Origin of the sequence: Moritella sp. (genome assembly GCF_013215705.1) — a bacterium.
Classification (GTDB): domain Bacteria; phylum Pseudomonadota; class Gammaproteobacteria; order Enterobacterales; family Moritellaceae; genus Moritella.
The window spans coordinates 57,672-115,342 of the sequence record NZ_JABSQR010000014.1; the positions used below are offsets into that span (position 1 = coordinate 57,672).

The 57,671-nt window shown below is 40.8% G+C and carries 49 protein-coding genes (2 of these 49 cut by a window edge); 25 read left to right on the forward strand and 24 right to left on the reverse strand.

Translation table 11 applies throughout. From position 1 onward, the window contains the following. On the reverse strand, positions 1-97 hold the 5' end (the start) of the coding sequence (locus tag HRT96_RS11025; RefSeq protein ID WP_293156280.1) for a hypothetical protein. Its footprint begins 230 nt before the window's first position; the window shows 97 of its 327 coding nt (coding positions 1-97); its start codon is at positions 95-97; the stop codon falls past the left edge of the window. Between the two features lie 606 nt (positions 98-703). Next, positions 704-1,213, reverse strand: coding sequence for a thioredoxin-dependent thiol peroxidase (bcp, locus tag HRT96_RS11030; RefSeq protein WP_293156283.1), 510 nt, complete (start codon positions 1,211-1,213; stop codon positions 704-706). 174 nt (positions 1,214-1,387) lie between these two features. On the opposite strand from bcp, the gene HRT96_RS11035 reads away from it, so the two are divergent. The 6 genes from HRT96_RS11035 (at position 1,388) to HRT96_RS11060 (ending at position 8,736) form a co-directional block, all read left to right on the forward strand. Further along, positions 1,388-1,918 (forward strand): DUF6314 family protein, encoded by a 531-nt coding sequence (locus HRT96_RS11035; RefSeq protein ID WP_293156286.1) that lies wholly within the window; start codon positions 1,388-1,390, stop codon positions 1,916-1,918. Between the two features lie 331 nt (positions 1,919-2,249). Beyond that, the gene (locus HRT96_RS11040) at positions 2,250-3,143 is read left to right on the forward strand and encodes a PLP-dependent cysteine synthase family protein (RefSeq protein ID WP_293156289.1); all 894 of its coding nucleotides are present in this window, start codon (positions 2,250-2,252) and stop codon (positions 3,141-3,143) included. After that, the gene (locus HRT96_RS11045) at positions 3,140-3,565 is read left to right on the forward strand and encodes a M67 family metallopeptidase (RefSeq protein WP_293156459.1); all 426 of its coding nucleotides are present in this window, start codon (positions 3,140-3,142) and stop codon (positions 3,563-3,565) included. The genes HRT96_RS11040 and HRT96_RS11045 overlap by 4 nt, the downstream gene beginning before the upstream one ends. Before the next feature lies 1 nt (position 3,566). After that, the gene (gene moeB / locus HRT96_RS11050) at positions 3,567-4,985 is read left to right on the forward strand and encodes a molybdopterin-synthase adenylyltransferase MoeB (RefSeq protein WP_293156292.1); all 1,419 of its coding nucleotides are present in this window, start codon (positions 3,567-3,569) and stop codon (positions 4,983-4,985) included. Between the two features lie 229 nt (positions 4,986-5,214). Next, the gene (locus tag HRT96_RS11055) at positions 5,215-7,797 is read left to right on the forward strand and encodes a M9 family metallopeptidase (protein WP_293156295.1); all 2,583 of its coding nucleotides are present in this window, start codon (positions 5,215-5,217) and stop codon (positions 7,795-7,797) included. A gap of 375 nt (positions 7,798-8,172) precedes the next feature. Next, on the forward strand, positions 8,173-8,736 hold the full coding sequence (locus tag HRT96_RS11060) for a PepSY domain-containing protein (RefSeq protein ID WP_293156298.1): 564 nt from the start codon (positions 8,173-8,175) through the stop codon (positions 8,734-8,736). 68 nt (positions 8,737-8,804) lie between these two features. Here the strand turns inward: HRT96_RS11060 and HRT96_RS11065 are convergent, their stop codons facing one another. Next, the gene (locus HRT96_RS11065) at positions 8,805-9,344 is read right to left on the reverse strand and encodes an ACT domain-containing protein (RefSeq protein ID WP_006032799.1); all 540 of its coding nucleotides are present in this window, start codon (positions 9,342-9,344) and stop codon (positions 8,805-8,807) included. Between the two features lie 220 nt (positions 9,345-9,564). Between HRT96_RS11065 and dapA the strand changes: the two genes are divergently transcribed. After that, positions 9,565-10,443, forward strand: a complete 879-nt coding sequence (gene dapA, locus HRT96_RS11070) for a 4-hydroxy-tetrahydrodipicolinate synthase (protein ID WP_293156302.1) — start codon at positions 9,565-9,567, stop codon at positions 10,441-10,443. A gap of 27 nt (positions 10,444-10,470) precedes the next feature. Continuing rightward, positions 10,471-11,601: an outer membrane protein assembly factor BamC gene (gene bamC / locus HRT96_RS11075; RefSeq protein ID WP_293156305.1), complete on the forward strand. Its 1,131-nt coding sequence runs from the start codon at positions 10,471-10,473 to the stop codon at positions 11,599-11,601. Between the two features lie 143 nt (positions 11,602-11,744). On the opposite strand, the gene HRT96_RS11080 is transcribed toward bamC, so the two are convergent. From HRT96_RS11080 to HRT96_RS11090, 3 genes are all read right to left on the reverse strand, one after another. Next, on the reverse strand, positions 11,745-12,002 hold the full coding sequence (locus HRT96_RS11080; RefSeq protein WP_293156308.1) for a DUF2897 family protein: 258 nt from the start codon (positions 12,000-12,002) through the stop codon (positions 11,745-11,747). A gap of 80 nt (positions 12,003-12,082) precedes the next feature. Then, positions 12,083-12,778: a M15 family metallopeptidase gene (locus tag HRT96_RS11085; RefSeq protein ID WP_293156311.1), complete on the reverse strand. Its 696-nt coding sequence runs from the start codon at positions 12,776-12,778 to the stop codon at positions 12,083-12,085. A gap of 4 nt (positions 12,779-12,782) precedes the next feature. Continuing rightward, positions 12,783-13,070 (reverse strand): SelT/SelW/SelH family protein, encoded by a 288-nt coding sequence (locus HRT96_RS11090; RefSeq protein WP_293156314.1) that lies wholly within the window; start codon positions 13,068-13,070, stop codon positions 12,783-12,785. Positions 13,071-13,284: 214 nt separating this feature from the next. Between HRT96_RS11090 and HRT96_RS11095 the strand changes: the two genes are divergently transcribed. Then, positions 13,285-13,965, forward strand: a complete 681-nt coding sequence (locus HRT96_RS11095; RefSeq protein WP_006032793.1) for a TIGR01621 family pseudouridine synthase — start codon at positions 13,285-13,287, stop codon at positions 13,963-13,965. 126 nt (positions 13,966-14,091) lie between these two features. On the opposite strand, the gene tal is transcribed toward HRT96_RS11095, so the two are convergent. Then, entirely contained in the window at positions 14,092-15,039 is a 948-nt protein-coding gene (gene tal, locus HRT96_RS11100; protein WP_293156318.1) for a transaldolase, read from the reverse strand. Between the two features lie 286 nt (positions 15,040-15,325). Here tal and HRT96_RS11105 point away from each other — a divergent pair, with 286 nt between their 5' ends. Next, on the forward strand, positions 15,326-16,393 hold the full coding sequence (locus HRT96_RS11105; protein ID WP_293156321.1) for a 3-deoxy-7-phosphoheptulonate synthase: 1,068 nt from the start codon (positions 15,326-15,328) through the stop codon (positions 16,391-16,393). 62 nt (positions 16,394-16,455) lie between these two features. After that, positions 16,456-17,598 carry a bifunctional chorismate mutase/prephenate dehydrogenase gene (gene tyrA, locus HRT96_RS11110; protein WP_293156324.1) on the forward strand — a complete coding sequence of 381 codons (1,143 nt, stop codon included), beginning with the start codon at positions 16,456-16,458 and terminating at the stop codon, positions 17,596-17,598. A 120-nt stretch (positions 17,599-17,718) separates the two neighbouring features. On the opposite strand, the gene HRT96_RS11115 is transcribed toward tyrA, so the two are convergent. Beyond that, positions 17,719-18,885 (reverse strand): chorismate mutase, encoded by a 1,167-nt coding sequence (locus HRT96_RS11115; RefSeq protein ID WP_293156327.1) that lies wholly within the window; start codon positions 18,883-18,885, stop codon positions 17,719-17,721. 227 nt (positions 18,886-19,112) lie between these two features. Then, positions 19,113-19,499 (reverse strand): ribosome-associated translation inhibitor RaiA, encoded by a 387-nt coding sequence (gene raiA, locus HRT96_RS11120; protein WP_293156330.1) that lies wholly within the window; start codon positions 19,497-19,499, stop codon positions 19,113-19,115. A gap of 231 nt (positions 19,500-19,730) precedes the next feature. Here raiA and HRT96_RS11125 point away from each other — a divergent pair, with 231 nt between their 5' ends. The 6 genes from HRT96_RS11125 to HRT96_RS11150 all read left to right on the forward strand — a co-directional run bounded on the left by HRT96_RS11125 (position 19,731) and on the right by HRT96_RS11150 (position 28,802). After that, the gene (locus tag HRT96_RS11125) at positions 19,731-21,593 is read left to right on the forward strand and encodes an EAL domain-containing protein (RefSeq protein WP_293156333.1); all 1,863 of its coding nucleotides are present in this window, start codon (positions 19,731-19,733) and stop codon (positions 21,591-21,593) included. Between the two features lie 154 nt (positions 21,594-21,747). After that, entirely contained in the window at positions 21,748-23,568 is a 1,821-nt protein-coding gene (locus HRT96_RS11130) for an extracellular solute-binding protein (protein WP_293156336.1), read from the forward strand. Between the two features lie 4 nt (positions 23,569-23,572). Then, a complete protein-coding gene (locus HRT96_RS11135; protein WP_293156339.1) occupies positions 23,573-24,679 on the forward strand; it encodes a microcin C ABC transporter permease YejB in 1,107 nt (368 codons plus the stop codon). A gap of 26 nt (positions 24,680-24,705) precedes the next feature. After that, positions 24,706-25,728: an ABC transporter permease gene (locus tag HRT96_RS11140; protein ID WP_366051031.1), complete on the forward strand. Its 1,023-nt coding sequence runs from the start codon at positions 24,706-24,708 to the stop codon at positions 25,726-25,728. Continuing rightward, a complete protein-coding gene (locus HRT96_RS11145; RefSeq protein WP_293156345.1) occupies positions 25,728-27,356 on the forward strand; it encodes an ABC transporter ATP-binding protein in 1,629 nt (542 codons plus the stop codon). The genes HRT96_RS11140 and HRT96_RS11145 overlap by 1 nt, the downstream gene beginning before the upstream one ends. A 438-nt stretch (positions 27,357-27,794) precedes the next feature. Continuing rightward, positions 27,795-28,802, forward strand: a complete 1,008-nt coding sequence (locus HRT96_RS11150; protein WP_293156348.1) for a hypothetical protein — start codon at positions 27,795-27,797, stop codon at positions 28,800-28,802. Here HRT96_RS11150 and HRT96_RS11155 read toward each other — a convergent pair. From HRT96_RS11155 to gltB, 7 genes are all read right to left on the reverse strand, one after another. Continuing rightward, positions 28,739-30,178, reverse strand: a complete 1,440-nt coding sequence (locus HRT96_RS11155) for a polysaccharide export protein (RefSeq protein ID WP_293156351.1) — start codon at positions 30,176-30,178, stop codon at positions 28,739-28,741. The genes HRT96_RS11150 and HRT96_RS11155 overlap by 64 nt on opposite strands. Before the next feature lie 256 nt (positions 30,179-30,434). Then, complete coding sequence (locus HRT96_RS11160) at positions 30,435-31,283, reverse strand: cobalamin-binding protein (RefSeq protein WP_293156354.1); 849 nt, start codon at positions 31,281-31,283, stop codon at positions 30,435-30,437. A 10-nt stretch (positions 31,284-31,293) separates the two neighbouring features. Beyond that, positions 31,294-32,205 carry a cobalamin biosynthesis protein gene (locus tag HRT96_RS11165; protein ID WP_293156357.1) on the reverse strand — a complete coding sequence of 304 codons (912 nt, stop codon included), beginning with the start codon at positions 32,203-32,205 and terminating at the stop codon, positions 31,294-31,296. Positions 32,206-32,233: 28 nt separating this feature from the next. Beyond that, on the reverse strand, positions 32,234-32,929 hold the full coding sequence (gene mtnN / locus HRT96_RS11170) for a 5'-methylthioadenosine/S-adenosylhomocysteine nucleosidase (protein WP_293156360.1): 696 nt from the start codon (positions 32,927-32,929) through the stop codon (positions 32,234-32,236). A 74-nt stretch (positions 32,930-33,003) separates the two neighbouring features. Then, positions 33,004-34,239, reverse strand: a complete 1,236-nt coding sequence (locus HRT96_RS11175) for a DUF481 domain-containing protein (protein WP_293156363.1) — start codon at positions 34,237-34,239, stop codon at positions 33,004-33,006. A 208-nt stretch (positions 34,240-34,447) separates the two neighbouring features. Further along, complete coding sequence (locus tag HRT96_RS11180) at positions 34,448-35,860, reverse strand: FAD-dependent oxidoreductase (RefSeq protein ID WP_293156366.1); 1,413 nt, start codon at positions 35,858-35,860, stop codon at positions 34,448-34,450. Between the two features lie 8 nt (positions 35,861-35,868). Further along, entirely contained in the window at positions 35,869-40,332 is a 4,464-nt protein-coding gene (gene gltB, locus HRT96_RS11185; protein WP_293156369.1) for a glutamate synthase large subunit, read from the reverse strand. Positions 40,333-40,854: 522 nt separating this feature from the next. Between gltB and HRT96_RS11190 the strand changes: the two genes are divergently transcribed. The 4 genes from HRT96_RS11190 to HRT96_RS11205 all read left to right on the forward strand — a co-directional run bounded on the left by HRT96_RS11190 (position 40,855) and on the right by HRT96_RS11205 (position 46,989). Further along, the gene (locus HRT96_RS11190) at positions 40,855-42,717 is read left to right on the forward strand and encodes a diguanylate cyclase (RefSeq protein ID WP_293156372.1); all 1,863 of its coding nucleotides are present in this window, start codon (positions 40,855-40,857) and stop codon (positions 42,715-42,717) included. 89 nt (positions 42,718-42,806) lie between these two features. After that, positions 42,807-45,155, forward strand: a complete 2,349-nt coding sequence (gene arcB, locus HRT96_RS11195; protein WP_293156375.1) for an aerobic respiration two-component sensor histidine kinase ArcB — start codon at positions 42,807-42,809, stop codon at positions 45,153-45,155. After that, positions 45,148-46,620 (forward strand): cardiolipin synthase, encoded by a 1,473-nt coding sequence (gene cls / locus HRT96_RS11200; RefSeq protein WP_293156378.1) that lies wholly within the window; start codon positions 45,148-45,150, stop codon positions 46,618-46,620. Before arcB ends, cls begins: the two co-directional genes overlap by 8 nt. Positions 46,621-46,731: 111 nt before the next feature. Continuing rightward, complete coding sequence (locus HRT96_RS11205; RefSeq protein WP_293156381.1) at positions 46,732-46,989, forward strand: lipoprotein; 258 nt, start codon at positions 46,732-46,734, stop codon at positions 46,987-46,989. Positions 46,990-47,108: 119 nt separating this feature from the next. On the opposite strand, the gene HRT96_RS11210 is transcribed toward HRT96_RS11205, so the two are convergent. Next, positions 47,109-48,209, reverse strand: a complete 1,101-nt coding sequence (locus HRT96_RS11210) for a ketoacyl-ACP synthase III (RefSeq protein ID WP_293156383.1) — start codon at positions 48,207-48,209, stop codon at positions 47,109-47,111. 578 nt (positions 48,210-48,787) lie between these two features. On the opposite strand from HRT96_RS11210, the gene HRT96_RS11215 reads away from it, so the two are divergent. Next, positions 48,788-49,261: an Lrp/AsnC family transcriptional regulator gene (locus HRT96_RS11215; protein ID WP_293156386.1), complete on the forward strand. Its 474-nt coding sequence runs from the start codon at positions 48,788-48,790 to the stop codon at positions 49,259-49,261. A gap of 7 nt (positions 49,262-49,268) precedes the next feature. On the opposite strand, the gene HRT96_RS11220 is transcribed toward HRT96_RS11215, so the two are convergent. The 5 genes from HRT96_RS11220 to HRT96_RS11240 form a co-directional block, all read right to left on the reverse strand. Further along, positions 49,269-50,012: a DUF3581 family protein gene (locus tag HRT96_RS11220; RefSeq protein ID WP_293156389.1), complete on the reverse strand. Its 744-nt coding sequence runs from the start codon at positions 50,010-50,012 to the stop codon at positions 49,269-49,271. A gap of 165 nt (positions 50,013-50,177) precedes the next feature. After that, positions 50,178-50,618, reverse strand: a complete 441-nt coding sequence (locus tag HRT96_RS11225; RefSeq protein WP_293156392.1) for a hypothetical protein — start codon at positions 50,616-50,618, stop codon at positions 50,178-50,180. Positions 50,619-50,755: 137 nt separating this feature from the next. After that, positions 50,756-51,589 (reverse strand): formyltetrahydrofolate deformylase, encoded by an 834-nt coding sequence (gene purU / locus HRT96_RS11230; RefSeq protein WP_293156395.1) that lies wholly within the window; start codon positions 51,587-51,589, stop codon positions 50,756-50,758. A 172-nt stretch (positions 51,590-51,761) separates the two neighbouring features. Beyond that, complete coding sequence (locus HRT96_RS11235) at positions 51,762-52,229, reverse strand: YchJ family protein (protein WP_293156398.1); 468 nt, start codon at positions 52,227-52,229, stop codon at positions 51,762-51,764. Between the two features lie 9 nt (positions 52,230-52,238). Further along, the gene (locus tag HRT96_RS11240; RefSeq protein WP_293156401.1) at positions 52,239-52,733 is read right to left on the reverse strand and encodes a DUF2947 domain-containing protein; all 495 of its coding nucleotides are present in this window, start codon (positions 52,731-52,733) and stop codon (positions 52,239-52,241) included. A gap of 183 nt (positions 52,734-52,916) precedes the next feature. Here HRT96_RS11240 and HRT96_RS11245 point away from each other — a divergent pair, with 183 nt between their 5' ends. Both HRT96_RS11245 and HRT96_RS11250 read left to right on the forward strand, forming a co-directional pair. Next, positions 52,917-53,927, forward strand: coding sequence for a hydrolase (locus HRT96_RS11245; protein WP_293156404.1), 1,011 nt, complete (start codon positions 52,917-52,919; stop codon positions 53,925-53,927). Between the two features lie 148 nt (positions 53,928-54,075). Next, on the forward strand, positions 54,076-55,518 hold the full coding sequence (locus tag HRT96_RS11250; RefSeq protein ID WP_293156407.1) for a cytochrome P450: 1,443 nt from the start codon (positions 54,076-54,078) through the stop codon (positions 55,516-55,518). Positions 55,519-55,623: 105 nt separating this feature from the next. Here the strand turns inward: HRT96_RS11250 and HRT96_RS11255 are convergent, their stop codons facing one another. Continuing rightward, complete coding sequence (locus tag HRT96_RS11255; RefSeq protein ID WP_006032759.1) at positions 55,624-56,055, reverse strand: universal stress protein; 432 nt, start codon at positions 56,053-56,055, stop codon at positions 55,624-55,626. A gap of 269 nt (positions 56,056-56,324) precedes the next feature. Continuing rightward, positions 56,325-57,089: an OmpA family protein gene (locus HRT96_RS11260; RefSeq protein ID WP_293156410.1), complete on the reverse strand. Its 765-nt coding sequence runs from the start codon at positions 57,087-57,089 to the stop codon at positions 56,325-56,327. A gap of 351 nt (positions 57,090-57,440) precedes the next feature. On the opposite strand from HRT96_RS11260, the gene HRT96_RS11265 reads away from it, so the two are divergent. Further along, positions 57,441-57,671 carry the beginning of a hypothetical protein gene (locus HRT96_RS11265; RefSeq protein WP_293156413.1) on the forward strand. Its footprint extends 798 nt past the window's final position, so 231 of the gene's 1,029 nt are visible here — the first part of the coding sequence; its start codon is at positions 57,441-57,443; its stop codon lies beyond the right edge, outside the window.

Below are 57,671 nucleotides of genomic sequence, written 5' to 3' on the forward strand. Positions count from 1 at the left end.
CCCAATCATCCCAAGATGCAGCTCTTTCAGCAGGTGGAAGTTTTACACAGCCATTTATAAATGCAGATATTAATATTACTTGTAAGATTCGCTTCATATAAACCCCATGGATAAAGCTAACATTTATATAGCAGGACGTCTCGCTCCCTCAAATCTGTTCACTTTAGTCAACAGCAACGAATTAAATGAAAAATAAAATAAAATTACAATCTGACATTAAAACCGATTCAGAGAAAGTGTGCTGTCCTGTTATTTATTTTTTAAGTCCTGTTAATTATTAACAATGACAAATATACGGCTGATTCTATTAGCATTTTAATTTAGAGCAAGGAAAAAAAAGACTATTTCCTGACAAACTGTGACTCAACGGAGAAATAAACAAATAACACTGTATAAAACCATAGTTTTTGATTAAAAATGGCGGCGTAAAATAGGTAAAATAGGTAAAATAGGTAAAATAGGTAAAATAGGTAAAATAGGTAGAATAGGTGAAATATGTAGAATAAGTAGCTGATTGGATAATAACGTCAAGATAGGTAATTAAAATATGGTTGTATATACAGTGGTCAACTGAGTTTCAACTCCCCCCGGCTCTAATCATTTTTTTACAACGAAAAAAGCCAACAACCTTGAATAATTAAATACTCAAATGTCATTGGCTTTGTATTGTTATTCTTCTAATTTATAAAAACTAATTAACCGCTTATTTAGCTGCTAAATAATCCAATACTACTTGGTGATGTTCTTTAGTCTTAAACTTGCTGTATTCGCCTTCTAACGGCACTGCTTTAAGCGATGCTGAAGTGAATACGTGTTCAATAGTACCGAGTTCATCGATTAAGAAAGACAGACGGTGGATACCATCAAATTCCTTACCCATGAATTTTTTAAGGCCCCAGACGCCGAATCCGTCTGCGACTGCATGGTCAGGGTCTGACAGTAGGCTAAAGTTTAATTCATCACGGTCGCTGAATTTAGTTAGGCGCTCAACTTCATCTGGGCTGATGCCAACTACGACTACATTTAACTCAGTTAATGCTGTGATATTATCACGTAGTTTTTGCGCTTGTGTTGTACAACCCGGCGTCATTGCTTTTGGGTAGAAATAAGCTAAGACTTTTTTGCCTGCGAATGAATCAAGAGAAATGCTTTCATTATGTTGATTGAGCAGAGTAAACGATGGTGCTTTATCACCAGACTTTAAAGTTTGCATGAATATGAGTCCTAACTATTAACAGATTATGAATAAATCGTATGAGACTATTGTGCGGGAGTTTTTCCATCTCGACAAGGACTATTACGAATAGGCATTAATGGACTCAGCACATGGATAAAACATGAGTAAAATGTTGATAAACAGTGATAAATAGTATTTAAGGAGAGCACAGTGCAAACATTGACTAACTTGTGGACCCTACTGAATCGCTTGAACAGATTTAGTTTCAAGGTCAATGCCGACAATGACTCTGTCACCGGTTGGCGGGGTGAAGGACAGGGCTTAATTAAACGCCGTGCCAGTACTTATGATATGAAAACGGACGAACCTGGATCCGGCGCGATTATCGAAACTATCGAGCGTGGCGATTATTACGTGACAGCAGATCGTAAAGTGTCGATGCATAACCAATATTTGTGGCAGTTCGAAGGCGATTATATTCGTTTAACCCATTTACGCTTTGGTTGGGATAAACCGGTATTTTTGTTTGATATTATTGAAAATGGCCAGGGTGAATTGGTTACGCGTCAATCACATCAATGTGCGGCAGATAATTATGATGCCTCATTTTTATTACACGCCGACAGTCTGGTTATGCAGTGGCGCATCCAGGGGCCTAAGAAGTGTGAAGTCTTAGATTATATTTATTCGGTATATACCCAAGCTACTTCAAGATGCTATATCAGAGACGAGCAGGGATAACAGAACAAGGCGCAATATGTAGATAATGGTTATTCCATTTTCAAATATTGCAACGCGGTGCTGTTATTCCTGCTCGCCTCCCGCAGGGCAAAACGAACGAAGGCATCTTCGGCGTTATGAAGTCTTGATTTAGAATAACTAAATCCTCGACTTCATGCCTTGAATATACGCTTCTTTCGGTTTGCTGATTGTGCATCTTGAAGTCGCTTGGGTATAAGGGGGATTCGCGCGTTCTTTGTTCTTAGGTCTATCGTCAACTATACTTTCTCCTACTTATAAACACTATTTTGCATCGATAACTTTGACGTTAAATACGTTATTTGAGAACGCCATGGAACTGCTAGATTTAATTGGTAATACGCCGTTAATTAATCTGAGCTTTCTGAGCCCACAGCCTGAGCGTATCAGCTTGTTTGCCAAAGCCGAGTGGATGAACCCCGGCGGTTCACTTAAAGACCGCTCGGTAAAACTGATCCTAACGCGCGGTATTGAAGACGGGCTGCTACAACCAGGTAAAATAATTCTCGATTCCAGTAGCGGTAATGCCGGTATTTCTTACAGCATGATTGGCGCAGCGCTCGGCTATGCGGTCAACATCGTGATCCCCGACAATGCCAGCAATGAAAGAAAAATGCGTCTGCGAGCCCATGGTGCGCAGCTGGTCGAGACCGATGCGTTAGAAGGTTACGATCAAGCCATTCGTCATGTGCATGAATTATATGCCAACTCACCAGATAAATACTTCTTTGCTGACCAATACAGTAATCAAGCCAATGTGCTTGCGCATTACCACGGCACCGCTGCAGAGCTCATCGCACAGGTATCAGGGCCCATTACCCATTTTGTCTGTGGTGTTGGCACTGGCGGCTCATTAACGGGCATCGCGAGGCGACTAAAAGCCAAATATCCGGCGGTTGTCATCGTGGGCATTCGCCCCGAGCGTTGGCCGGGTATCGAAGGCCTAAAACCCTTGGGCGAAAAAGAAGATATCTTACCGAAAATTTTTGACGGCTCTTTGGTTGATCGTTGGCTTGATGTGAGCGCGGATGAAGCAAAAAGCATGTGTCTTACTATGGCTCGTCGAGGTTATTTTGTCGGGCAATCGTCGGGGGCGTACCTTGCGGGCAGCTGCAAATTAATGGCGGAATTGTCAGAAGGGGTGGTGACCACTTTAATGTGTGACAGTGGTGAGCGTTATTTCAGTACGGGGCTGTGGCAATCATGACGATTGAAATTAATGATGCGATCAAGTCAGCGATGCTGGATCAGGCAGAATCTTGTTTTCCCAATGAGAGCTGTGGTTTTATTATTGGTTCATACGCAGCTGGCGTGGCTAAGGGCGATTATTATATCCCCTGTGACAATGATTACGGCCACAATCAACAGCGCCGTTTTCTTATTGATCCCATGGCTTATCAACTAGCCGAAGATACGGCTGATGCCAACGGGCAAAGCATCATTAGTATTGTCCATTCTCACCCTGATCATCCCGACCAGCCCTCTGAATTTGACCGGTTGCATGCCTGGCCTGGGCTCAGTTACATCATTATTGCGGTGTTTGCGGGTCGCGTGCGCAGTTATCGGTCGTGGCAATTGAGCGATGATCGCAGTGAATTCCATCAGGAAGTTATTAATCCGGGAGATTAATATGATGACAGTAACGCTAAAAATCCCATCTCCGTTGCGACGTTTTACCGATAATAGCAGTGCCGTAGAGGTTGAAGCTGACAGTGTTGCGACGGCACTTGAACAGCTATTTATACTGTATCCAGATCTGAAATTACAAGTCATGGATGACAGCGGACAGCTGCGTAATTTTGTTAATCTATTTCACGACAAGGTCGATATTCGCCAGCTGCAAGGATTAAATACCCGTTTACACCAAGGCAGTGAACTGCGTATCGTCCCGGCTATCGCGGGTGGTAGTGACAGCCGTTTATCTGCGCTGGAGTTGAGTCGTTATAGCCGCCATATCATGTTGCCCGAAATGGGCATTGCAGGGCAAGAGTCGCTAAAATCTGCCAGTATTTTAATTATTGGCGCGGGTGGATTAGGTTGCCCGTTGGGTTTGTATCTTGCTGCTGCGGGGGTTGGCCATTTAGGTATAGTGGATAATGACGTTGTCGATGAATCTAATTTGCAACGGCAAGTCTTGTATACCATCGATGATATCGGCAAGCCGAAAGTCGATTGTGCCGCGGCACGTCTGCGTCAGCTTAATCCTTATATTAAAATCAGTTGTTATGCTGAGCTACTGACCAGTGCCAATGCGATGCAGTTGATTGAACCTTATGATCTGGTGATTGATGGTACCGATAATTTCCCCACCCGTTATCTGGTGAATGATGCTTGTGTATTGCTGAATAAACCGAATATTTACGGCAGTATTTTTCGCTTCGACGGTCAGGCAACTGTGTTTAACTATCAACAAGGGCCCTGTTATCGTTGTCTTTATCCAACGCCGCCACCGCCAGGGTTAGTGCCTTCTTGCGCCGAAGGTGGTGTGCTTGGGGTATTACCGGCGATTATCGCTTCAATTCAGGCGACCGAAGCGATTAAAATGCTGACCAAAATGGGGGATAGCTTATCTGGTAAGCTGTTGCTATATGATGCGCTGCAAATGGAGTTTGAATATCTGCAGATTGAGAAAAACCCGGATTGCCCGTTATGTGGTAAATATCCGTCGATTCATGCATTGATCGATTATCAGCAATTTTGTGGTATTACAACCAGCAGCGAACCGCGCAGTTATCAGGACATCAGCCCGCAGACGTTGAAACAGTGGTTGGATGTTAAAGAACCCTTCGTTTTAATCGACGTGAGAGAACCTTATGAACGCGAAATTTGTAAGATAATGGAGAGCCAGCATATCCCTATGGCTCAGATCGATGCGCATATGGCGGAGTTCAAACCCGAGCAAGTACTGGTGGTTCACTGTAAGTTAGGGGGGCGCTCTGCGAAAGTGTGTCAACAGTTTACTGCTCAGGGTTATAAGCATGTTTTTAATCTCACTGGTGGTATTTTAGCTTGGGTGGATGCCATCGATAATAAGTTGATTCGTTATTAGTTACAGTCTGTAATAATGCACGCCATTTACAATGAAACTACCTGTCACTTATCATAAATTGAAAAAAATTATAAAACTCCATCATATTGGCACCTCTAAAGTGGTAATCACTCTCTTTGAGGTGTATTTTAATGCTGTTAAATCACTGAATAACAATATATTAATAATGAATAAGTTTGTTTATGTGGTTTTTTGTTTTCAATTAACAGCGTTATAAATGGAGTTTGTAATGAAAAAACATTTCTTGCTAATTGCTGGTAGCTTGATGGCTATCGGGTTTGCTCAGGCAGATGGTATAGCATCAAAAAGCCAATTATCTATGGTCAATAATCAACATCAACATCAACATCCACAGTTATCACAGATGCAGGATGTAACCGAACGTCCCCCAATGACATTGCCTGAACTGACAATCTATCCTCGCCTAGAGCGGTTTACTATGTTGTCGGATGCAGCAATACCAAATATTAATGAAAGTTGTTCCGTAACTGAATTCACCAGCCGAACAGGCCGGAATTTGACCGATTATGTGACTGGGGTTTCTAGCGACTGTATTAATAAACAGTTTTCTGTAACGGGCGCTGATGCTGCCGACATTTTTAATGAAAACAACATGCTCACGATTACAGATTCTTTCCGCTCAGCGAGTCGTCGCTACAAGGGGAATAACAGTGATAACATTCTTAATTTAGCACTGTTTTTAAGAGCCGGTTATTATATCCAGTTTTATCAACGAGATGCTGTAGGTGAGTACTCTAATGCGATCAAACAGTCATCCTTGATCGCATTAGATGAATTTTTCAAAAATGAACATTTTACTGATGTAACAGATGAACACGGTAAAGTGCTTTCTGAAGTATTAATGCTGGTGGACAGTTCCGGTCACAATGCCGATTTTATTGATGTTGTGAACGATATACTGGTGCGTTTTGATAATAGCTGGAATGATTCACGCAATATGAGTGCGGCGATTAACTCGGTATTTACTATCCTATGGCGGGGCCAATGGACAGATGATTTTGCTGAACACCTTGCAAGAGATAATAGTATTGTCGATACCCTCAAAGTGTTTATTGATAAGCAGGACTATCTTATCGGCACCGATCATGAGTATTTAATCAATAATGCGGCTAAAGAGCTGGGGCGCATGCTTAACTATGCACCTTCAGTACAAAATAAGGTAAAACCTTACTTACTTGAATTACTCCGTAATAATAGTATGAGTGGTCGCGGAAGCGGTATCTGGTTAGCCGCTGCAGAAATGGTGGACTATTACAGTAATTGTGAAGAATACAATATCTGTGGTTATAAAAAACAATTGGAGCAACAAGTCCTTCCTATAAGTTATACATGTAGTCCGACAATTCAGATCCGTGCTCAGTCTATGACTCAGGATGAGCTGGAGCAGTCATGTGAACAAATGGCGAAGGAAGAGATTTACTTCCACGCAAAACTTAATACGGGTTATCAGCCAGTGACGGATGATCATAATTCGGCACTGGAAGTGGTGATCTTCAATGATACCGCTAATTATAAACAGTACGCGGGCACTTTTTTTGGGATTAGCACTGATAACGGTGGCATGTATTTGGAAGGTGAGCCTTCTGCTCCTAATAATCAGGCGCGTTTTATTGCCTATGAAGCGGATTGGATCACAGATCGCTTTGAGGTTTGGAACCTTAAGCATGAGTATGTTCATTATCTTGATGGGCGATACAATATCAAAGGTAATTTTAACGATTCAACAAAAGAATCGACTATTTGGTGGATTGAAGGTCTTGCTGAGTATATATCGCACGGTGATGATAATAGTGATGCGATTGAAGTTGGTAGGAATAATAATTATCAACTAAATGATCTATTTATGAATAATTATAAAAGTGGTCAAGAAAGAATTTACCGTGGTGGTTATCTAGCCGTCCGCTATATGTTTGAAAAACATGCTGTGGAAGTTAACAATATTCTTAATGAATTACGTCAAGGTAACTTCAGTAACTACGCCAGTTATATGTTAGCTATGGGTGATATTTATAATGCTGATTTCAGTTATTGGTTGACTGAACTTGGTAATGGCAACAATAGCGGTGGTAATAATAGCGGTGGTAATAATAGCGGTGGTAATAATAGCGGTGGTAATAATAACATCGGCGCGTGTATTACTCCTGAAGAAGCGAATGGGGTTTTAAGTCTCAATAGTCCTATCTGTGGTCTGTCTGGTACTGATTTAGCTTATTATTACTATTATGTAGAAGAAGCTGGCACCTTGTATTTTTCTACGCAGGGTGGCAGTGGCAATGCTGATCTTTATTTTAGTGACAGCTCATGGGCAACTGATACCAATTATACTTTATCGTCAGTACAGCAAGGGAATAATGAGCTGATCAGAGCGGATGTGTCTGCGGGTTGGGTATACTTGACGGTCAAAGGAGAACCTGATTTTTCTCATATAAAATTGATGGTCAGTAACATTGAACCTCAGCTACCAGTTAACAGCTGCATCGCTAGCGAAGACACTGACGGTTCGTTAACGGCAGGCCAAGCGGTTTGCGTTACCTCTGAACACCCAGAATACTTTGCTTATTATGTCGAAGATGATTCGACGTTATTCTTTAGTACTGAGGGCGGTGAAGGTGATGTAAATCTTTATTATAATGATGCTTCTTGGGCATCAAAAGATAGCTATCAACAATCCTCAACCAATAGTGGTAACCGTGAAGAAATTACAGTACATGCCAGTAAAGGCTGGGTATATCTTACTTTAGATGCAGCGGAAGCATACCGTAATGTTAGAGTAAAGGTTTCAACCTATTAGCATAGTCTGAGTTTTTATGTTTATGACTCCTCGACGTAATGAAGAGGAGTCTGCACATATTTTGAATATGTTTAGCCGTACGAATGATAAATTGGGAATTAAAGGTTAGGCAGATTTAAGAAATAGTTTTTTGGCGGATAAAATAAGCAGGTCTAAATTTCGTATTGAGAGCATGTAGTGGTCGATATTTACATTTAAACTGAAATAAATGGTTATTTGTTTTGGTAAATGTCCATTATGTAGATTTAGCTCTTTAAGTTGTGGTATCTACCAGTCTTTCATAATACATATCTCATTGTTGTAAATGGCAATGCTTATCATTACACTCCTTGTTGTTTGGCATTTTGAGCCTAAATCAGATAATAAGGAACGGTTATGAAAAAGGTAAATTGGAAACGAGTCAACCGTAAAACCCATTATTGGGGAGCTGCAATTATCGCGTTGCCTATATTGGTTGTGCTTATTAGTGGGTTATTACTGCAAGTAAAAAAAGAATTTACTTGGGTTCAACCCGCTAGCATGAAAGGTGAGGGCAAAGTACCCACATTATCTTTTCAACAAATTTTGGATATCGCTAGTACAGTGCCAGAAGCCGAGATTCAGGGTTGGAAAAACGTAAGCCGGATAGATGTTAGGCCTTCTAAAGGGATTGTGAAAGTAAAGGCTAAAAACAAAATTGAAATTCAAATTGATAATATCAGCGGTAAGATATTACAAGTCGAATATCGACGTTCAGATCTAATTGAATCGTTACACGATGGTTCATTTTTTCATGAACATGCTAAATTATGGTTATTTTTACCTGCCGCAGTGATGTTACTGATGCTGTGGATAACGGGGATATATATGTTCTTAGTGCCTTATATTTTAAGACGCAAAAACCGTAAGAGATTGGAATTAAGGGATGCGGATCAGGGGTTGTCTTCATTGATTAATTAAGCAGTTGTACAGGCTGAGATAAAAGATTAGACGCGGTGAGTTATTTGCTACTAACCGCGTTTTTTCAGTTAAGATATGGCAGTTTTGTGTTCTACCATAAAGTGATATTCAGCATTCAAAATGGTACACAGTCCGCTGAGTTCCGATTCTAAAACAGCCAAATCACAGTCAGACGTCGTATTTAGCGTAAAGTGTGCTTTAAGTATATCTGAGCTGTCTGCCGCGGTTAATATCTCTGAGCGTAGTCCGGCTAAATTAAGATTATTATTGGTAAAGAATAACGTAAACTTTTCGATAATGCCGGTTGCATCAGGGATCGTTACTTCAACTTCAATGGTATGATCATAGCTAATTGGTTCGTGACGTTCGGTGCGCTTCATCATGGTAATTAAGTCGAGTTCTTGACTCTTTAATGGCAAGCTAGATTCAAGTTGGATCATGGCGTTCCATTCACCAGACAACAGCATGATCAGGGTGAACTCATTACCAAAAATAGCCAGTCTGCTATCGACGATATTACAGCCGCAATTACTGACGTGGCCAATCAGTTTGTGGACGATACCTGGACTGTTGCTGCCAAGGGCGGTGATAACTAAATTCTGCGTCATGTTATTCCAGATCCTTTTTTATTCAGGGTCAATTAAAGTAAGTAAACAGTGGAGCATGATATACCCAAGCAACTTCAAGATGCAACAATCTGTAAGCTTATCAACCAGCATATTGATGTTGGCAGCTAGCTAAGGTAGATATAACAGAATATGCTTGCGGCAACTGACTGCTACATATTACTATGCCACGTGTTTTATAGTCAGTTATAACAAGGCCAATATGTTAACAGGTAATATCGTCGCACTTATCACTCCGATGCTCGACAATGGAGACGTCGATCTTTGCTCTTTACAAGGTTTAGTTGAATATCACATCCAGAGCAATACCATCGCATTAGCTGTATTGGGCACGACTGGAGAGTCTTGTACTTTTACCCAAGATGAGCACCTTTCCGTGGTTAAAGCAGTACTGGACATGGCGCAAGGTCGTATCGCGATTATTGCTGGGTCAGGGTCAAATAGCACTCGTAACGCCATTAAGTTAAGTCAAGAATTACACAAGCTAGGCGTAACAGCCGGACTTTGTGTCACGCCTTATTATAATAAGCCAACCCAAGAAGGGTTATATCAGCATTATAAAGCGATCACTGAAGCCTGTGATTTGCCTCAGATTTTGTATAATGTACCCAGCCGTACTGGTTGTGATATTAGTAATGAGATCGTGGTTAGATTAGCGGAACTTAATGCTATCATAGGTATCAAAGATGCTACCGGTGATTTAACGCGTTTAACTCAGCTTAAACCCTGCCTTCCGGATGATTTTTTACTATATAGTGGTGATGATGCAACGGGCTGTGAGTTTATGTTGCAAGGCGGTAATGGGGTTATTTCTGTTACCAGTAATGTTGCTGCCGATGCCATGAGCCGTATGTGTTCGCTAGCATTAGCAGGAAAGCGCCAAGAAGCGACTGAAATTAATAATAAATTAATGCGTTTACACCAAGATTTATTTGTCGAAGCCAACCCAATCCCGGTAAAATGGGCGTGCAAACAGTTATTTTTGACTGCAACGGCTAATTTACGGTTACCGTTAATTGAATTAGATCAGCAATATCATGCTCAAGTGAGTGCGGCACTCGCGCTTGCAGTGGATGCATAAATTTTTGAATTAGGGAATATTAATACTATGACTACGTCATCAACAGGTCACCGCTTGACTAACGCAAAGCGTTATAGCGTATTAGCGTGTGCTATTTTAGTCAGTGCTTGTTCAGGAACAGATACAAGGCGTCAGGCCAATCAAGATTTTGAATATTTAAAGCAGACAACACAGCCAGAATTGGTGATTGCAGAAGGGCTTGATACACCGTTATACACACAGCGTTATAACGTGCCTGAATTAGCCGAAGGGACTGAGAATCGCCCGGTTGGTGCTGATGTTGATGTACGTTCGCCAGTACAAATTCTAGCGTTATCGCCATTAGTACGTGTTGAAGAAGGCCGTGAAAATGTGACAGTTTGGTTTAATAGCCGTAGTTCACAAGAGAATATTTCTGCGCAGGTATGGACATTATTAGCTAACTTCTTAGCCGATAAAAAAGTGGCGATTGCCAAGCTAGATGAGACGAATCATACTTTAGAAACGGATTGGTTGATTAACCAAGAAACGTTTGATGAGTTTAAAGAAGTATCGAAATACGAACTCAAGCAACGCTATAAATTTACGTTATTAACCGCGGCAAGTAAGCGTACTGTCGGTCTACAAGTGGATTTGATTGATCACGAAGAACGCTTAGAAGGTACTAAGGTTGATAATAATTTAAGTAAAGGCGATCGCCGTCGTTTTGCCGTGCAGATGTTAAATCTCGTTAATATTTATTACGAAATTGACCGTATCGAAGGTCATAACAAAGAAACGGCAGAACAAAAAGCGTCAGAGCTTAAAATTGATTTTGTTGATCAGAAACACCCTGTTATGACCTTAAATATCCCGTTTGATGATGCTTGGACGTTATTACCAATGGTATTAAACAAAGTAGGGATGACAGTTGAAGATGAAGATAAACTTGCAGCGACTATGCTAGTGAGCTTTGATGAACAGTCTGATAAGTTCTGGACTGACAATAAAATAACGCCGGTGAAGCTCGCTGAAGATGACTACCGTATTCAGGTTGGCGAAATAAAAGGCCATACTTCAATCGCGTTCTTTGGTGAAGATAAACAGCCATTGTCAGCAGAAGTGATGAGCCAGTTATTTATTAGCTTGAAAGATGCAGCTGATGCACTACGTGCAGAGAAAGCAGTAAACGAAGAGTAATGTGCAACACCTAGGGTGTTAACCCTACTATAAAAACAACAAAGGCCTATGTAGCGATACATAGGCCTTTGTTGTTTATCGCTATTACTTTTAGATAGCGTTTTTAGCGAGTGTTTATAAATACAACTGAGTGGATCCTATTTTTATGGATCTTTTTTTATATCATCTGGCATTGGATTTTTATTGTATTTATTACGGTATTCATTGTTATATTCTTGCTGATCTGTGTCGTCATCATCCGGTAATGCTTTGGCATGTTTTCCGGCATCCAGATGGAAAGCTTTGTTATATTGGTGTTCAATTTCTTCTGGTATCTTCATCTTCATGTTTGCTGTGTATTTTAACGTCATGATCGATCCTAGAATAAAGCCTAAGACCACCAGAATTATAAGCCAAACCATAAATCCTCCTATTAGTTAATTGTTAATTGTTAATTGCTCGTCGTTATTACTCGATATAAATTGATCGTTGTTCTGCCCTGTTAATCGGGCGCTGCAACGTTGCAAATATACTGGGTATAAATCTGTTCTATATTGGCTAAAATAGCCGCTTTACCTTGAATGTCCGCATTGCGAATAGTGTCTGTAATTAACGCCAGGGTAAATGCTTGTTGTGCTGGTTCGGCGATAGGCTGGTAACTTAAGTGCCAAGGTTCGCGTGACACGCCACCCAGATCTTGGCGATAAGGACGATAGAAATCACAGTCGGTTATATTGTCATCTAACCAAGCTGACAGCGACGCTAAATAGCCACCTTCATCATATTCCTGTGGGACCAGTTGTAACTGATAATCCTTGGGTAACGCGCTATAGTCACATACATCAATCTCGCTGCCCCAATGGTGGCGACTGGCCCCCGGTAACATTGACCAACGTAATATTGCGAATACTTTTTGTTCATCACTAAGTATAGCGTAATCGAGTGGTTGACTGTCATGATCCAGAATGGGTCTGAGACCGTTAAACTTATTATTCCAAATACTCAGTTGCTGCTCAAAAGAACGATAGCTAGAGACGACGTCGAGATTGAATCCAGCCTGTTTCGCACGTGTTTGTAACTGCTGAAATGCAGTTAATGCTTGCCGGTGAATAAGCTTGGGCTGTAATGGCAGTGCCATTACATGATTTTGCGTTTGTCCGGTTAAAGCCTGTGTGCTCAATAATGGTGTCGTTAGCATTTGATTATACCGTACGATCACTGTGGCCGAGGTCGCGTTCTGGGGCGATAATATCCCGTACCAGTTGCTTTAATACTTTCGCTTCGGGGAAACCGCCGTCTTGTTTACGTTCCCAAATCAATTGCTGATTACAATGGATCTCAAAGCGACCACCAGTATCTGGGTGTAAGCTTATTTTACTTATCTCTTCACCAAAGGTATGCAGGAGTTCTTGTGTTAGCCAAGTAGAGCGCAACATCCAGTTACACTGTCGGCAATAGTAAATATCAATTTCAGCTTTGATCTCTGACACAGTCAAGGTCCTCTTTTGTTAATATTACTTATCCTAGCGTACTATTACTTATCCTAGCGTTAAAAATAGCTGGTGGATATGATTTTATACCCTAGTTACTGCATGCCTTGAACATACGCTTCATTATGTTTGCTGATTGTGCATCTTGAAGTAGCTTGGGTATATCGCTTATTTAGGGTACACTTCGGCCTCATTTTCAGCATTGGTTTTTTTAATGTATAGCATTTTATTTCAGAATAATGATTTCTTGGTTATCAACAAAGCAGCGGGCATCGGTTTTCATGATGAAGACGGCGTTGATGGTATTTGTTCTATTGTCAGAAAGGATATTGGCAGATTAGTTTTTCCAGTACACCGTTTAGACAAAGTGACATCAGGATTGTTGTTACTGGCTAAATCATCAGAAGCGGCGGCTAAATTAGCCAAGCTATTTGAATTGCATGAGATCCAAAAATATTACTTGGGTATCATTGATAGCAAACCAAAGAAAAAACAAGGTTTAGTGAAAGGTGATATGGAGCGTTCACGTCGTAGCATGTGGCGTTTGACTAAAACATTAACTAGCCCTGCTGTGACACAGTTTTTCACCCAGAGTATTGGTGATGGCAAACGTTTAGTAGTATTGAAACCACATACTGGCAAGACACATCAACTACGTGTTGCTTTAAACAGCCTAGGTAGCCCTATCTGTGGCGATCCGCTATATCAAAGTGCTGATGCTTGGAAATATGATCGCGCTTACCTACACGCGTATTGCTTACAGTTTACCTTAGATGGTGAAGACTTTAGTTTTGTGGCTGATGAATTTAGTGGTGAGCTATTTGCGACACCAGCGTGTAAAGAAGCATTAGTTGCTTATGCACAGCCTGAGACATTGGCTTGGCCAAAAGTATAACCATTATATAGCCCAGTTACTTTCAGATAGACTGGCTAAATAATGCATAAAAAAACGGCCAACGTAGTACTCTTTATCGAGTAATGCGTTGGCCGTTTTTGTTAACGACGCTAGTGCTTATTCAAATTAGAATAAGTCAGTAATCATCGCTTCTAGTTTGTTTTGGTCGATAGCGAAGTTACGGATACCTTCAGCTAGTTTTTCAACTGCCATTGGATCTTGACTGTGATCCCAACGGAATGCTGCTTCTGTTAGTTTCGCTTTTGGTGCTACTGCATCAGCTTCTGAGAATAGCGCTTGTACAACCGGCTCTGAAGAGTTTTGTAGTTGTTCTAATAGCTGTGGTGCAATGGTTAGACGATCACAACCAGCAAGGGCTAGGATCTCACCTGTGTTACGGAAGCTTGCGCCCATAACAACCGTTTTATAACCCGATGCTTTGTAGTAGTTATAGATAGTGCTTACCGAGATAACGCCCGGATCGTTAGCGCCTTCATATGTTTCGCCCGTTTTCGCTTTATGCCAATCCATGATACGGCCAACGAAAGGAGAGATTAGGAATACGCCTGCTTCTGCACATGCTTGCGCTTGAGCGAAAGAGAATAGTAACGTTAGGTTACAGTTGATGCCCATTGCTTCAAGTTGTTCTGCAGCGCGGATACCTTCCCAAGTAGAAGCCAGTTTGATCAGGATGTTTTCTTTTTCAATGCCTACTGCTTTATATAGTTCGATCAGTAGTAACGCTTGTTTCACACTTGCTTCAGTGTCATAAGAAAGACGCGCATCAACTTCTGTCGAGATACGACCTGGAATTGTCGTTAAGATCTCTTTACCAATTAATACAGCTAGTTTGTCACATGCCAGTGCAACTTGTGTTTCTGGCGTTGCGTTTTCTTTAGCATACGCAATTGCTTGTGCTACTAATGGTTGGTAAGCCGGTAATGCAGCTGCCTTTAAGATAAGTGATGGATTCGTCGTCGCATCTTGAGGCTGGTATAATTTAATCGCGTCCACATCGCCTGTATCTGCAACAATAGTGGTTAATTTACTTAGTTGTTCTAACTGGTTACTCATTATTTTACTTCCACAATTATATTATTGATCGGTGTAAGGGCTTACGTCACTATCATTAATATTGATTATAATGTCAATACTATAAAACTAGACTGCTGCAAACCTGACTGCTTGGGAATCTTAGCTTTAATGAAATAGCGGTAATTTCTGAATTGTATCTTAGCACAGCTTTCATTCGAAAGTATGTAGGCTTTCATCACGTTTTGTGTACAAAAATATTACTTGCAATCACATTCTGCTACGGTATGTTATTTGTATATAATAAATAGGATATATGAGCAACGTAATGGAAAAAGATACCTTAAATAATGTACATATTTGTTCTGAACAAGTATTGATGACCCCTTCCGAATTAAAAGTTAAATTACCTATTTCAGAGCATGCCCTTAGTTATATACAAACAGCACGTGAAACGATTGCTAACATTATCGCTGGTAAAGATAAACGTTTGCTTGTGGTGTGTGGTCCTTGCTCAATCCATGATGACAAAGCGGCGTTAGAATATGCCGGCAGATTAAAAGCTCTGCATGACGAATTAGGCGAGCAGCTATATATTGTTATGCGTGTCTATTTTGAAAAACCACGTACCACTGTTGGCTGGAAAGGCGCGATTAATGATCCGCACATGGATGGCTCATTTGATGTTGAAACTGGTTTAATCAATGCGCGTAAACTACTCATTACCCTAGCGGAAATGGAAATCCCAACCGCCACGGAAGCACTCGATCCAATTAGTCCACAATACCTTGCGGAACTATTTTCTTGGTCAGCGATTGGTGCGCGTACTACAGAGTCACAAACTCACCGTGAAATGGCGTCTGGTCTGTCTATGCCTGTTGGTTTTAAAAATGGTACCGACGGTAGTTTATCAACGGCAATCAATGCGATGAAATCTGCATCTCATTCACATCGTTTCATGGGTATTAATCAAGACGGTCAAGTTGCGTTACTACAAACTCAGGGTAATCCTGATGGTCACGTGATCTTACGTGGTGGCAAACAACCAAACTATGATTCAGTTGCCGTTGCATTAGCCGAGCAAGACATGGTCAAAGCGGGTTTACGTCCAAGTTTGATGGTGGATTGCAGCCATGCTAACTCGAATAAAAACCACGAACTACAACCATTAGTTGCGAAAAATGTTATTCACCAGATCCAAGAAGGTAATACTTCAATTATGGGTGTCATGATTGAAAGTCATCTACATGGTGGTAATCAATCGTCAGAACAGCCTATTGCAGATATGGCATACGGTGTATCTGTGACTGACGCGTGTATTGATTGGGATACGACTAATACATTATTACGTGAAACAGCAGCGGAGTTAAGCGGCTGTTTGACTAAAAGAACATAGTCCTTAGATCGATACATATCTAGGTAAATAGTGCATCAAGGACGTTATGAGGTGAATGGTCAGTGAAACTGGATCCGTTAGGTAAATTAAGAGATAAAATTGATGATGTTGACCAGAAATTGGTTGACTTACTCGCACAGCGTCTGGCATTAGTGGCAGAAGTCGGGGACATAAAAAGTGAGCATGGCTTACCTATTTATGTGCCTGAACGTGAAACTGCGATGTTGGAAAAAAGACGCGAGGAAGCCGAAAGTAAAGGTGTACCTGGTGATTTGATTGAAGATGTATTGCGCCGTGTTATGCGCGAGTCGTATGCCTCTGAAAAAGATTCCGGTTTTAAAACCGTGAAGCCAGACCTTGGTCGTATCGTGGTGATTGGTGGTGCGGGTAAATTGGGTATGCTGTTTGTACGCATGTTCCGTTTATCTGGTTATCAGGTTGATATTCTAGAGCAAGGTGATTGGGATAATGCCGATGCGTTATTTGCCAATGCTGGGCTGGTGGTGGTATCTGTGCCAATTAACCTAACCGAAACCATTATTGCTAAATTAGGCTGTTTACCAACAGATTGCGTATTGGCTGATATTACCAGTATTAAGAGTAAACCCTTACAAGCAATGCTTAAAGCGCATCAAGGCCCTGTTGTCGGTTTACATCCGATGTTTGGCCCTGATGTTGGTAATCTGGCGAAACAAGTGATTGTGTGTTGTGATGGGCGTGGTAAAGAGCAATACCAGTGGCTGTTAGATCAAATGCAGATCTGGGGCGCGCGTATTTATGATGTTGATGCCAAGCAACATGATGAAGCGATGACCTTGATCCAAGCCTTACGTCACTTTACTACGTTTGTATATGGGGCGCATTTAGCGGAAGAAAATCCAGATATACAGCAATTACTGGATCTGAGTTCACCTATTTATCGCTTAGAATTAGCCATGGTAGGGCGTCTGTTTGCCCAAGACCCCACGTTATATGCAGATATTATTTTAGCGTCAGATAATAACGTAGCGATGATCCGTCGTTATGCCGAACGCTTTATGCAAGCCGCTGAAATGTTAGAGCGTAATGATAAAGATGGCTTTATTAGTTCGTTTGAAATGGTTTCTGATTGGTTTGGTGATTATTCAACCCAGTTCTTGCGAGAAAGCCGTAACCTGTTGTTACAAGCAAATGATAACCGTCAGTTTGTTAATGTTGATAGTTAGTTAATCGCGTCGCTAATCACAGACAAATAAAAAGAGCATCTTGATGATGCTCTTTTTTTATGCGTTTGTTTTAATCCGCTATTTATCTGTTAATTATAACAGTTAAATAGCATCAATAACTTACAGTAAATCTTCAGGTACATCTGTTGCTGCTACATCTTCACTTGGATAACAACCCAATATCTTTATTTGATGGGTAATACGGGTGAGTTGTTTAATTACATTTTGCATTTTTTCTGATTGTAAATTAGCCGCGACATCAATATAGAACATCTCTTCCCAAGGGTTACCTTGAATTGGACGCGATTCTAATTTCGTCATCGTTACACCTTGTTCGCGTAATACTAACAATGCTTCAACTAAGCAGCCCGCTTGTTGGCCTGTTGACATTGTGAAGGTGGTTTTTGCTGGGATTTGTACTGCAACATCAACTGGTTTACGTGCCACCACAATAAAGCGGCTGTAGTTTTCGGTTTGATTTGCAAGACCGGTACGAATTGGTTTCAAACCATACAGTTCGCCACCGGTGATGCTACCAATTGCTGCCACTTCTTCGCTGTTAAGCTCTTTTACTTTCGCCATTGCGGCTGATGAACTGTCGACAAACTCAATTTTAATGTGTGGATGGGCACTTAAAAATAATGAACATTGGGCAAACGGTTGTGGATGCGCATAGATAGTTTTAATTTTTGATAAGTCAGTATCACAGGTAGTGATCAAACTGTGTTCAATTGGCTGTGTGAGTTCACCCACAATCGATAACGTGGTGTGTTGCAATAGATCGTAAACATCATTAATGCTACCTGAAGAGGTATTTTCAATGGGTAGCATGCCGTAGTCAGCTTGACCTTTTTCTACCGCCGTGATGATTTGTTGGAATGTTGGGAAACCTAATTCTACTAAGCGGTCATCTTGACGCGCAAAGTACTTTTTACACGCGAGGTTTGAATAAGAGCCTTTGTCACCTAGAAAAGCAACGCGTGCGACCGGTACCGCGGCATTTGGATTTTTAATTTCTTGTAAAAAGGCTTGCTGTAATAATACTGAATCTTCAAGAACCGTATGATAAATGTTCATGATGTAATTGCTATCAAGGCCAAGTTCACGACCCTGGTTAATTAAACGCACTAGTAGTTGCTGTTCACGATCTTGGTCGCGTACTGGTTTACTCGTCGATTGCTTGCTTTTTGCCACTTCGATGGCTAATTCTCTGCGTTCGGATAATAGTCTTAATAAATTATTATCCAGCGTGGTAATGCGCGTTCTAATATCGTTGAGGTCTGCCATGAAATAGGATCCTTGTGCGTACTCTATAAAGTTATGTGGATATATATGCTTAATAGTGCACATTTATTTTTAATTGATGGTTTAATTTATTTATCTAGCGAGGCAAAGTCAAGGTGTCTGGGGGCAAACTGTGGAAATAAAAAAGCGCAGTCCTATGCTGCGCTTGTTGTTGTTCCCGTATTAACGTGGGAATCAGAAAATTTAGTACTCTTTATTAGTACTTTGTATTAATATTCTGCGACCTCTAACTCGTCGTCAGAAACCTTTTCGTCAGGGAGTTCTTCACCACTAATGACACCTGCTCGACATTGTTCTTTACCACTGCTGTGTGCAGCGTGCTTGTCGCTGTATTTATTTAATTGACGCTCTAGCTTTTGGCCTAAAATTGTAATTGCAGCGTAAAGATCTTCTCCTTCAGAAACTGCGAGTAGTTGGCCTTGTGGAAGATGAATGCTGGCCTCAAGTTTTTTAATGCAATTCTTGTCTTTGGTAATCGTTACGTGCGGGTTAATCATTGGAATATTGAAGCGCTCTAACTTAGCGTACTTCATCGCGAGCTTTTCGCGCATAGGAGCCGTAACTTTAATTTCTTTACTGGTTATTTCAAATGTCATAGACATCTCCTTGGGTAATTGCCTTAATTGGTTCAACTTCAGAATACGACTTTCAGCGTTTAAAAACGTGACCAGCATCTCGTTTGTTAATTTAGTTTTTTTAATGCACAAAAAATGTGACGAGCTAATCATTTATAGGTGTTTTAGTTAAATTTATTGTCTTCTACTGCCCGCTTAGGCATTATGCCTAGTCCATAGCTGATAAAATCAATGATTATTGAACCGTATAATATGTCTGATAAATGTAATATGACTCTCTCACATGACAAATTTGTTGCCAGGTCGGCACAGCTTAACCATGTGTTATTACAATTAACCGTCATAGATTGGTGTGGCAGTGATGAATTTGTTGGTTTTGTCGATGCTATAGTCAACGAAACTAAACAATCATTAAGCCTTGTTGATGTAAATATTCAGTTGTTTACCAACACATTCGATAATCTTATCCCGTTATTGCCACAATACCTTAGCCGTGTTAATCCTAATCACGTCTTTAATATGACCGAACTATCGCAGTTGCACTCACGCGGCGAGGTTGTTCAAATTATAGCCAAGGACGACTTTTTAAAAACGGTCAATTTAATTATCCCATTATTTAATCATAATGACTGTGTTGGTGTGATTCACTTTAATGGCGTCACCGAGAGTGATGTTCTGTCGAGCATAACATTGTCTTTTTGTCATGCTATCGGATCGCTAATACAACGTAATTTCCGCTTGATGGATAATGAATTACGCTATGGTTTATCTATGCTCACCGCGAGTCAATCGCAAGAAGAGTTTCATCGTTTGGCATTTTTTGATTCATTAACCGGTCTTGCTAATCGACGATTATTAAATCAAACCATTGAAACGCAGTTCCAGCTAGCTAAACACAATCAGGTGGTAGGGGCGCTATTATTCATTGATTTGGATTTTTTTAAAGCCATTAATGATTCATTGGGACATGCTGTGGGTGACGGCATATTGGTTGAGGTTGCAGAGCGATTAAAAGAAATACCCCAACCAGAAGATTTTATTGCTCGCCTCGGTGGTGATGAATTTGTCATTTTGTTACCTGATTTATCGGAAAACCCAATGCATGCCGAACAACACGCTAATTTACTGGCAGAGCAGTTAATTGAGCGTATTTCTCAGCCGTATTTATACAAAGGACAAGCCTTGTATATCGGTGCTAGTATTGGTGTCACCTTGTTCCCAAGCAAAGATCAACATGCCGATGATTTATTAAAACAAGCGGATACAGCTATGTATCAAGCGAAATCGAATGGCCGTAAAAAAGTGTATTTCTTTGATGTGAAAATGCAGCGTAAAGCGGATAAACGGTTACATATTTATAATTGCCTGAAAAGTGCGATCGCTAAAAATGAACTGTTTTTGCATTACCAACCTCAGCATATGGTGCAAAATGGCGATATTATTGGTGTTGAAGCCTTAGTGCGTTGGCATTTAGGCGGAAAACAACAAATCTCGCCTGCCGAATTTATTCCGATTGCTGAAGAGACCGATCTGATTATTGATATCGGTATATGGGTACTGCAGGCCGCGTGTCGTCAATTTGTCGAATGGCAATTACAAGGCGTTAATGTTCCGCAATTATCGGTGAACGTGAGCACCCGACAATTTCATGATAATAACTTTGTTGATTCGGTATTGATGGTATTGGATGAGACCGGTATGGATCCGATGCAATTAAACTTAGAGATCACCGAGTCTGTGGTGATTGAGCATGCCGAAGACGCTATCCGTAAAATGACCGATCTGAAAAATATCGGTGTCAGTTTTGCTGTCGATGATTTCGGTGTGGGTTATTCATCGTTAAGTTACTTAAAACGCTTGCCAGCCAATGAACTGAAAATTGATCGTTCATTTATTCAAAATATTCCTTATAACGTCTCTGATATGGCGATTGTTGAAGCGGTATTAGCGATGGCAAAACATATGGGCTTTAATGTTACCGCAGAGGGGGTTGAAAGTCGCCAGCAGTTGGAATTCTTACAACGTCAACAATGTAGTTTCTATCAAGGTTTTTATGCCAGTAAGCCGTTGTCGGCCGAACACTTAGTGCTTTACATCAAACGTCTACAGGGATAGTTAGGCGTTCGTTATAACCCGAAGTAAGTAAATGTTGCTATAAGATGAACATTTTTGTCACTTTAGTATCTATATCCTTGTTAATTACAGTTAAATGCTATTATTTTAGTAACTAAATTGAATTACTCGCTTCATCGGCAAAAGGAACCTAGCCATGAATAAACTGCTTCGTACTGCATTATTATCTCTCAGTTCACTGCTCTTCACGCTACCGGTCTTGGCAACATCGAATGTGAGTGAACCGCTACGCCATGCTATTGCGATGCATGGGGAACCTGCCTATGGTAAAAGCTTTACTCATTTTGATTATGTTAATTTAAACGCGCCTCGTACCGGGTCTTTACGCCGTTCCGCTATGGGCAGTTTTGATAATTTTAACGCTTATATCGTCAAAGGTGTGACTGCTGATGGCACTGGCTATTTGTTTGATACCTTAATGCAGCAAAGCGGGGATGAAGCATTCACCTTATATAGCTTGGTCGCAGAGTTTATTGAAGTGCCGGACGATCGCAGCTGGGTACGTTTTCACTTAAATCCCAATGCCCGCTTTTCTGATGGCAGTGAGCTAACGGCGAGTGATGTTGAGTTTACTTTTAATGTCTTGATCGAAAAAGGCGTACCGCAGTTACGCGCGCAGTATAAAGAGGTCACTAGGGTTGAAGTAGAAAGTAAATCAGTCATTAAGTTTAGTTTTAAAGATAACAAAAATAAAGAGCTAGCCTTGATATTGGCACAACTTCCGGTGTTCTCGGAGAAAGACTGGCAGGGTAAAAACTTTGCGAAGGCAAACTTAAATATCCCGCTGGGTTCTGGGCCATATACCATCAAATCCTTTGATGCAGGACGCAGTATTGATTATCAGCGTAATGATGACTATTGGGCAAAAGACTTACCGGTAAACCGTGGTCGTTATAATTTTAAACATATTATTTTTGATTATTACAAAGATGGCAGCATTGCCTTTGAAGCGTTCAAAGCTGGCGACGTGGATTTCAGAGCGGAAAATATTTCGAAACAGTGGGCGACGGGTTATCAGGGCAAACAATTTATTTCCGGTAAGATCATTAAAGAAGAGATCCAACATCAGAATCCACAAGGCATGCAGGCATTTTGGTTTAATTTACGTAGAGACAAATTTAAAGATGCCAATGTACGTAAAGCACTCGGTTTAATGTTTGATTTCGAATGGACAAACAAGACTCTGTTTTATGGGGCGTACAAGCGTTCTGACAGTTTTTTTAGTAATTCAGAGTTGGCAGCAACCGGTATCCCTAAAGGGGACGAGTTAGCCTTGCTTGCGCCTTTTAAAGCGCAGTTACCGCCCGAACTGTTCACCCAAGTTTATACATTAGATAAAACCAAAGGTGATGGCCGTGTGCGTAAGCAGCAGCGCCAAGCAATCAAGTTATTCAAGCAAGCGGGTTGGACATTGAAGTCAGGTAAAATGCTTGATGCCGATGGCAAGCAATTTAGTGTGGAGTTCTTGGTTTATAGTCCGTCGTTTGAACGGGTTATTCAGCCATTTCGTAAAAATTTACAACGTATCGGTGTCGCTTCGGAGATCCGCATTGTCGATGTATCGCAGTACGTGAACAGGCTAAATAATTTTGATTTTGATATCTATTCCTTGATACAAGCCCAAAGCCTCTCGCCAGGTAACGAACAATTAAGTATGTGGGGCAGTGAGTTTGCCAATATGCCGGGTACGCGCAATCGCATTGGTTTACAAGATCCGGTTGTTGATGCGTTGGTGGCTAAGGTGATTAATGCCACAGATCGAGACGGTTTGATTACGGCGACGAAAGCGCTTGATCGGGTATTACTGTGGAAAAACTTGGTGATCCCACAATGGCATATTAGCAGTTATCGTGTCGCGTACTGGCAGCAAATACACCGTCCCGAAAAGCTACCTAAGTACGGTTTAGCTATCGATAGTTGGTGGCATCAAGACACCACTAGCAATAAAGGGAACTAGCTAAATGTGGAATTATATACTGCGCCGTTGTTTGTTAATGATCCCCACTTTGTTAGGCATTATCACCCTTAATTTTATTATTATTCAAGCGGCCCCTGGCGGCCCTGTTGAACAGTCGTTGGCTAAATTACAAGGTATTGAATCCTCTGCAACCAGCCGTGTTGATGGCAGTAGTCAGGGCGAAGTGAAGGTGAACTTAAGCAATGGTAATAATTCGCAGATTAGTGGTGGACAGTATCGGGGTGCACAAGGTATTGATCCTGAATATATTAAGGAATTAGAACGGTTATATGGTTTTGATAAACCGTTACACGAACGCTATTGGTTGTTGCTGAAAAGCTATTTGAAATTCGATTTTGGTGATAGTTTTTTTCGTGATAGTTCGGTGATTGAGCTGATATTAGATAAGTTACCAGTATCGATTTCATTAGGACTGTGGACGACGATCTTGGTGTATCTTATTTCGATACCGCTGGGGATTAAAAAAGCCGTTACTCACGGTTCTTCTTTCGATGTTTGGAGTTCAAGCGCGGTGGTTATCGGTTTCGCTATTCCTAACTTCCTGTTTGCGTTATTACTGATCGTGCTTTTCGCTGGTGGCAGTTATTTTGATTGGTTTCCATTACGGGGTTTAACGTCTGCTAACTTCGATGAGTTATCCACGTATGGGAAAATCAAAGATTACTTCTGGCATCTGGCATTACCGGTGTTGGCTTCGGTGATCAGTAGCTTTGCCACGTTAACCTTGCTGACTAAAAATACCTTTTTAGATGAAATTAACAAACAATATGTGACCACCGCAAGAGCCAAAGGCCTTACCGAAAATCAGGTGTTATACGGTCATGTATTTCGCAATGCGATGTTATTAGTGATTGCCGGATTACCGGCCGCGTTGATCAGCATTTTCTTTACTGGTTCATTGATGATAGAAATTATTTTCTCGTTAGACGGACTGGGTTTATTAGGCTTTGAGTCGGTAATAAATCGTGATTATCCGGTGGTATTTGGCACCTTATATATCTTTACCTTGATGGGGCTGGTTATTAAGTTAATCAGTGATGTTACCTATATGATGATCGACCCTCGCATTAATTTTGAGGCGCAATCATAATGGGCTGGATCGCAACGTGGCAGCGGATCAAACAAAATCCGATGAACCTCAATCGCTGGCAAACCTTTAAGCTTAATAAACGCGGATATTGGTCGTTATGGTTATTTAGCGGATTATTTTTATTGAGTTTATTCGCAGAGTTCATTGCGAATGATAAGCCGTTAGTGGTGCGTTACAACGACAGTTATTACTTACCTGTGTTATATGATTATAACGAATTGGAGTTTGGTGGTGAGCTGGATATTATTGCCGATTATCGTGATGAATATATTCAAGAGTTGATTTTAGCACAGGGCAATATGTGGTGGCCCTTGATCCCATTTAGTTATGATACCTTCAATTATGATTTAACGGTGCCGGCACCTTCTGCGCCAGATAGTAACAATTTATTAGGCACGGACGATCAGAGTCGTGATGTCCTCGCGCGGCTTATTTATGGTTTTCGTATCTCGGTATTATTTGCAATTACCTTGACCATATTTAGCTCGATAATTGGTGTTGCGGTGGGGGCAACACAAGGTTATTTCGGCGGTCGTATTGATCTCTATGGTCAGCGTTTTATCGAGATCTGGTCGGGTTTACCTATGTTGTTTTTATTGATTATTTTAGCCAGTTTAGTCCAACCTGACTTTTGGTGGTTACTGGGCATCATGCTGTTATTTAGCTGGATGGCGCTGGTAGACGTGGTTCGCGCCGAGTTCTTGCGTGGCCGTCATCTCGAGTATGTCATTGCCGCGAAAGCCTTGGGGCAATCTCACCGCGCTATTATGTTTAAGCATATTCTGCCTAATGCGATGGTGGCGACGATGACGTTTATGCCGTTTATTTTTACGGGTGCGCTCACCACATTAACCTCGTTGGATTTTCTCGGTTTTGGTTTAGAAGTGGGCTCGCCGTCGTTAGGTGAATTAATCAAGCAAGGTAAAAATAACCTGCAAGCACCTTGGTTAGGTATTACCGCGTTTGTGTCGATGGCAACGATCTTGGTGTTATTAGTCTTTATTGGTGAAGCGGCACGTGATGCGTTTGATCCTCGTAAGGGAGCGTAATGAGTAAAACGAAACTTAAACTAAAAATTATATCTGCCTCTGAGCCGAAACAACTGGTACTGGAGGTAAACGATTTATCGGTTAGTTTTGGTGAACAGCGGGTTGTTGAGCATGTTTCTTTTGCTATTGAAAAAGGCAAAACCTTTGCGCTTGTTGGTGAAAGTGGCTCTGGTAAATCAGTGACCGCGTTATCTATTTTACAGTTATTGCCTTTTCCCGCTGCCCACTATCCGGCCGGTAGTATTAAGCTAATGGGCAAAGAGGTGATAGGCAAAAACCACGCGGTGATGCAAGCGCTACGGGGTAACTGTGCCAGCATGATCTTTCAAGAACCGATGACGTCTTTGAACCCATTGCATACCATTGAAAAACAGATATCTGAAATACTGTTTTTACATCAGGGGTTAAATAAAAAAGCGGCGCAGTGCCGTTGTCTCGAATTGTTAGAGTTAGTCGCAATTCCGGAACCTAAAAAGCGCTTAGGTTCTTATCCACATGAATTATCGGGTGGTCAACGCCAGCGAGTGATGATCGCGATGGCGTTGGCCAATGAGCCAGATTTATTGATCGCTGATGAACCGACCACTGCACTGGATGTCACCGTGCAATTACAGATTTTGGAATTGTTGAAATCATTACAGGCTAAGCTGGGAATGGCAATATTGATGATCACCCATGATCTTAATATCGTCAAACATTTGGCCGATGATGTAGCCGTCATGAAAGCGGGTAAAATTGTGGAAATGGGCGCTGTTGAGCGGATTTTTTCAGATCCTCAGCATGCGTATACCAAAATTCTGTTGGATGCGGAACCACAACGCGATATGCCGACGTTGATACGCACACAGCCATTATTACAGGTAAACGATTTCAAGGTATGGTTTCCGTTAAAGAAAGGGCTCTGGCAGCGCACTTATGATCACGTCAAAGCCGTTGACGGCGTATCACTGCAATTATATCAAGGGGAAACCCTCGGTATTGTCGGGGAAAGTGGTTCTGGTAAAAGTACCTTGGTACGAGGCCTATTGAGACTGATTGAAAGTGAAGGTGATATTTATTTTAACGGTACTAATCTGCAAGGACTAAATTTGACTGCGATGCGCGCTTATCGTCAGTCGTTACAAATCGTGTTTCAAGATCCGTTTGGTAGTCTCAGTCCACGCATGTCTGTACGACAAATCATCAGTGAAGGTTTAGAGGTGCAAGGTAAACACAGTGATGCTGAAATTGAAATCGCTATCCAACAAGTCTTGATTGATGTTGCCTTGCCTGCAGAGTCTTTAGAGCGTTACCCACATCAGTTTTCTGGTGGACAGCGTCAGCGTATTGCTATCGCGCGAGCGTTAGTATTAAAACCTCAGATCCTTATTTTAGATGAGCCCACATCAGCACTCGATCGTACAGTGCAAAAACAGATCTTAGATTTGTTGTGTCAGTTGCAGCAACAGCACCAACTCAGCTATATTTTTATTACTCATGATTTAAGTGTGGTACGCGCGGTAAGTCACCGTATTTTAGTGCTTAAAGACGGTAAAGTTGTTGAGGAGGGGGAAACAGAAGCAGTGTTTAAGCAACCGCAGCAAGCTTATACCCAAGCATTATTGTCGGCCGCAATGTGTTTTAATTAAAGTACCATTCGAGTTAATACTTTAGTGATAGTTGCCCACTGTTTTACAGACAAAAAAAGCTCACTAATAAATAGTGAGCTTTTTTAATTCTGAATGCAGTGGTATTCCAAAGCGCTAACCCGAAGTTAGAGTGAGATAACCAAGCACGCCGGCATTGAAAGTCCAAATACGATGTCATTACATCTATTTGACCAATCAAGTGGTCGGCTGTTTCGGCTTCTGACTTAAATATAGCGCATTACTTTTAATATGCAACTGTTGATATCGTATTTTTACGGGTTTATTTTTGATGATTGTTAACTTAGTGACGTTGATCGTTACGATACATGTAAATTACTGTTAAATTAAACCTTACCTCACAAGAATGTCAATATAGTCTCGGCGGAGCCTTTGCACTAATTTGATTACATCGAAATAATTGCTAGATAAGGATATCAAATGCAGTTCGTTAAAATAATCGTCATGGTTGCGATATTATTTCCGCCATTAGCGAATGCCAATAATTGTACTAGCGTGGTAAAAATCGAGTCAGCTTATTTGCAAAACAAAACGATTTACCTTGATGAAATATTATCACAGCCCGTCGTTAACAATCAGTTATGCCTTAATAGCAGTGACATTACCAATAACACAGAACCCTATTATTTGGAGTTATTCTCAGATAATGGCCTCAGTTTTGATTCCCTACTTATCTTTCCTGAATATATGCAACACGATGTTATTACAATTACCACGGCAGATTTATTGACTAATTTTTGTCGCCAATGTAATGATCTCGGGCATTATCGCCAGTTTGTGAATTCAACGATGGTGAAGCGTATCGCGACTGAGATGGATGCCATTATCGCTAAGGATCCCCAAGCAATTATGTTGGATGTTATTAAGCAGCAATTTCAACCCGCATTGTTAAATCTATATACGTTAGATATTGAACTACAGCAGGACATTGAACTACAGCAGGATATTGAGCCGAGTGTGGATAAGGGTTCTGTAGCCAGCCGTGATGCGCATAAAATCGTGGAGGGTGAACCTCATTGGCTTCGTAAACTGGAAAAATTAGGTGGTCAAGTTCCGTTACCGCATCATTTTCTCCCTATCTATCGCGGTGCAGAATTGCAAAATTTCATCCCTGAAGGGCTACATCTCAATCGTATAGCCAGTTTACCGTTAGCAAGTTATAGCGTTGACGCAAGTGCCGCCTCGGTACTTGATTTTTACCAATCTTTATACCCTAATTATGAACGTATCAAGTTTGGTCATTTTGTGGTATTGGTAGAAGATAAACAGCCATTTGACGGTTATAGCCCAGAGTATATGGCAATACCACACCTGGTTATTTCAGCGGATCCGCTCGGCAAAGGTAAAACAATATTACAGATAATTTATCGACCCGATGCTAATGAGATTAACGGGACGCGCGCAATGATTTTTAAACCCATGTCGTGAGCAATCTTACTTTCATCCCATAGCGTATCTTGTGTTGTTGACAGTGTAATACTGATGGCTGTCCCTTGGATTATGCCTAATAACAACCCCAGTAAAATATAGCTGATAATAGGCAAATTAATAGTTTGTTCGGGAATGAAGGGTCGCGTAATGATCTTAATGTTAGTCGCTGATTCATATTCGCTAAGGGCATTACTAATGGACACCATTTCATGGCGAGTTAATAAATCTAAATAGACGGTGTTTTTGGCATCGTGCTCACGCTTTAATCGCTGTAACTGGAGCTCAATTTGTACATATTTAGCTTGGTTTTGTTGGAAGTATTGCTGCTGTTTCACCAGTGTTTTTAATTCTAATGTTATTTTGTTAATGCTGTTTCTATAGCGTTCATAACTATCGAGCTGAGCGAGTAATAATGGCGTTACCTGCGTTGTTAAGGTTTGTTGTGTCAGTCGCGTTATACGGTTTAGCAGTAAATCTAGCCCCTGTTGACTTTGTATGCTGGACTGGAGTCTTTGCCTTTGCTCTTGTAAGCGAGTTATTTTTAGATTTATTGATTTAATTTGTGAGTGTTGTTCGGTGTAGTGCGTTAATTGCTGGACTTTTAATGTTTCGAGTTGAGTTATTTTGTTATCAATAAACTGTGCAGCAGGATTGGTTAGAATTAATCTTTTCGTTAATAGCGTTAATTTTGATTGAAATAATGCTAATTCCTGTGCTTTATTTTCTAGACTGCGATTGATATCAACAAGCCCTGACTCCCTGGCTTCATATAACTCAGGAATGATGCTGGCATTTTTTAGTTGATAATCAAAAAGGTTCTGTTCTGCTTGGCGTAATACTTTGTATTGTCGATTGAGCTGCTTGGCAATAAAGGCTTGACTAGTTAATGCCTGTTCTTGGTTGGGTTTAGTTAAGCGTAAAATGAATTGTTCGCTGACCACATCTAAGATTACGCTTAATTGTCGCGGGTCTGGCCATACCATTTCAACTTTGATTAGTTCAGCCCCCGTTAATGACAACTTTAAAGATTGTCTTATTTTATTAACAACTTGCTGTTGTTGCCAAGCTGAATCATCGGGCATAATTAAACCGACTTGTTGAGCCACCTCGAGCAACACTTGTTTGCGCTTAACCAGAATGTTGATCGCTTTAAAGCGAGATTGGATATTGAATGGCTGTGAGAGTTCTGACAAAAATGGATTTAACAGTGCGCTTTCTTGCAATAATATATTGGTATGTGAATGGTAACTGTCAGGAATACTGCGGCCAACAAAATAACCAATGACTGGCATCGTAATAATTGGGATCAGTAAATAAAAGCGTTTCCGCCAAAAAATAGCATAAAGCTGATAAAGCTTAACCCATAAGGCCATAAATCATTGCCATAAATGTTACACGTCACAAGGAACCTTTATTAAAGGTAGCTAGCTGTCTGAATTATGGCAATATTTATACCAATCACAATAAATAGATGATCATTCTTTCTGGTTAAAATCGACACTAACTACGTTGTTAATTTTGTAATTAGAATAGCTAGTTACGGCAATTAACGCCTTGTTATTGTCAATTTCCCCTGCGAAATAATTGCTCACTTATTTAATGCAATTGGTATTATTCTCAGACCAACATTTACTGGTTGGTTTTTACGTTTTGTTGCGCTTGTAAGGCAATCTCGCAGAGGGTTGTTATACCTTGTACTACGCGAGGTGAAAAACGATGTGATACATCGGGATTAATTCTAAATATATTGCCGTTTTTCACTGCCGGAATACTCTGCCAGGTTTGCCATTGTGCTAACTCAGCGTCATTCACTGTGCCTGCCACTATCACTGCGGGTTGCTTCACTAGCACTTGTTCTATATTGATAACGGGATAGGGCACAGGGCTGCCATTAAATACATTATTAAAACCACATAACTCAAATTGTTCCCGTAACCAAGGGTCGTTCGCCACTGTCATTAACGGGGTTGGCCAGACTTGATAGAAGAGGTCTTGCTTCGGATTGTGCGCATACTTAGCGCGCAATGCAGCTAAGGCTTGACGGTATTTATCACTCACCGGGTCGGCAATAGATTGGGTCCCTAACATTTTTCCAAGTCGCTGTATTTGGGTGGCAATATCATCTAATCCACCGCTCTTTGAAGCATAAACTGGAATGCCAAATTTTTTAAGTTGATTGATATCTGCTGCGGAATTACCTTGTTGCCAGTAAATGACCAGATCGGGTTCAAGTGCGAGTATCGTTTCGATATTTATTTGTTGCGAGCTAGCAACAACCGGTAATGCTTTGGCCTCTTCTGGGTAATCAGAGTAAGCACTGACCCCGATCAGTCTATCACCCGCGCCAGCGGCGAAAATAAGTTCGGTGGTATGCGGCGACAGCGATACGATACGCTGTGGATATTGTGCTTGTGCTGGCAATGATAGTGCTATTAATGGTGCGATGAGTAGAGAAACTAGTAGCGCGTAAAAAGACATAAAAACTCATTTATTTAATTGCGATAAGCAGATAGATGGCGGTAATAAAACATAACCAAATGATGAGTGCCAAGGTTAATTTCTGTTGTGCGCGTTTGATATCATCGCGCTGTGCTGGCTGGGTATGACCAAGTTGGCTAAAGCGCTGCATTGACCCTTGATATTTACGTGGGCCGCCTAATTGGATCGCAAGGCTATAGGCAAAGCTTGATAATAAAAAACCACTGCTAAAGTGATGCCATTGTTTAGCTTGTTTGGTTAAATTCGATATTGGGCTTGTCGCGCGCTGTAAGCAGCGTAATGTGCATGCAAGTACAAGATGAGCTGGTGACGCTAATAGCCGTAGTAAGGACGCTACAGGACGACCGAATTGATGATTAACCGGTAGTTTGCTATTCCAGTTATGCGCCATTAATTGAATGGTACGATAAATTATCGCTGGCCAGATACCCAAGCAAACATACCAAAATATAACAGCAAACCACTGATAACTATTACGTAAGCACATATTTTCGATACTGGCTTTATGTAAACCGAGTAAGGATAGTTGGTCTAAATCTCGCAATGTCCGAGGTTGTATTTGGCTGATGATGGTTTGCTTTTCCAGGTTACCTAAATCAATTTCGGGTAAGCTGATTTTTTCCCATTGTAATAAACACAATAATAATACCAACTCAAATAAGATGGCTTCAATAACAATAAATTGAATAACGGCAGCGATAATTAAAATGAAACCGAGCATGGTGATCATGGCAAGGTGGCCTGCGATGTACTGTTGCTGCGGGCTGCGTTGTGCGTTATTTACTTTATCTGCAATGGCGCTAAAAAGGGTGTTTAACAGTTGTGTCGGGTGAAAGCGCGGTGGGCATAGCGGTAAACGGGCGATGGCGACTGCAGTCAGTAAGATAAATACTGACTGCATACTGGTCCAATCCATGGCCAAATTCATGTTATTTTAACTCGTGTAACATGTTTACTACCATTGCGGATGAGTTTTTCGCGGCCACAACCAGGTATTCTTCAAATGATGTTGGAGATTCTTTACCCGCGATATCTGATAATGAACGGATCACCACAAATGGGACGTCAAACTGGTGACATGTTTGGGCAATTGCCGCCGCTTCCATTTCTACTGCAGCCATTGTCGGGAAGTTAGCACGCGCTTCTTCTACTTTTTTCGGATCAGCCATGAAGCTATCACCAGTACAAATTAAACCTTCGATAGTTTTAATGTAGCTGTCTGCAGAGATGGCTTTTTTCGCCGCGTCAACAAGACGTTGATCAGGAATATATGCCGCAGGTTTTTGAGCACATTGACCTATTTCGTAGCCAAATACGGTTAAGTCCACATCGTGGTGACGCACTTCACTTGATATTACGACATCGCCAACTTTAAGCGCTTTATCGTAACCGCCTGCAGAGCCAGTGTTGATGATGTAATCAGGCTTGTAATGTACAAGTAGTAGTGTTGTTGCTACGGCAGCTGCAACTTTACCAATACCTGATTTGCTTAAAATAATATCATGCCCAGCAAGTGTGCCACTATAATACTCACAACCGGCTTGCGTAAATGTCGTTACGTTATCAAGTTGCTCACGCAGGATCTCAACTTCCTGCTCCATTGCACCAATAATACCTATTTTCATCGTTGTCTCTAATCTATCTCGAAAAATGCCATGCTAGCACAGTTTGGTTGCGGTATTCATTTTTCGGTAAGGTATTAATTAAAAGAAACACCTAAGCCAAATGCAATACGAAAGTCATTTTTTTCTAGCGGAACACCGTCTATATTAAGTAGGGGGTTATTAACCCGATCCCAGAAGAAAGTGATATCGAAATCGAGCACGTCAGTCAGTTCAATATCAAAATTCATTTTGGCATTTTGTAAATAGCCGCCAAGATCAGATTCTGTTGCGGTTATTTTATAACTCAATTCTAGATCAATCTGATTATGTATTTCACGCTCATAATCAAGACTGACGGATACCGCGAGACTGGAATCACTCGTATTGAGTTGTGTCTCGCTAAATTCATATTTGGTATACAAATAAGAAGGTCCTAAGTTCATCTCTAACTCTTGATCACCGTCGTCAATGAATTGATAACCGATACCCATACCGATATTGATCCGGCTGTTTACATTTTGCAATGGGTCTCGGTATAGACTTAAATCAAGCGGTCTGAAAAACAAATCTTTGTCACTATAGACATCGTAGGTCATTAAAAAACGATGGTTCTCATCGGTCTGAACATTATTTGTCACCCCGATAATCGCGCTATAAGACGTTTTAATACGTGATGTAGTGGTGTGACGAGAAAGTTCTGCATTGGTATTATATTCGAGTTTATTGGTATTACCTGAGCTGAGATTGGCCCCGAAGGTTATTTTTCCTTGCCAAATATTACCACCAGTCTCTAAACCTGCGATCAGGGTCATTAGATCTGCTTGGGCTATTTTGTGCTGTCGGTTATTGCTAATAATGAGGATGCCGTCTTCAAGCGCAATGGTGCCAGTAATGATTCTGCCGTCAATGGTTCGAACGGTAAATAATTGACGACTGTTAATCCGGCTGATATCAGACCACTTAATTTTTAAATCGCCAAGGTCATCGCTATCGAAAGCGAGTTTTTCATCATAAAGATCTTCGATGTTACCAATTAAGAATTCACCTGATTTTAACCAGAGCCAATCTTCATCTATGCCTAAACTGTCGGCAAGTATGATCTCTTGGCTGTTTTCAGTGAGGGTCACTGCATTGGTATTGTCGGCAATATTGGTGCTAACACTGCTTGATTCGCTCGATGAGGTTGGCGCTTGCGTTTTAATATAGTCACCTAAAATTATTTCTTGCGCAGCAAAGCTCGGCACGCTAAATACGGTGCTTAAAAAACTAAAAGCGATATTAATAACAATTAAAGTTAATTTAGTTGTTTTGAGAATATTAAACGAGTTCATTGTTATCAGGTATTTGCGCCATAGTTCCTTGAAATTGGATGGGTATAATACAAAACAATGGTCAATAATTAAACATATTATCGTTTTTATAGTTGAAAATAATGTATAAAAAAACGCTAGTAGAATGAATACTAGCGTTTTTAATTAGCAAAATCAGGCTTTAACGACTAAATAACAGCGCCGTTAAATACTGCATTTTGATAAGCGTTTAAACCTCTAAATAGTCCAACATGGCTTCGGCAGCACGACGACCTTCATCAATTGCTGTTACCACAAGGTCTGAACCGCGAACGGCATCACCGCCAGCAAAGATTTTTGGATTTTCAGTTTGGAATGGGAAGTCACTTTTTTCTGGGGCAATAATGCCATTCCAGCTATTTGTGGTAACACCTTCATCCAATAACCATTGTGCAGGATCTGGCTGGAAACCAAATGCTTGAATAACCGCATCGGCTTTTAGCACATGTTCAGAGCCAATCACTTGTTCGGCACGACGACGACCTTTCTGATCTGGGTTACCTAGGCGAGTTTTCACCATTTTAACGCCAGTGGCTTTATCGCCAGCCACTTCTATATCAAGTGGTTGTAAATTCCATAAGAATTTAACCCCTTCTTCTTTGGCGTTTTTAACTTCACGCTTAGAACCAGGCATACTTATTTCGTCACGACGGTAAGCACAATAAACGTCTTTAGCGCCTTGACGTATTGCGGTTCGTACGCAGTCCATCGCGGTATCACCGCCACCTAGTACTATTACCGTTTTGCCTTTTAAGTTAATGTAATCATCAGCGTTCTTTTCAAAGCCAAGTTCATGATTAACATTAGCAATAAGGTAAGGCAGGGCATCATAAACGCCTTGTGCTGCACCGTTATCAAAACCACCATTGATGTATTTGTAGGTACCAACACCGACAAATACTGCATCGTACTCGGCAACTAATTCACTGAATTGAATATCTTTACCAATCTCAGTGTTAAGGCGGAATTCGATGCCCATTTCCGTGAACACTTCACGGCGATGACTCATCACGCTTTTATCCAGTTTGAACGCCGGAATACCAAACGTTAATAGACCACCAATTTCTGGATTTCGGTCAAAGACCACGGGTGTTACCCCATTACGCACTAAGATATCGGCGGCGCCAAGACCGGCAGGACCTGCGCCAATAATAGCCACTTTTTTATTGTTGCGAACGACTTTTGACATGTCTGGACGCCAGCCCATTTTAAAGGCTTCGTCGGTAATGTATTTTTCAACATTACCAATAGTCACCGCACCAAAGTCATCATTGAGGGTGCAAGAACCTTCACATAAACGATCTTGTGGGCAAACTCGGCCACAAACTTCAGGCAAGCTGTTGGTTTCATGACAAAGCTCTGCAGCCTCAATAATACGACCTTCTTCAACCAGCTTTAGCCAGTTTGGAATGTAGTTATGTACTGGGCATTTCCACTCACAGTACGGGTTACCACATTCTAAACAACGACCCGATTGCATTTGTGCTTGGTTCGCCGTGAATGGTTTATAAATCTCGATAAAGTCCACTTTACGGATCTTTAACGGCTTCTTATCTGGATCAATGCGTTGTACATCGACAAATTGAAATACATTATTACTCATGATCCCTCCTATTGAGCCTGGACACGTAACTCTGCAGCAGAGCGTGATTGGTGGCCAAGTAATGCGTTCATATCAGCTGTTTTAGGCTTGATAATAAAGAATTTATTTATCACAGTATCAAATTCATTAAGCAGGTCTTGCGCATGCTGACTGCATGTTTGGGCAAGGTGTTCAATGATGATACCGCGCAGGTGTTCAACGTGCATTGGGTAGTCCGTTACTGCATGCTGTTCAACCAGTTCGTTGTTAAGTCTACTTGCTAATTGACCATGTTTGTCATAAACATAAGCAAAACCACCTGTCATACCAGCGCCAAAGTTAACACCTGTCTCCCCTAGGATGGTCACAATACCGCCAGTCATGTATTCACAACCGTTGTCACCAATACCTTCGATTACAGCGTGTGCACCTGAGTTACGCACTGCAAAACGTTCGCCAGCTAAACCTGCCGCGTACAATTCGCCACCGGATGCGCCGTATAGACAAGTATTACCTGCGATAACCGCTTCGTTTGATTTAAACGCTGACCCCGGTTCAGGACGAATAACGATCTTACCGCCAGCCATGCCTTTACCAACGTAATCGTTCGCATCGCCAGTGAGGATGAGGTGTAAGCCACCGGCATTCCAGACACCGAAACTTTGTCCAGCAGTACCGGTAAAGTTAACCGTGATAGGGTCTGATGCCATCCCTTGGTTACCGTGCTGTTTGGCAATTTCACCAGATAGGCGGGCACCCACAGAACGGTCAGTGTTTTTAATTGGGTAATGACTTGATAACCCTGATTTCTCAGTGATTGATTTTAAGTAATGCGCAATTAATGCTTCATTTAGTTCTGCTTTATCATACGGTTCGTTGGTTGCCTGACAGTAAACACCTAAGCCTTCTTTTGGCTGGGGCTTGTAGATGATGCCAGATAAATCAATTTTACGTTGCTTGTCAGTTAAGCCGTCTAATTGCACCAGTAAATCGGTACGGCCAATTAAATCAGTTAACTGAGTTACACCAAGTGATGCCATGATCTCACGGGTTTCTTGGGCAATAAACTTGAAATAGTTCATGACCATTTCCGGCAGACCATGGAAGTGATCTTGACGTAATTTTTCGTCTTGTGTTGCAACACCTGTGGCACAGTTGTTTAGGTGACAAATTCGGAGGAATTTACAGCCTAACGCCACCATAGGACCGGTACCAAAACCGAAGCTCTCGGCACCAAGGATCGCCCCTTTAATAACATCAAGACCGGTTTTTAGCCCGCCATCAACTTGTAAACGAATACGATGACGTAAGCCATTTTCAACAAGTGCTTGTTGTGTTTCTGCTAAGCCAAGCTCCCAAGGACTACCTGCATATTTAACCGAGGTAATCGGACTTGCCGCTGTACCACCGTCGTAACCCGAAATAGTGATTAAATCGGCATAGGCTTTTGCAACACCGGTCGCAATGGTACCAACCCCCGGTTCAGACACTAACTTCACCGAGACTAATACAGTCGGGTTGATTTGTTTAATATCAAAAATCAGCTGGGCTAAATCTTCAATTGAATAAATATCGTGATGCGGTGGTGGTGAAATAAGGGTTACACCTGGTACGGCATTACGTAATTTAGCAATTTCAGTGGTTACTTTATGTCCGGGTAATTGACCACCTTCACCTGGTTTTGCACCTTGCGCTACTTTTATTTGAATGATTTCTGCATTCATTAAGTAATGCGGTGTTACACCAAAACGGCCAGAAGCGATTTGTTTAATTTTAGATACTTTTAAAGTACCAAAACGACGTGGATCTTCACCGCCTTCGCCCGAGTTAGAGTTACCACCTAAGGTGTTCATCGCAATCGCCAGTGCTTCATGGGCTTCAGGGCTTAATGCACCGATTGACATTGCGGCGGTATCAAAACGTTTGAATAGGTTATCTTCATGCTCTACAGCATCCAGTTCAATCGGATTATCTGATTTTTTCAGCTGTAACATATCACGCAGGGTGGCAATCGGGCGCTCATTTACTTCGGTTGAATACTGTTGGTAGTCTTCGTATTTACCGCTTTGTACTGCTGTTTGTAATGTACTGACAACATCTGGATTATAAGCATGGTATTCACCACCGTGAACATATTTAAGTAGACCGCCTTGTGAGGTCGGTTTACGTTTTGTCCATGCCAATTTACTCAGTATCTGTTGGTCAATGTGGAAATCGCTAAAATCAGCGCCTTTAATACGGCTGCTTGTGCCTTTAAAGCATAACTCGATAATTTCGTCGGCTAAACCTACTGCTTCAAACAGTTGTGAACAACGGTAACTGGCAATGGTAGAGATACCCATTTTCGACATGATCTTGTACAGACCTTTATTAATACCATTACGGTAGTTTAATAATGTCTTCGCAATATCTTGTTGGATGGTTTCTATTTCAACTAGTTTACGTAGTGATTCATAAGCAAGGTACGGATAAACCGCCGTGGCACCAAACCCAATTAATACCGCAAAATGATGTGGGTCACGGGCACTTGCCGTTTCGATAACAATGTTAGTATCACAACGTAAGTTGGCGTAAACCAGTGCTTTTTGTACCGCACCTACAGCCATTGCTGCTGGGATCGGTAAATTATTTTTCGCTAAGGTACGGTCTGTTAGTACTAATAGCACAACGCCAGCGGTCGCAAGTTCAATCGCTTCGGCAGTAATACGGGCTACCGCGCGTGCTAAGGTTTCATCTTGACCGTTAAAGCAAAGGTTAATTTTTGCAGTTTTATAGTATTCGCCGCTTAATTCAGTTACTTGCTTAAAGTCTGAGAATAGTAGTACGGGTGAATCAAATAGTACGCGGTGCGCATGACCACCTGTTTCATTAAATACATTGTGCTCACGCCCGATACAAGTTGCCAATGACATCACATGGTTTTCACGTAATGGGTCTATTGGCGGGTTGGTTACTTGCGCGAATTTTTGACGGAAGTAGTCATACAGTGAACGTGTTTTAGTTGAAAGTACAGCCATCGGGGTATCATCACCCATCGAGCCTGTAGCTTCTTGCGCGTTTTCACCGAGCACTCGAATAATTTGATCGAGTTCTTCTCTGCTGTAATCAAATTGTTTTTGATAAGTGGCTAACTGTTCGTCATTAAAAGTACGGGTACCAATGGCTTCTTTTGGTAATGCTTCAAATGGTGTCAATTTGGTTGAATTGTTTGACAGCCATTCACGGTACGGATTACGGCTTTTCAATTCTTGGTCAATGTCCCAAGATGTCCATAATTTACCTGTTTCAGTATCGATAACAAGTAACTCACCCGGACCAACACGGCCTTTTTCGATAACTTCATCAGCAGTGTAATCCCAAATACCTACTTCAGAGGCTACGGTAATGAAACCATCTGTGGTGCGCACATAACGTGCTGGACGTAACCCATTACGATCGAGACCACAAGCTGCATAACGGCCATCAGTTAGTACGATACCCGCTGGGCCATCCCAAGGTTCCATATGCATAGAGTTGAAGTCATAGAATGCGCGTAGATCATCATCCATATTCGGGTGGTTTTGCCATGCTGGCGGCACAAGTAGACGGAAAGCACGGAAAATGTCCATGCCACCGGCTAAGAATAGCTCGAGCATGTTATCCATAGATGATGAGTCAGAACCTTTGCTATTAACAAACGGTGCCGCATCATGCATGTCAGGGAGGAGTGGAGAACTAAATTTGTAACTACGTGCGCGTGCCCATTCTCGGTTACCTTCGATGGTATTAATCTCACCATTGTGCGCCATAAAGCGGAATGGTTGTGCTAATGGCCATTTCGGCGAGGTATTTGTTGAGAATCGTTGATGGAACAAGCAAATTGAAGATTGCATACGCAGATCGGCAAGATCTAAGAAGAACTTCGGCAGATCGCCGGCCATACACAAACCTTTATAGATAGTCACTAGGTTTGATAAGCTGGCAATATAAAAATCGCTGTCATCGATAATGCGTTTTTCGATGCGACGTTTAGTTATATATAAACGGCGTTCAATATCTTTTGGTGCCCAGCCCGCAGGTGCATTAATAAATACCTGCTGGATTTGTGGCAGCGATGACATTGCAATTTCGCCAAGCACGCTGGTGTCAAGAGGGACTTCACGCCAGCCAACAACCTTGAGTGTTTCGCGTTCGAGCTCTTCTTTCATTATTTGCTTTGCGGCGGCAGACTTATCGGTATCCTGATTTAAGAAAATCATACCAACGGCGTAATTACTTCCTAGATTCCAATCATTTTCTATCGCGATAGCACGGAAAAAACTGTCAGGTTTCTGCATGAGTAAACCACAGCCATCTCCTGTTTTTCCATCTGCCGCGATACCGCCCCTATGTTGCATACGGTCTAATGATGAAATAGCGACGCGCACTAACTTATGGCTAGCTTCACCTTCTTGATGGGCGATTAAACCAAAACCACAGTTGTCTTTTTCCAGCGACGGGTCATAGACTGACATTGCACTTCTCCCTTGCATTCAATTCACTAAATACTAAATATATATGCCTATATTGAGCTTCTACTCACAGGTACAAAATACATACAAAAATAGATAAATCGTTAAAATTTCCAAAAGCCGAAAATTGGCTAACCTGCCAAACTTACCAGAATTAATACTTAGGTCAATCTAAAAATGTATTCTGAGTCACTTATCACCTTTTTAAGTAAATGGGCCATTTGTTTTGGTATTGGTCAATAAACTACAAAAAAAACTGAGGATTATTCAAAATTTAGTTTTTTATTTTGGATATATGACATTGTGTGATTTTTTAATTATGTTTAAGCTGTTATTGATGTTGTTGTATGCCATTTATATTTTTTATTCTAATAATGCATTGATTTATTTAGTTTATGTTACCTAGTACTAAAGTATGTAAAACAAAAATGGGCACTGGCGTTAATTTTCATCATAACTGCTTTACAGTGTTCTAATTTTGGTGTTTTATGGTCCATCAGTGTGAGATGGATCTTGGGCGGAAATATGGATTTTAATTATCAATCTTTTATGCAGCCAATGTTGAATTGGTGGCGGGGTATTACTGAATTATCAACAAATACCCCTATCATGATCACGTTTTGGTTGGTTGTGGCAGCTTTATTAATGAGTATGCTGGTGATGTTAACGCTATCACGAAAAATTGCTACCTATAAAGAGTTGCTGACATTGTCAGCAACCCCAACACTTGTTCTCGATGTCAAAAAAGCCACAATACGTTATTCTAATCCGGCAATAACCGCTATTTTTGATCAAGATAATCATACCAGCCATATTGTTGCTAAGTGTTGCTTTGAGCGTCTATCCCACCTAACAGATCAAACGTCCGTAACCAATGATGTTTTTCATATAAAGCAATTAAAGAAAACGCTACGTTATAGTGCAGTGCAAATAAACTATCAAGGTCGTCGGGCTTGGTTGTGTCAGATTGAGCATATTGATACTAATTCTTCAACCATTTCTCCTTGGGATATGGATGGGCAAATCATTAACAGTTTATTTTCTTCCAACTCGGCATTTATTCATATCAAAACGTTGGATGGTCTCATCTTGAGTTGCTCACCATCATGGGCGACTCAATTTGGCCAATCGGTAGAGCAAGTTAGTGGCTATTTTGAACATGATTTTTATAGTGCTTCCAAGCTGGAGCAAATCAAATCTTATGAAAAGTCTGTACTTACTGGTGAGATACAAGAATATGAAGAGTGGAGTACTGTTGATGACAATAATATTTTATTGCAAACCATCAAGTATCCGCTGTATGACGAGCATAAAAACGTGGTCGCGATCTTAACGGTATCGAATGACCAAACGGAAGTGATGGAACTTAATGAGCGTCTGCTGAGTGAGAACGGTGAACACTTACGCATTGAAGCTGAGTTAAGCCGTAATAATAGTTTATTAAACTCGGTTATCAATGCGACGCCAGACCCGGTTGCCTTTATGAATGGTAATGGTAAGTATGTTGGCGCCAATCATGGCTATTGCGAGGTTGTTGGTGTGAAACATGCTGATTTAATTGGTATGGATAGACAACAACTGTTTAGTCACGATAAAAAGTTTTGGTTATTGGAACAAGAAAATCAATTATTAGTGGATGGAAAATCGGTTCGCTATGAAGAGTTTTTGCATTTTTCAGATCAAGAACCGCGCTGGTATGAAATATGTAAACAGCGCTATGTGAATAGTACTAATGGTGAAAGTGGTATTTTAATTATCTACCGAGATTTAACTGAACGTAAGCGTATCGAGCATGAACTCGAACAGGCGATAGAAAAATTTGATGAACTAAGTTCAATCGATGAACTGACTAAAATCGCTAATCGCCGCACGTTTGATAGTAAGTTACAGCATTATTGGTCAATCCATCATCGCGAAGTTAAAGAAATGTCGTTGTTGTTCTGCGATGTTGATAGTTTCAAATTATACAACGATAATTACGGCCACCCAATGGGTGATACCGTGCTCGCTAACATTGCCCAAGTGATGAATGAGCAGGTCCATCGTGGTGCGGATTTAGTTGCGCGTTATGGCGGTGAAGAATTTGCCGTTATTTTACCAAATACCGACGAAGAAGGGGCTATTCGTCTTGCCATAAAAATCATTGCTGCGGTTGAAAATTTAGCAATTGAACATACTCACTCTAAGGCTGCAAAATATGTCACACTCAGTATTGGTGTTGCTACTTTGTGCCCTGAAGATGAAAGTTCGGAAGCACAATTACTTGAAAATGCGGATAAGGCTTTGTACCTCGCAAAGGAACATGGCCGCAACCAGTATTGTGTATATCGAGATGAGGAACGTGAGCCTGCAATGGTGGAATTAAATTTCGACTTATTAAAATGTTAGATTTATTAAAAGCTTAATTTTCTGTGGTTTGCTTATAACCTATCGTATATTATTAATTATCTAGATAATTTTATTAATATGGGAACACCATGATGAAAATCAGAGCTTGGGCTCAATACTATGTTGATATGCTCACTAAATTGGGTGTTATTCGTTTTAGTATCCTCTCCGCCGCGACGGTTATTTTCTTTTCTATTACTATTCAAGCCAGCATTAATTATATTCTGCGAGGTCAGGTTAAACTTGATGATCTGTATGCGGCAATTTTATTTGCGATTATCGTTACGCCTTGGGTGGTATTTTTTCTCTCTATCGTCGTTCAGCAACTCGAACACTCACGAAAACGACTCAGTAAAATGGTCTACAAACTGCAAGAAGTCAGGGCCCGTGATCTACAGTTACAACAAGAGTTACAAGTAAATATTATTGAGCTTAATGCTGAGTTTGAAGAGCGTAAAAAAGCGGAAGCAGATAGAAACCAGGCCTTCAAAGATTTAGAGAATGAGGTATTTCAGCGTGAGCAAGCACAATTAGTGGTTGAAGAGCGGTCCGCGTTAGTACGTTCATTTATTGATAGCTCGCCAGATCTGGTTTATTACAGTAATGAACAGGGGCAATTTTCTGGTTGTAACTTAGCCATGGAAGCACTCACGGGTAAGATTGAAAAAGAGCTTATTGGCTTGACGCCGTTTGATGCTTTTGATACTGAAATTGCGGCTAAATTTGCGGCAACAGATAAAGCCGTACTTAATACCAAATTACCGGAAACCTATGAACAGTGGTTAACTTACCCTGATGGACATAAGGCCTGCTTTGAATTACGAAAAGTGCCCTTTTTTGGACGTCGGAATGAATATATTGGGGTGCTGGGTTATGGCCGTGATATTACCGAGCGTAAGAAATACCAAGATGCATTAGAAAAAGCCAGCCGGGATAAAACCACGTTTATTTCGACCATAAGTCATGAATTACGGACGCCGTTAAATGGCGTAGTTGGCTTAAGCCGAATCTTACTTGATAGCTCGCTTAATGCTGAACAACGTCAGCACTTAAATACTATTTATGTTAGCGCGCAAACAATGGGTAATATCTTTAATGATATTATTGATTTGGATAAATTTGACCGCCGTAAATTTGAGATCGTAAATCAACCGATTGAATTCAGAAGTTTTCTTAACGATATTGAAACGCTAGCACAGCTTCAAGTAGCACAAAAAGGCTTGGTGTTAGCATTTGATATATTTGGTGATATTCCCGATTTTATCAATGCCGATGGCACGCGAATGCGCCAAGTATTGTGGAATTTGGTGTCTAATGCCGTTAAGTTTACCGATTCAGGTGAAATTAGTATCCGGATATTTACCAGTGAGGAAGCGAATAACAAAATTGGTCTAACCTTTGAAGTAGAGGATACCGGCATTGGTATTTCTGCCGATGGACAAGATAAGATATTCGCGATGTATTATCAGGAACAAGGCAGTAAGCGTGCTACGGGTACGGGGATTGGTCTGGCTGTCGCTAAAAGTTTAATGACGGCAATGGGAGGTGATATCTGGGTCAGTAGTGAATTAGGTAAAGGTTCATGTTTCACCATCGAGTTTGATGTGGATGGTGTGGATAGCTTACTACCGAGTGGTACTGCTGACAGTGAGCAAACTAAACTGTCTATCCTGCTGGTCGAAGATATTGAACTGAATGTTACTGTGTGTACCGCAATTCTAAATAAACTCGGTCATACTGTTGAAGTGGCTGTTGATGGCCGTAGCGCTATCCAAATGGCAGAGAATAATAGCTATGATTTAATCTTCTTAGATATTAATTTACCTGATATTTCTGGGTTTGAAATTATTAAAACCTTACGCGAAAATAAAACGCTTGAGTTACCACCAGTGGTCGCGCTAACGGCTAATGTCATTAATAATCGTCAAGAATATATTGAGAAAGGTATGGATGATGCAATCAGTAAACCACTCTCTATCAATGCCGTAACCGGGGTGATCAGTCGCTTATTCAGCAAGGTAGAAAAAGGGGATGAACCTAACCTGCATTATACTGCTGATGGGGTTGCTGATGAGCAAGAAATGCTGGATGAATACCTTGATATTGATTTATTACAGCAATATCTTGATACCTTAGGTAAAGATTTATTACTGCAAAGTGTGCGTTTGTTTGAACAAACAATGCCGCATTATTTGACGTTGTTAAATACTAATTTAACGGCGCGAGATCAAGATGCGATTGTTGACGAAGCTCATAAGATTAAAGGCGCGGCAGGGTCGGTTGGATTAATACGGATCCAGCAGGTATCACAATTAGCCCAGTCACCAGAGCAACCTACATGGTGGGAAAATATTGATGATTGGGTTGAGCAGATTAATACTGAATATCAATATGACGTTAAGCGTCTGAAGACCTGGATTGAGAACCAAGATGGATAAGTGGGATTCGTTTACTAATTTTATTACCTTACTGCTGGTTTTTCTGCATGCAGTGATAATTATATTAGTATCATTTCGGGTTATCACTAAGCGACGTCCTGCTAGTATATCGTTGGCTTGGTTGGCGGTGATTTACGCGTTACCGTTTGCAGGTGTCATTATTTATCTTATTTTTGGTGAGCTATATTTAGGTAAAAAACGAGTGCAACGAGCCGCAGCAATGCTCGGTCCTTTTACCCAACGGATTAATCTATGTGCAGCCTCGTATCTGATCGCTTGTGATGCGGATAAGAGAAGCTTAGTTACCCCATTGCGTGAGTTGATTTATGGCCGTTTTCAAATGCCAGCCGTGACCGGTAATCAACTGACATTATTAACCAGCCCTCACGGTATTCTTGAGCAGATAATAGTGGATGTGAATACCGCTACTCACGTTGTTTATCTCGAGTTTTATATATGGGCCGTTGGCGGTAAAGCAGACCTGGTTGCTAGCGCGCTGATTAATGCCGCCAAACGTGGTGTCGACTGCCGCGTCATGCTCGATTCGGTAGGCAGTTCGCCATTTTTTAAAAGTCGTTGGCCTAAGCTATTTAAGCAGGCTGGTGTTCACCTTATTGAAGTGCTGCCCGTTGGGCCGATGCGGATATTCTTTCATCGTCAAGATTTGCGTATGCATCGTAAGCTTATCGCGATTGATAACCATGTGGGTTATACCGGTAGTATGAATTTGGTTGATCCAGAGATCTTTAAACAAAACGCTGGGGTCGGTGAGTGGGTTGATATTATGATCCGCATGCAAGGGCCTATTATTCCAATTACCGGCTCGCTGTTGGAATGGGATTGGGAGATGGAAACGGGGGAAAGTTTAGTTAATACTAGGGTGTCTAAATACCAAGAAAGCGCTGTATTCGAAGAGAGCAGTCATGTGCAAATGATCCCATCAGGACCTTATTTTGATGATGATAATATTCATCAAGTATTGGTTTCAGCGATTTACTCCGCACAACAATCGTTAATTCTAACCACGCCTTATTTTGTGCCGGATGAAACCTTACATGCAGCGCTTAAAACTGCCAGTGCGCGCGGCGTAAAAGTGCAGATTATTCTACCGGCGAAGAATGATTCACGCATGGTGGATTATGCCTGCAAAGGTTTTTTTGATGAGTTGCTGGTATGCGGTGTCGAAATTTATCAATACCAAAATGGCTTACTGCACACTAAAAGTATTTTGGTGGATAATGAGCTATGTTTAGTCGGTACAGTCAATTTAGATAAGCGCAGTTTCTGGTTAAATTTTGAAGTCACATTACTGATTGATAAGTCCCCTTTTATTGAAGAACTTTATCAATTACAGTTATCTTACATTGCCCATTCTCATCAGGTATGCCTCACTCAATGGCGACAACGAGGTCGAGTACAACGATTTTTAGAAAGCCTATTTTACTTATTTAACCCGTTATTATAAGCATGAATCAGAAAGGGTTAATAAAAAAAGCGCGTAATATCTAACAATTAATGACTAACCACCAATCACTAACAACAAAGTATTAGCAATCAATGAAGGGCAGGAATTCAGATGAAAAAAACAATTTTATTAGCATTGACAGTATTTGCTTTAGCGGCATGTAGTAGTACAGAACATACAGTAAAGCCATTACCGATATTGCCAAGCTACAACAATAGCTGCCCAGATGAGCGTCCACAGATGTGTACGATGGATTATCGCCCTGTATGTGGAACTTCGGAGTCAGGTGCCCTGAAAACATTCAGTAACGCATGTGGTGCATGTTCTGATGTAATGGTGCGTGGTTATTCTGAAGGTGAGTGTAAGTAGTTTTAGACATACAAAAAGCCAAGTGAATGCGGTTTCATTTATTTGGCTTGATGGTACTGTTAACAAATTAATAGGTTAACACGTTAATAAATTAATTCATTAACGTGTTAGCTATTATATTAATCCGCTTGAGATTCACGGGCTAATTTAGCATCTTGACAACCCTTGACTGCATCCTGGATGAGATCCAACGCAGTGCCGTTATATTCAGGTAGTGCCACATCTGATGTTGCGATCGGCGTTGTTCTTTCGCCCCACTTGATTATGGCTGCACCCCAAGTCAAACCACCACCAAATGCCGCCAATAATACATTATCACCGGCTTTAATACGGCCTTCTTCTAGCGCTTCACAAAGTGCAATCGGCACCGTTGCTGACGAGGTATTACCATATTTATGTACGTTCACCATAACTTTTTCTTTACTCGCACCCATGCGTTTGGCTAAAAAATCAATGATACGTAAGTTTGCTTGGTGAGGAATAATAAAATCAATGTCTTCGGGTGTCATTTTCGCTTTTTCTAGGGCAATCGCAGAGGCTTCGCCCATGCGTGTTACTGCACGTTTAAAGATCTCTTTACCTTCGAAGTTAAAGTCAAATAGACCATCAACATTTTTGAAACGTGCTCTGTCTGTACCAAAGTTAGGTACTGAAAGGATATGACCAGCATCGCCATCACAGCCAATTTTGCTACTTAAAATACCTTGTTTTTCAGTGCTCGATTCCAGAATCACTGCGCCGGCACCATCGCCGAATAATACTGCAGTGCTGCGCTCTGTCCAGTCAAGGAGATAACTGATGCGTTCTGCACCTATTACTAATATTTTGTCCATTTGACCACTTTGAATAAATGCACTTGCGGTACTCAGGCCATAAACAAAACCAGTACAAGCCGCATTCATATCAAATACAGCGGCGTTGGTCGCGCCTAATTTAGCTTGTACTTTTGATGCTGCACTTGGCAGTGTGCAATCGGCAGTACAAGTCGCAAAGAAAATACCGTCAAGTTCTGATGCCTTAATACCCGCAGCTGCAATAGCTTGGCAGGCTGCCACATACGCTAGCTCTGATGTACTTACATGTGAGATACGACGTTCTTGCATACCAGTGCGAGATCGGATCCACTCGTCATTAGTATCAAGAAAAGTGCTGAGATCATTATTTGTTAGCGTTGCAGGCGGTAGGCATTTACCCCAACCGGTGATATTTGCATAATGCATTGAAATTTACCTGTGTTTTGTGACTGGATAAGACAGAGCGGGTCGTAAAATATACGCAATACGAAGTGATTAAGTATTCTATTATACGCTGTTTAGCGGAGTGCCTGTTACTGTAATTAATATTACTTGCTCAATTATAGAGGTTAGTCTTTGAAAGTGGTAGCTAATTTATAATAGATGGGATGTCTGGTCTGAAAATTGGACACAAAAAAGGCATCATTTAAGATGCCTATCTTTGCGTTAATATGACCTGTCATTGGTGATGACGATAATTCCCGGATAAGGAGTGGTGCCTGATTGGTTGCAAGAAGGGTAATTCTATCACCGCATCGACCTGGATTGAGGTGTCTGCTAATCAGCTTTTGGCGTTATCTTTAACTGGGTTTAGTATAGCGAGGTTGATGGAGAGGGTGGTTGCGATGTTTGCATTAATTGGCTATTATTTAGCAATTACATTTGAATTAAAGCTTATAATTAGCAATAATTGACCCTAGTTAAGTTTTAGTACGCTATGTTCATTCTCAATTTAATGTTGAGGTGTTAATTTAGACGTAAACAGTGGAGTAGGGACTATGAATATGAAACTAGATCGAACCGATAAATTAATTCTTAATTTAATACAAGAAAATGGCAGGATCAGTAATTTAGAACTAGCGGATAAAATTGGTCTATCGGCGTCGCCGTGCTCGCGACGGGTAAAGCATTTAGAAGAGTTAGGCTTAATTGATAAGCATGTGACTTTGCTTGACCAAGCAAAACTTGGTTTAAAGCTGACGGCTTATATCCATATTAGTATGGATCGACATACGCCTGAGCGATTTGATAATTTTGAAGCTGAGATCGCCGCGATCCCTGATGTGATGGAATGTTGTATTATAACCGGGAGTGATGCCGATTTTCAGTTAAAGGTTATCGTGCCGGATATGGAGCATTACCAAGAGTTATTGTTAGGAAAGCTAACGCGAATTAAAGGGGTAACAGGGGTGAGATCGAGCTTTATGTTACGCAATATTTTGAGTCGAACGGTATTACCGCTCGACCATATTAAATAATATGCTATCAGTCAGTTAAAGCGTAAATAGGTGACTCGCTTGCTGCAGAAAGGTATTTTGCTTTTGCAGCTTGATAATCTGCAATGACACCATTCATTACTGATTCTTCGTATGGGATCAAACCACTTAACAGCATTTCTTTTTGGCCCGTACCTACTTTTTCTTCACTGTCGTAAAAATCAAATTTAAAGGTAACGGTTGCACGCTTACCGTATACGTCGATAATGGCGTTATTAAACTTTAATGAAATGTTTTTAACATCCACGCGTGACATACTTATTTGCATACATTTATACATGATTATAGTACGTGCAGGATTAAACATTAAATTTTCGCTACGCATGAGAGGTACCATGACGTCTGGGAAATTTTTTCCTGAAAATTGCACATACTCTGTAATTATCTTACTGATTATGTCTTCATTGTGAGACGATTTTCCACTGACTTCTAACTCCATAAATGCTTTATCGTCAGCATTTACTATCGTAGTTTTATTATCTAAAAGTGGTGAAAACTGCATATCTACGTCGTTTTTAACCATACCGGTAAAATCAATTTTCATCGTTTCAGATAAGCCGAATTTAGTCAAAGACACAGCAAAAAGAAGATCACCAGGCACACAAAATCGTTTATTATCTACATCATGGATCTTGTTATAATCGTTCGCTACCGTTTTAGCAAATCGACTAGCCTGCTGTTGAGTAAAGCGAAAAGAGCTGTCTTTTTGAGAATAGAATTCGTTTAGAAACATATATAATTAAGCTACGATGATGAAAACGCCAGTTTACATTAATTTTGTCTATATGCAGGTCGATCCAGTTGCAAGTATGATTGTTTAAAATGCAGACCAGATCACGTGATGAGCATATTATGGTTATGTAAGCTCGATCAGGGCTATTTAATGATGGCGAAATGACTACTTTCTCACATCTGGAGTCACACTTCTTAAAATTCCAATGCCGGTATTAAATAAGGTTGAACTGGTTTTAATGAGCGTTTCAGCTGGCATACTCGCAGCCGAACCCATCATCGTTGGAATAAACTTTTTAAAGGCATTGTCGACACCATCCTCAACTTCTTTACTGAGTTGCGGTAAGAATTCATCAATAATCTGATCGAGCTCTTGTTTTACATGGGCTTCTAACTCGGGTTGTAGCTCGGCAAATTTTGCTTCGATAGCATCGGCAATATCTTTACTAATTTGTGGGGATGCTTGGCTAATGGTGGTTTCAGCTTCGATTTTTATCAAGGCGATCTGAGTGGCTAAATAGGGCTTAATGACATTTATGAAGACATAAAGAAACGCCAGAGCTGTAAAGATGCTACTGAGTAATGCGGTAAAGATAATTGTTAGCATGATGAACCATTAAATTATGAATAAGTCATTAATATTAACAATTTAGTTACTAGTGTAAAGGTAAATATGAAGGGAAGTAGGGATAGTTCCTGAATGAATTATGGCTCTATCCCTTATTTATTCAACGCTACAGCAGATTAGAAGACGACGGTACGGTTTTCATAAATAAATACGCGCTCTTCAAGTACCAGACGCAATGCTTTACTGAGCACTGATTTTTCTACATCTTTGCCTGAACGTGCCATATCTTCGGCGTTGTATTTATGATCTACGTGGATGACATCTTGCAAAATAATCGGCCCTTCATCAAGATTATTGGTGACGTAATGGGCTGTTGCACCAATAATCTTCACACCACGTTCAAATGCTTGTTTATAAGGTTGTGCACCAATAAAAGCAGGCAAGAAAGAATGATGGATATTGATGATTTTATTTTCAAATGCAGCGACAAAATTGGGCGTTAGAATACGCATGTATTTTGCTAAAATAACATAATCAGGTTGGTATTTTTCTACTGTTTCAATGATTTTTTCTTCGTGTTCTTCGCGGCTAATACCGACGTGGGAAACAGTATGATAAGGTACATCAAATTTTCCGGCTAATTCGGCCAGGCTATCATAATTACCCACAATGGCGGCGATCTCAACATCCAAACCACCGTAGTAATTTTTCATTAAGATATCACCAAGGCAATGCGCTTCTTTGGTGACTAAGATGACGATGCGTTTACGACCCGCAGAAACCAGTTTACGGTGTGAGCCTGTTGGTAGCGCGCTATCGAGGTCGGCAAGTAAGGTCTCATCGTTGAATATACCTTCGAGTTCGGTACGCATAAAAAATCGATTGTGGGTGTTATCGACAAACTCGGTGTTGTTGATAATATTGAGTTGATGCTTGTAACAAATGTTGGTGATCTTCGAGATAAGTCCTTTTTGATCGGGACAATCGGCCAGTAATATTTTCTTTTCCATGATTATATCTACTACTTTATTTGATGTTTAATGTGATATACCCAAGTTACTTCAAGATGCTATATCAGAGACGAGCAGGATTGTGAATTTTGAAGTAGCTGGGTATATGACTAAATGAAATACTTATTTCTAGTATGCCATTAGCCATATTTACTGTGTTTAGCAATGATGGCTAACCACAGCACTTCTTATATTTTTTACCACTGCCGCATAAGCAAGGATCGTTACGGTTTTGTTTTAGTGGCGCAGGATTAAGTTCGCCATTAGTATAAAACCATTGTTGGTCTTGAAATACGAAGTTGGAGCGTTCATGTAAACACGCTTCTTGTTCGCCGTCTTGGAACCAGGCTTTAAATTCCACGATGCCAGTTGCGCTTTCTTCATCACCTTGGCTGACGATTATTTCTAATCGTAACCACGGGGTATTTTCTGCGGTTTCAGTAATCAAGTCTTCATTTAAGTCAGCAATAAAATCGGGGTGATGTGTTGCCATTAAATAAACGGGTGCATTGTTTACATAAGCACTGTAACGCGAACGCATTAATTGTTCTGCAGTTATCGGCGTTGCTGTGCCGTAAATGTATTTACCGCAGCAATCTTTAAAGGGCATTGCTAAACCACAGCTACAAGAAGTATGCATAATGGCTCTTTATTTAGCTGGCTGAGCAGGTGCGCGCGTACCAATTAATACGGACCCGTTCTCTTTAAATGAAAGGGTTTCTTTACGTTTCGCCGAGATTAATAATGCACCGTCATCATAGAACAAAAAGTTTTTCCAGTTACGTTTAAATGTGCCCCAATTCGTTTCAATCATATTGAAACGTTCATAGCAAAAATAAACTTTACTGTTATCATCCCAAGTTAAATGTGCAAGCACTTCTTCAGGTAATTCATGGCTATCATCATTGTCCCAAGCGCGCTGCCAGTCAGCTTCTAGCAACCAAGTCTTTTGGTCATGTGGCCAGTCGCCTTTACTGAATTGATCGGTAAAGTTACATTGCGAGCTAATAAGTTGGCTCCATAATTGACCGGCTCTTTCTTTGCTAAAGGGTTTGATATTAGCTAAATCATCAGCGTTAATTGGCAGTGATTTATGGTTGAAGATCCACTTTCGAGAATAAGATTCAAGTTCGATATAATTCATTAATTGCACTGGTTATAAGTAAAATTATTTTCAGTTTACAGCATTATTTACATTGGCGGTATTAATTACTCAACTGACCGTCATTTAACGAGTCGGGGTGTTATTATAAGATATCCTAGTGGTGTTATTATAAAATGTAAGACGCTGTTTAATGACCAGTTGGTTAACTTAAGGTATTAAAATATGTTTCAACCGAGTCAATTTCAGCCACAGTGGTGGATACGTAATGCGCATTTACAAACAATGCTGCCGACGATAAGCCGCCGAAATCTGACGTTTCCGACAATTAGTGAAAGATTAGAACTCGAAGATGGTGATTTTCTGGATCTCGCTTGGACTGCGCTGCCAACGGCCGAAAATAATAAACCGATTGTTATTATTTTCCATGGGCTTGAAGGCTCTGTCGAGTCGCCTTATGTAAAAGGTATTATGCGTGCAGTCAATACTGCGGGTTGGATTGGTTTAGTGATGCATTTTCGTGGCTGTAGTGAAGAACCAAACCGCTTATTACGGGCTTATCATTCTGGTGATACCAGTGATGCAAGTTATGTGATCGGTTTGATTGCCAAGCGTTACCCTAACGCGCCTTTATTTGCGGTGGGTTATTCTTTGGGTGGCAGTGTATTAACGCATTATCTGGCACAAACCGGTAAGCAATCACAATTGTTAGCTGCTTCAGTGGTCTCTGCGCCATTATTATTAGCAGAAAGTGCGGAGCGGATCAAAAGAGGTTTTTCTAAAGCGTATCAACGCCGGTTGATTAAACGTCTGCAAGCCAGTGTGGTGCGTAAATTTGAGCATTTAGATATGCGTAATGCGCTGAATTTAACGACCAAACAAGTGAAAAAATTAAATACTTTTTTCGAATTTGACGATCGTGTCACCGCACCGCTACATGGTTTTAAAAATGCGCGAGATTATTATCGTCAATGCAGTAGTTTGCAGTTTTTGCATAAGATAGAAACCCCCACATTATTTATTCATGCCGAAGATGATCCTTTTTTAACGAAAAAAATGATCCCAAACGCTAAAGATATGTCGGCAAATATTTTATTTGAATTAAGTCGTTATGGCGGTCATGTTGGTTTTGTGTATGGCTCCATTTTAAAGCCAAAATATTGGTTGGAAGAGCGGATCCCAACTTGGTTTAATGAATTTACTAAAGATAAAAATAGTATTAAAGATAAAAAATAGTATTAAAGATAAAAACAGTAATACCAAATATTTAACTTACCTATTTTTTGAGACCTGATTGCATTTGCAATGCCATCTTAAAAAAGTGTTCTATTGTTAATGGTAGCGACTTTTGTAGCACTATTCTATATAAAACAGGGAAAGCTAAATGAATGCCAACATGGTTAAGGATATGAATGTATCGACAATATCTCTCGATGAGCTGCCAGGACCAAAACAAACACCTATTCTCGGTAATTTCACTCAAATATCATCAGAGTCATTTCATACTAATTTAGAAGCTTGGGCTAGAGAGTACGGTTCTGCGTATCAAATAAAATTGTTAAATAAGCAGTTTTTAGTCATTTCAGATCCTAAAATAGGCTTAGAAATTATCAAACAAAGACCGAAATTGTTTAATCGTACCGAACGCCTAGAGTGGTTGTTTGAAGATTTGGGGTTTCATGGGGTATTTTCCAGTAACGGTGATAAATGGAAACGGCAACGACGATTGATTATGCCTGCATTTTCTTACAAAACATTGGCGAACTTTGTTCCTCACCTCAAGTCATTATCCATCAATTTACAAACGACTATCGACCAAAAAATAGCGACGGGAGCAGCATTTAACGTACATAAGTTATTGCAGTATTTTACCATTGATATTACCACCAGTCTGGTATTTGGTTATCAAACCAATATGCTATCAGGCAGTACCGATACCCATCTACGAGACAATATAGATCGCTTATTTCATGCATTAAACAAACGCAGTAAATATCCTTTTCCGTGGTGGCATTATATCCGTACTCCTGAGACGCGTCGTATTGATAAAGCCCGCGAAGAAGTCTATCAATTAGCGGTAACTATGATCACCAAAGCTAAAGCTGATTTGGCTGGAAATAGTGCGTTATCCGAAGAGCCTGAAACAATTTTACAAGCCATGATTGTCGCCAGTGACAGCGAGGATAATAAGTTAACGGATGATGAGCTTGTTGCCAACATTTTGACCTTGCTACTCGCGGGTGAAGATACAACGTCTAATATGCTGGCGTGGACTTTGTATTATTTAGCTAAAAATCCACATTTACAGCAGCAAGTGATTGATGAAGTCTCTCAGGTTTGTAATGGCGATATTGAAACACTAGATCTGGCGGCATTAGAGCAATTTGAGTTTATTGAAGCGATATTACGTGAAGGCTTGCGACTTAAAGGCACTGCACCGCTTATTTCAGCAGAACCGACAGAAGATACGGTATTGAGTAATGGCATTCAATTGCCAAAAGGTACGGCTATTTTTATATTAACTCGCCCCGGCGGCTTAGATGAAAAGGTGGTGGCGTGCCCTGGAAAATTTAATCCTGAACGTTGGTTATCGACACCCGAAAAGCCGGTTTGTCCGCATCTACAAAGTAGTCATATTCCGTTTGGTGCGGGGGCAAGGCATTGTCCTGGTGAGCGTTTAGCAATGATGGAAGGCAAGGCTGTGATTGCCCGTTTATGTTGGTATTACGTGATTAGTCAGCCCGATCAGGCACCTGAAGTCGGCGAAGAGTTTGCGTTTACTATGCGGCCGACCAATTTAGCGCTGACATTAATGCCACGTAAATGATATTTTCCATGAGATTAATGGCATTTTTACTCAAATGAATAATCTTTATCTGAAGTCATAATGAAGCCCATTAAATCAATTTAATTAATGGGACCATTATTGGTTTTACTTCACGATCAAGACCGGGCAGTGAGAATGGCGAGTCACTGATTCTGCGACACTGCCAATGAGGATATGCTCCAATCCAGTACGACCATGACTTGCGATAACGATCATATCGCAATCAAATTCTGCCGCCGCACGCGTTATCTCTGTTGATGGATGTCCCTCTAGTACCGCGGTATGTAATGGAATACTAGGTCTAATATCTGAGGTTAATTCGTCCAGTTTTTCTTGTGTGATCTTTAACATATGTTCGTGAATATCACGTGGGGTGATAGCAAGTACCTGGAAACTATCAAAGCCATGTATCTCATTAATTACACTTACTAAATGTAAGGTCGCATCATATTTCAACGCCATTTCTGCTGCATAGCTTATCGCTCTATTCGCCATATCTGAAAAGTCGGTTGGGCAAAGGATGTTGTTAATGGTCATGATGGAACTCCTGTTCAAGATAAGACTAATCGTTAGTCGTGAAATAATGTACTTACACTATTAAATATACTCACTTAGGGTCAGCAAACTGTTACTTAGATCATAAAATATAATTTTAATATTTTTTCGTTATCACTTCAGTATAGAACAGATATATTTATGTTTTGAAAAGAGTTATAGGCTATATAATCAGGATTATCTAGGTAAATATGAGAAATTTAAAAAGGCTAAAGAATTATCGTTAGCCTAATCGTCATGCTCGAAATGTGTCAGAATTGCATCGCTATTTCATCTGTGAGGCTATCTTTCATCTTGTTGTCTTGGTCATCGATAAACTCGATAGTTACTTTACGATCTCTTGGGTATTGAATAAGATCTCCTAACGCTGAGCTTGCGTATTCGGCACCAAAAGATTGTACTTGGATATTATTTTCGTTAACACCTAACGCGATAAGTTGATCTTGTACTGCGACCGCTCTTTGCTGGGCTAAATTCATGTTTAGCTCTTCTTGTCCACTCGGGTCCGCGTGACCTGATAATACGATGTTTATGGTTGGATTATCTATTAAGTAATCTGATAGCTGTGTCACTCGCGCTTGATTTGTGGTATCAATCGCACTTTGATTAACGGCAAACAGTAGATCCAGTTGTAAGGCGTCAAGGATAAGTTGTTGGTTAAGTTCTTCTGTTTCAGATATTTGTTGTAGCTGTTGGTCTAAAATTAATACGTCGTGTAACAACTGATTATTTTGTAATTCACTCGCCAGTAAATATTCTGTTACCTGCTGGTTCTCTGCTGTTAACTGCTCAGAATCAATGGATTTATCCCAAGTATTATTAATCCAATCTCCGGCCGCAATACCGAGAACCAAACCAATCGGACCACCCGCAATGGTGCCGACGATAATCGTGGATGAAAATACCCCGGCTTTCTCCCATGTGGTTAGTGGTTCTTGTTCCGCAGCATTGGCAGAGAGGCTAGTGCATGCTATTGACGTAATAAGTAATGTTTTTGCGAAGATAGATTTTTTCATGGTCAGTTTCCTTATGGATTTAAGACTGCTTAACAAGCTATGACTCTATTAAAGCAACCAATAAAGACTTTTTAGGGCCAACAAAATGACAAGTTAAGTATCAATTATGACGAAAAATGACAGGGTTCAAAAAGGGCTATACCCAAGTTAAGCCATGATGCTGATTGTGCATCTTGAAGTAGCTTGGGTATACATGTAACGAGATTCATTAAATCGACGTCAATACAAAGTACTATTTTCACCTCTATGAGATATTAAACGCATATTAGTTAGTGTCGATAACGTGATTTTTGTTATTTTAATTAGCTTGTATAAGAGGGGTGCTGTTACCACTTTTTTTGGGGGGCGTTAATGAAAATAGTTAAATTGAACGTGTTTTGTTGCAGTGCGATTGCTGGGCTATTAGCGGGCTGTGCTACGTCTGTGGAGAATTTAGTGATACATCATGCGCAGCAAGTGGCAGAGCAGTCGTTGCTTAGCGGAGACCAAAAGTTAAATATTCAATATCTCGGTGTTGGTGGTTATTTATTTCAATATGGTGAAGACAGTATTATGACCGCCCCCTCGTTTACCAACCCGGGT

Coding starts and splice junctions, on each gene's coding strand:
- bcp (WP_293156283.1), bottom strand. CDS start 1,213: ATGCAAACTTTAAAGTCTGGTGATAAAGCACCATCGTTTACTCTGCTC.
- HRT96_RS11040 (WP_293156289.1), top strand. CDS start 2,250: ATGGAACTGCTAGATTTAATTGGTAATACGCCGTTAATTAATCTGAGC.
- HRT96_RS11045 (WP_293156459.1), top strand. CDS start 3,140: ATGACGATTGAAATTAATGATGCGATCAAGTCAGCGATGCTGGATCAG.
- moeB (WP_293156292.1), top strand. CDS start 3,567: ATGATGACAGTAACGCTAAAAATCCCATCTCCGTTGCGACGTTTTACC.
- HRT96_RS11055 (WP_293156295.1), top strand. CDS start 5,215: ATGAAAAAACATTTCTTGCTAATTGCTGGTAGCTTGATGGCTATCGGG.
- HRT96_RS11060 (WP_293156298.1), top strand. CDS start 8,173: ATGAAAAAGGTAAATTGGAAACGAGTCAACCGTAAAACCCATTATTGG.
- HRT96_RS11065 (WP_006032799.1), bottom strand. CDS start 9,344: ATGACGCAGAATTTAGTTATCACCGCCCTTGGCAGCAACAGTCCAGGT.
- dapA (WP_293156302.1), top strand. CDS start 9,565: ATGTTAACAGGTAATATCGTCGCACTTATCACTCCGATGCTCGACAAT.
- bamC (WP_293156305.1), top strand. CDS start 10,471: ATGACTACGTCATCAACAGGTCACCGCTTGACTAACGCAAAGCGTTAT.
- HRT96_RS11080 (WP_293156308.1), bottom strand. CDS start 12,002: ATGGTTTGGCTTATAATTCTGGTGGTCTTAGGCTTTATTCTAGGATCG.
- HRT96_RS11085 (WP_293156311.1), bottom strand. CDS start 12,778: ATGCTAACGACACCATTATTGAGCACACAGGCTTTAACCGGACAAACG.
- HRT96_RS11095 (WP_006032793.1), top strand. CDS start 13,285: ATGTATAGCATTTTATTTCAGAATAATGATTTCTTGGTTATCAACAAA.
- tal (WP_293156318.1), bottom strand. CDS start 15,039: ATGAGTAACCAGTTAGAACAACTAAGTAAATTAACCACTATTGTTGCA.
- HRT96_RS11105 (WP_293156321.1), top strand. CDS start 15,326: ATGGAAAAAGATACCTTAAATAATGTACATATTTGTTCTGAACAAGTA.
- HRT96_RS11115 (WP_293156327.1), bottom strand. CDS start 18,885: ATGGCAGACCTCAACGATATTAGAACGCGCATTACCACGCTGGATAAT.
- raiA (WP_293156330.1), bottom strand. CDS start 19,499: ATGACATTTGAAATAACCAGTAAAGAAATTAAAGTTACGGCTCCTATG.
- HRT96_RS11125 (WP_293156333.1), top strand. CDS start 19,731: ATGTCTGATAAATGTAATATGACTCTCTCACATGACAAATTTGTTGCC.
- HRT96_RS11130 (WP_293156336.1), top strand. CDS start 21,748: ATGAATAAACTGCTTCGTACTGCATTATTATCTCTCAGTTCACTGCTC.
- HRT96_RS11135 (WP_293156339.1), top strand. CDS start 23,573: ATGTGGAATTATATACTGCGCCGTTGTTTGTTAATGATCCCCACTTTG.
- HRT96_RS11145 (WP_293156345.1), top strand. CDS start 25,728: ATGAGTAAAACGAAACTTAAACTAAAAATTATATCTGCCTCTGAGCCG.
- HRT96_RS11150 (WP_293156348.1), top strand. CDS start 27,795: ATGCAGTTCGTTAAAATAATCGTCATGGTTGCGATATTATTTCCGCCA.
- HRT96_RS11155 (WP_293156351.1), bottom strand. CDS start 30,178: ATGGCCTTATGGGTTAAGCTTTATCAGCTTTATGCTATTTTTTGGCGG.
- HRT96_RS11160 (WP_293156354.1), bottom strand. CDS start 31,283: ATGTCTTTTTACGCGCTACTAGTTTCTCTACTCATCGCACCATTAATA.
- HRT96_RS11165 (WP_293156357.1), bottom strand. CDS start 32,205: ATGCAGTCAGTATTTATCTTACTGACTGCAGTCGCCATCGCCCGTTTA.
- mtnN (WP_293156360.1), bottom strand. CDS start 32,929: ATGAAAATAGGTATTATTGGTGCAATGGAGCAGGAAGTTGAGATCCTG.
- HRT96_RS11175 (WP_293156363.1), bottom strand. CDS start 34,239: ATGAACTCGTTTAATATTCTCAAAACAACTAAATTAACTTTAATTGTT.
- HRT96_RS11180 (WP_293156366.1), bottom strand. CDS start 35,860: ATGAGTAATAATGTATTTCAATTTGTCGATGTACAACGCATTGATCCA.
- gltB (WP_293156369.1), bottom strand. CDS start 40,332: ATGTCAGTCTATGACCCGTCGCTGGAAAAAGACAACTGTGGTTTTGGT.
- HRT96_RS11190 (WP_293156372.1), top strand. CDS start 40,855: ATGGATTTTAATTATCAATCTTTTATGCAGCCAATGTTGAATTGGTGG.
- arcB (WP_293156375.1), top strand. CDS start 42,807: ATGATGAAAATCAGAGCTTGGGCTCAATACTATGTTGATATGCTCACT.
- cls (WP_293156378.1), top strand. CDS start 45,148: ATGGATAAGTGGGATTCGTTTACTAATTTTATTACCTTACTGCTGGTT.
- HRT96_RS11205 (WP_293156381.1), top strand. CDS start 46,732: ATGAAAAAAACAATTTTATTAGCATTGACAGTATTTGCTTTAGCGGCA.
- HRT96_RS11210 (WP_293156383.1), bottom strand. CDS start 48,209: ATGCATTATGCAAATATCACCGGTTGGGGTAAATGCCTACCGCCTGCA.
- HRT96_RS11215 (WP_293156386.1), top strand. CDS start 48,788: ATGAAACTAGATCGAACCGATAAATTAATTCTTAATTTAATACAAGAA.
- HRT96_RS11220 (WP_293156389.1), bottom strand. CDS start 50,012: ATGTTTCTAAACGAATTCTATTCTCAAAAAGACAGCTCTTTTCGCTTT.
- HRT96_RS11225 (WP_293156392.1), bottom strand. CDS start 50,618: ATGCTAACAATTATCTTTACCGCATTACTCAGTAGCATCTTTACAGCT.
- purU (WP_293156395.1), bottom strand. CDS start 51,589: ATGGAAAAGAAAATATTACTGGCCGATTGTCCCGATCAAAAAGGACTT.
- HRT96_RS11235 (WP_293156398.1), bottom strand. CDS start 52,229: ATGCATACTTCTTGTAGCTGTGGTTTAGCAATGCCCTTTAAAGATTGC.
- HRT96_RS11240 (WP_293156401.1), bottom strand. CDS start 52,733: ATGAATTATATCGAACTTGAATCTTATTCTCGAAAGTGGATCTTCAAC.
- HRT96_RS11245 (WP_293156404.1), top strand. CDS start 52,917: ATGTTTCAACCGAGTCAATTTCAGCCACAGTGGTGGATACGTAATGCG.
- HRT96_RS11250 (WP_293156407.1), top strand. CDS start 54,076: ATGAATGCCAACATGGTTAAGGATATGAATGTATCGACAATATCTCTC.
- HRT96_RS11255 (WP_006032759.1), bottom strand. CDS start 56,055: ATGACCATTAACAACATCCTTTGCCCAACCGACTTTTCAGATATGGCG.
- HRT96_RS11260 (WP_293156410.1), bottom strand. CDS start 57,089: ATGAAAAAATCTATCTTCGCAAAAACATTACTTATTACGTCAATAGCA.